Source organism: Azospirillum sp. A23 (assembly GCF_042938965.1).
Lineage (GTDB): Bacteria > Pseudomonadota > Alphaproteobacteria > Azospirillales > Azospirillaceae > Azospirillum > Azospirillum melinis.
Window position 1 is genome coordinate 451247 of record NZ_CP170663.1, and the last position, 57455, is coordinate 508701.

At 67.6% G+C, this 57455-nt stretch carries 47 protein-coding genes and 1 pseudogene (1 of these 48 cut by a window edge); 25 read left to right on the forward strand and 23 right to left on the reverse strand.

What is annotated here, in order from left to right:
- Positions 1–38: 38 nt before the first annotated feature.
- Both dctA and ABNQ40_RS01850 read right to left on the reverse strand, forming a co-directional pair.
- Positions 39–1418: a C4-dicarboxylate transporter DctA gene (gene dctA / locus ABNQ40_RS01845; protein ID WP_109048803.1), complete on the reverse strand. Its 1380-nt coding sequence runs from the start codon at positions 1416–1418 to the stop codon at positions 39–41.
- Between the two features lie 29 nt (positions 1419–1447).
- Entirely contained in the window at positions 1448–2572 is a 1125-nt protein-coding gene (locus ABNQ40_RS01850; protein ID WP_391345710.1) for a 4-oxalomesaconate tautomerase, read from the reverse strand.
- Positions 2573–2747: 175 nt separating this feature from the next.
- On the opposite strand from ABNQ40_RS01850, the gene ABNQ40_RS01855 reads away from it, so the two are divergent.
- Positions 2748–3638 (forward strand): LysR family transcriptional regulator, encoded by an 891-nt coding sequence (locus ABNQ40_RS01855; RefSeq protein ID WP_109490818.1) that lies wholly within the window; start codon positions 2748–2750, stop codon positions 3636–3638.
- A gap of 14 nt (positions 3639–3652) precedes the next feature.
- Here ABNQ40_RS01855 and ABNQ40_RS01860 read toward each other — a convergent pair whose 3' ends face one another.
- The 7 genes and pseudogenes from ABNQ40_RS01860 to ABNQ40_RS01890 all read right to left on the reverse strand — a co-directional run bounded on the left by ABNQ40_RS01860 (position 3653) and on the right by ABNQ40_RS01890 (position 12557).
- A complete protein-coding gene (locus tag ABNQ40_RS01860; RefSeq protein ID WP_109048801.1) occupies positions 3653–4033 on the reverse strand; it encodes a ribbon-helix-helix domain-containing protein in 381 nt (126 codons plus the stop codon).
- A 64-nt stretch (positions 4034–4097) separates the two neighbouring features.
- Positions 4098–6173, reverse strand: a complete 2076-nt coding sequence (locus tag ABNQ40_RS01865) for a sigma-54-dependent Fis family transcriptional regulator (RefSeq protein WP_109048800.1) — start codon at positions 6171–6173, stop codon at positions 4098–4100.
- A gap of 227 nt (positions 6174–6400) precedes the next feature.
- Positions 6401–8040, reverse strand: a pseudogene (locus ABNQ40_RS01870) (molecular chaperone GroEL).
- A gap of 116 nt (positions 8041–8156) precedes the next feature.
- A complete protein-coding gene (locus ABNQ40_RS01875) occupies positions 8157–8513 on the reverse strand; it encodes an MmoB/DmpM family protein (protein WP_085086548.1) in 357 nt (118 codons plus the stop codon).
- Between the two features lie 45 nt (positions 8514–8558).
- On the reverse strand, positions 8559–9698 hold the full coding sequence (locus ABNQ40_RS01880) for an aromatic/alkene monooxygenase hydroxylase subunit beta (protein WP_109048798.1): 1140 nt from the start codon (positions 9696–9698) through the stop codon (positions 8559–8561).
- A gap of 45 nt (positions 9699–9743) precedes the next feature.
- A complete protein-coding gene (locus ABNQ40_RS01885) occupies positions 9744–10802 on the reverse strand; it encodes an NADH:ubiquinone reductase (Na(+)-transporting) subunit F (RefSeq protein WP_109048797.1) in 1059 nt (352 codons plus the stop codon).
- A gap of 90 nt (positions 10803–10892) precedes the next feature.
- On the reverse strand, positions 10893–12557 hold the full coding sequence (locus ABNQ40_RS01890; RefSeq protein WP_109048796.1) for an aromatic/alkene/methane monooxygenase hydroxylase/oxygenase subunit alpha: 1665 nt from the start codon (positions 12555–12557) through the stop codon (positions 10893–10895).
- 525 nt (positions 12558–13082) lie between these two features.
- Here ABNQ40_RS01890 and ABNQ40_RS01895 point away from each other — a divergent pair.
- The 4 genes from ABNQ40_RS01895 (at position 13083) to ABNQ40_RS01910 (ending at position 16159) form a co-directional block, all read left to right on the forward strand.
- Positions 13083–13475, forward strand: a complete 393-nt coding sequence (locus ABNQ40_RS01895) for a cytochrome c family protein (protein ID WP_109490817.1) — start codon at positions 13083–13085, stop codon at positions 13473–13475.
- A 33-nt stretch (positions 13476–13508) separates the two neighbouring features.
- Entirely contained in the window at positions 13509–13904 is a 396-nt protein-coding gene (locus ABNQ40_RS01900) for a VOC family protein (RefSeq protein ID WP_109048795.1), read from the forward strand.
- Positions 13905–13955: 51 nt separating this feature from the next.
- On the forward strand, positions 13956–14510 hold the full coding sequence (locus tag ABNQ40_RS01905; RefSeq protein ID WP_109048794.1) for a twin-arginine translocation signal domain-containing protein: 555 nt from the start codon (positions 13956–13958) through the stop codon (positions 14508–14510).
- A gap of 77 nt (positions 14511–14587) precedes the next feature.
- Positions 14588–16159 carry a GMC family oxidoreductase gene (locus ABNQ40_RS01910; protein WP_109048793.1) on the forward strand — a complete coding sequence of 524 codons (1572 nt, stop codon included), beginning with the start codon at positions 14588–14590 and terminating at the stop codon, positions 16157–16159.
- 62 nt (positions 16160–16221) lie between these two features.
- Here the strand turns inward: ABNQ40_RS01910 and ABNQ40_RS01915 are convergent, their stop codons facing one another.
- Positions 16222–16848 (reverse strand): SH3 domain-containing protein, encoded by a 627-nt coding sequence (locus tag ABNQ40_RS01915; protein WP_109048792.1) that lies wholly within the window; start codon positions 16846–16848, stop codon positions 16222–16224.
- Between the two features lie 242 nt (positions 16849–17090).
- On the opposite strand from ABNQ40_RS01915, the gene ABNQ40_RS01920 reads away from it, so the two are divergent.
- Positions 17091–18011, forward strand: coding sequence for a PDR/VanB family oxidoreductase (locus ABNQ40_RS01920; RefSeq protein ID WP_247879668.1), 921 nt, complete (start codon positions 17091–17093; stop codon positions 18009–18011).
- 34 nt (positions 18012–18045) lie between these two features.
- Positions 18046–18471, forward strand: coding sequence for a PAS domain S-box protein (locus ABNQ40_RS01925; RefSeq protein ID WP_109048790.1), 426 nt, complete (start codon positions 18046–18048; stop codon positions 18469–18471).
- A gap of 22 nt (positions 18472–18493) precedes the next feature.
- On the opposite strand, the gene ABNQ40_RS01930 is transcribed toward ABNQ40_RS01925, so the two are convergent.
- Together ABNQ40_RS01930 and ABNQ40_RS01935 are read right to left on the reverse strand one after the other, a co-directional pair.
- On the reverse strand, positions 18494–20011 hold the full coding sequence (locus tag ABNQ40_RS01930) for an AMP-binding protein (RefSeq protein ID WP_391345415.1): 1518 nt from the start codon (positions 20009–20011) through the stop codon (positions 18494–18496).
- A 25-nt stretch (positions 20012–20036) separates the two neighbouring features.
- Entirely contained in the window at positions 20037–20894 is an 858-nt protein-coding gene (locus tag ABNQ40_RS01935) for a helix-turn-helix transcriptional regulator (RefSeq protein WP_109048788.1), read from the reverse strand.
- 103 nt (positions 20895–20997) lie between these two features.
- Between ABNQ40_RS01935 and ABNQ40_RS01940 the strand changes: the two genes are divergently transcribed.
- A complete protein-coding gene (locus ABNQ40_RS01940) occupies positions 20998–21885 on the forward strand; it encodes an SDR family oxidoreductase (RefSeq protein ID WP_109048787.1) in 888 nt (295 codons plus the stop codon).
- A 12-nt stretch (positions 21886–21897) separates the two neighbouring features.
- On the opposite strand, the gene ABNQ40_RS01945 is transcribed toward ABNQ40_RS01940, so the two are convergent.
- Positions 21898–22674: a helix-turn-helix domain-containing protein gene (locus ABNQ40_RS01945; RefSeq protein ID WP_109048786.1), complete on the reverse strand. Its 777-nt coding sequence runs from the start codon at positions 22672–22674 to the stop codon at positions 21898–21900.
- Between the two features lie 168 nt (positions 22675–22842).
- On the opposite strand from ABNQ40_RS01945, the gene ABNQ40_RS01950 reads away from it, so the two are divergent.
- A complete protein-coding gene (locus ABNQ40_RS01950; protein ID WP_109490816.1) occupies positions 22843–24024 on the forward strand; it encodes an MFS transporter in 1182 nt (393 codons plus the stop codon).
- 76 nt (positions 24025–24100) lie between these two features.
- On the opposite strand, the gene ABNQ40_RS01955 is transcribed toward ABNQ40_RS01950, so the two are convergent.
- Positions 24101–24991 carry an aldo/keto reductase family oxidoreductase gene (locus ABNQ40_RS01955; protein ID WP_109048785.1) on the reverse strand — a complete coding sequence of 297 codons (891 nt, stop codon included), beginning with the start codon at positions 24989–24991 and terminating at the stop codon, positions 24101–24103.
- Between the two features lie 92 nt (positions 24992–25083).
- Here ABNQ40_RS01955 and ABNQ40_RS01960 point away from each other — a divergent pair, with 92 nt between their 5' ends.
- A complete protein-coding gene (locus tag ABNQ40_RS01960; RefSeq protein WP_109048784.1) occupies positions 25084–25989 on the forward strand; it encodes a LysR family transcriptional regulator in 906 nt (301 codons plus the stop codon).
- A 7-nt stretch (positions 25990–25996) separates the two neighbouring features.
- Here the strand turns inward: ABNQ40_RS01960 and ABNQ40_RS01965 are convergent, their stop codons facing one another.
- The 6 genes from ABNQ40_RS01965 to ABNQ40_RS01990 form a co-directional block, all read right to left on the reverse strand.
- Entirely contained in the window at positions 25997–27628 is a 1632-nt protein-coding gene (locus ABNQ40_RS01965; protein WP_158285548.1) for a response regulator, read from the reverse strand.
- 9 nt (positions 27629–27637) lie between these two features.
- Entirely contained in the window at positions 27638–29131 is a 1494-nt protein-coding gene (locus ABNQ40_RS01970) for an ATPase domain-containing protein (RefSeq protein WP_109490815.1), read from the reverse strand.
- 90 nt (positions 29132–29221) lie between these two features.
- Entirely contained in the window at positions 29222–31852 is a 2631-nt protein-coding gene (locus tag ABNQ40_RS01975; protein ID WP_109048782.1) for an ATP-binding protein, read from the reverse strand.
- A 138-nt stretch (positions 31853–31990) separates the two neighbouring features.
- Positions 31991–32365, reverse strand: a complete 375-nt coding sequence (locus ABNQ40_RS01980; RefSeq protein WP_247879667.1) for a response regulator transcription factor — start codon at positions 32363–32365, stop codon at positions 31991–31993.
- 157 nt (positions 32366–32522) lie between these two features.
- Positions 32523–33182, reverse strand: a complete 660-nt coding sequence (locus ABNQ40_RS01985) for a response regulator transcription factor (protein WP_109048781.1) — start codon at positions 33180–33182, stop codon at positions 32523–32525.
- 5 nt (positions 33183–33187) lie between these two features.
- Positions 33188–34858 carry an ATP-binding protein gene (locus tag ABNQ40_RS01990; RefSeq protein ID WP_109048780.1) on the reverse strand — a complete coding sequence of 557 codons (1671 nt, stop codon included), beginning with the start codon at positions 34856–34858 and terminating at the stop codon, positions 33188–33190.
- A 214-nt stretch (positions 34859–35072) separates the two neighbouring features.
- Between ABNQ40_RS01990 and ABNQ40_RS01995 the strand changes: the two genes are divergently transcribed.
- From ABNQ40_RS01995 to ABNQ40_RS02030, 8 genes are all read left to right on the forward strand, one after another.
- Positions 35073–36443, forward strand: a complete 1371-nt coding sequence (locus tag ABNQ40_RS01995; protein WP_109048779.1) for an FAD-containing oxidoreductase — start codon at positions 35073–35075, stop codon at positions 36441–36443.
- A gap of 131 nt (positions 36444–36574) precedes the next feature.
- Positions 36575–37864: a cytochrome c gene (locus ABNQ40_RS02000; protein ID WP_109048778.1), complete on the forward strand. Its 1290-nt coding sequence runs from the start codon at positions 36575–36577 to the stop codon at positions 37862–37864.
- Positions 37861–38364 (forward strand): (2Fe-2S)-binding protein, encoded by a 504-nt coding sequence (locus tag ABNQ40_RS02005; protein ID WP_109048777.1) that lies wholly within the window; start codon positions 37861–37863, stop codon positions 38362–38364. The genes ABNQ40_RS02000 and ABNQ40_RS02005 overlap by 4 nt, the downstream gene beginning before the upstream one ends.
- The gene (locus tag ABNQ40_RS02010) at positions 38361–40631 is read left to right on the forward strand and encodes a molybdopterin cofactor-binding domain-containing protein (protein ID WP_199235268.1); all 2271 of its coding nucleotides are present in this window, start codon (positions 38361–38363) and stop codon (positions 40629–40631) included. The genes ABNQ40_RS02005 and ABNQ40_RS02010 overlap by 4 nt, the downstream gene beginning before the upstream one ends.
- A gap of 40 nt (positions 40632–40671) precedes the next feature.
- The gene (locus ABNQ40_RS02015) at positions 40672–41787 is read left to right on the forward strand and encodes an FAD-dependent monooxygenase (RefSeq protein WP_109048776.1); all 1116 of its coding nucleotides are present in this window, start codon (positions 40672–40674) and stop codon (positions 41785–41787) included.
- 126 nt (positions 41788–41913) lie between these two features.
- A complete protein-coding gene (locus ABNQ40_RS02020) occupies positions 41914–42441 on the forward strand; it encodes a helix-turn-helix domain-containing protein (protein WP_109048775.1) in 528 nt (175 codons plus the stop codon).
- Between the two features lie 64 nt (positions 42442–42505).
- A complete protein-coding gene (locus tag ABNQ40_RS02025) occupies positions 42506–43108 on the forward strand; it encodes a TetR/AcrR family transcriptional regulator (RefSeq protein ID WP_109048774.1) in 603 nt (200 codons plus the stop codon).
- Positions 43109–43193: 85 nt separating this feature from the next.
- Positions 43194–44447 (forward strand): YbfB/YjiJ family MFS transporter, encoded by a 1254-nt coding sequence (locus tag ABNQ40_RS02030; RefSeq protein ID WP_109048773.1) that lies wholly within the window; start codon positions 43194–43196, stop codon positions 44445–44447.
- Here the strand turns inward: ABNQ40_RS02030 and ABNQ40_RS02035 are convergent.
- On the reverse strand, positions 44396–45346 hold the full coding sequence (locus ABNQ40_RS02035) for a LysR family transcriptional regulator (RefSeq protein WP_109048772.1): 951 nt from the start codon (positions 45344–45346) through the stop codon (positions 44396–44398). The two genes, ABNQ40_RS02030 and ABNQ40_RS02035, sit on opposite strands and share 52 nt — an antisense overlap.
- A 90-nt stretch (positions 45347–45436) precedes the next feature.
- Between ABNQ40_RS02035 and ABNQ40_RS02040 the strand changes: the two genes are divergently transcribed.
- Entirely contained in the window at positions 45437–46456 is a 1020-nt protein-coding gene (locus ABNQ40_RS02040) for an NADP-dependent oxidoreductase (protein ID WP_109048771.1), read from the forward strand.
- 223 nt (positions 46457–46679) lie between these two features.
- Positions 46680–47072, forward strand: a complete 393-nt coding sequence (locus tag ABNQ40_RS02045; RefSeq protein WP_391345421.1) for a GNAT family N-acetyltransferase — start codon at positions 46680–46682, stop codon at positions 47070–47072.
- 13 nt (positions 47073–47085) lie between these two features.
- Here ABNQ40_RS02045 and otnI read toward each other — a convergent pair whose 3' ends face one another.
- Both otnI and ABNQ40_RS02055 read right to left on the reverse strand, forming a co-directional pair.
- Positions 47086–47868, reverse strand: coding sequence for a 2-oxo-tetronate isomerase (gene otnI / locus ABNQ40_RS02050; protein ID WP_109490812.1), 783 nt, complete (start codon positions 47866–47868; stop codon positions 47086–47088).
- A 95-nt stretch (positions 47869–47963) separates the two neighbouring features.
- A complete protein-coding gene (locus tag ABNQ40_RS02055; protein ID WP_391345423.1) occupies positions 47964–50171 on the reverse strand; it encodes a methyl-accepting chemotaxis protein in 2208 nt (735 codons plus the stop codon).
- A gap of 418 nt (positions 50172–50589) precedes the next feature.
- Between ABNQ40_RS02055 and ABNQ40_RS02060 the strand changes: the two genes are divergently transcribed.
- The 5 genes from ABNQ40_RS02060 to ABNQ40_RS02080 form a co-directional block, all read left to right on the forward strand.
- Complete coding sequence (locus ABNQ40_RS02060; protein WP_109048768.1) at positions 50590–51279, forward strand: MOSC domain-containing protein; 690 nt, start codon at positions 50590–50592, stop codon at positions 51277–51279.
- Positions 51280–51502: 223 nt separating this feature from the next.
- Entirely contained in the window at positions 51503–52918 is a 1416-nt protein-coding gene (gene aspA, locus ABNQ40_RS02065) for an aspartate ammonia-lyase (protein ID WP_109048767.1), read from the forward strand.
- A 131-nt stretch (positions 52919–53049) separates the two neighbouring features.
- The gene (locus tag ABNQ40_RS02070) at positions 53050–54330 is read left to right on the forward strand and encodes a dicarboxylate/amino acid:cation symporter (protein ID WP_109048766.1); all 1281 of its coding nucleotides are present in this window, start codon (positions 53050–53052) and stop codon (positions 54328–54330) included.
- Positions 54331–54429: 99 nt separating this feature from the next.
- Entirely contained in the window at positions 54430–56280 is a 1851-nt protein-coding gene (locus tag ABNQ40_RS02075; protein WP_109490811.1) for an ATP-binding protein, read from the forward strand.
- Positions 56253–57455 carry the 5' portion of a sigma-54 dependent transcriptional regulator gene (locus ABNQ40_RS02080; RefSeq protein ID WP_109048765.1) on the forward strand. The gene runs 153 nt beyond the window's last position, so the window shows 1203 of its 1356 coding nt (coding positions 1–1203); it begins with the start codon at positions 56253–56255; the stop codon falls past the right edge of the window. Before ABNQ40_RS02075 ends, ABNQ40_RS02080 begins: the two co-directional genes overlap by 28 nt.

A 57455-nucleotide genomic window follows, 5' to 3' on the forward strand; every position in this document is an offset into this window, starting at 1 on the left:
CGATCCTCCGCACCCATCGTCGGGCCGCTGTCGAGCGTTCAGTGCGACGGATGGGCGGGGGCGCGGGCGGCCAGCGGCATGACCGGGATGTCGCCCATCCCCTCCAGGACGCGTTCGGTGCCGGCGCTGCTCTGGTTCAGCTCGCGATGCAGAACCTCTCGGTCGCAGGCGTCCTCCCAGATCGAGACCACGATGCTGACGACGCAGTTGCTGATGATGCTGGTCAGGGCGCGGGCTTCGGACATGAAGCGGTCGATGCCGACCAGCAGCGCGACGCCGGCAACCGGCAGGTCCGGCATCACCGTCAGCGTGGCGACCAGGGCGACGAAGCCGCTGCCGGTGACGCCGGCGGCACCCTTGGAGGTCAGCAGCATGACGCCGAGCATGGCGACGATCTGACCGGCCGACAAGTGGATGTCGCAGGCCTGGGCGATGAACAGCGAGGCGAGGGTCAGGTAGATCGCGGTGCCGTCGAGGTTGAAGGAATAGCCCATCGGCAGAACCAGGCCGGAGACGCCCTTCTTGCAGCCCAGCGCCTCCAGCTTCTGCAAGACGCGCGGCAGGACCGGTTCGGAGGACGAGGTGCCGAGCACGATCAGCAGTTCCTCGCGGAAATAGCGCAGGACCTTCCACAGGCTGAAACCATGCAGCCGGGCCAGCGTGCCGATGATCGCCACCAGGAAGACGCCGCAGGCGACATAGAAGGTGAGGATCAGCAGGCCGAGCGAGCCGATGCTGTCGATGCCGTATTTGCCGACGGTGAAGGCCATCGCGCCGAAGGCACCGATGGGGGCCAGCTTCATGATGAAGCCGAAGGCGGCGAACAGCACGTGGGAGAAGGACTCGATGCCCTGCACCACCGGTTCGCCGGCCTTGCCGACCCGCGTCAGGCCGAAGCCGACCAGCACGGAGATGAGCAGCACCGGCAGCACCTCGCCCTCGGCGAAGGCGCCGAAGAAGGAATGCGGGATGATGTGCAGCAGGAAGTCGGTGAAGCCGACCGGGGCGGCCTGCTTGGCGTAGCGCGCGGCCACCGCCGGGTCGAGCGACGACGGCGACACATGCATGCCGACGCCGGGCTCGATGATCATGACCGCGGCCAGCCCGATGAGCAGCGCCGCCGCCGTCAGCGCGTAGAACAGCGCCATCGACTTGACCAGCGTCTTGCCGATCTCGCGGGTGTCGTTCAGGCTGGTGATGCCGCTGACGATGGTGCAGAAGACCACCGGCGCGATCATCATCTTGACCAGCTTGACGAACCCGTCGCCCAACGGCTTCAGGCCTGCGCCGAAATCAGGCCAGAAATGACCGGCCAGGATGCCCAGGGTCAGGCCGACGACGACCTGGAAATAGAGCGCCTTGTAGATGGCCTTGGGTTTGCTCGGCGTCAGGGTATCGGTCCCCGTTTGTGGACGCATGGTGTTTCCTCCTCTCTGATGCTGTGGCGTCAGGCCGCCATGGCAGTCCGCGACGGGGTCGACGGGCGGGCGAACACGGTTCCCTCGAACAGGCGCCGCGCGGTGCGCAGGATGCTGGCGGTCGGCGCGGATTGGCCGCCACCGGTCTCGAGGCGGCCCGCCTCGAGGCGGCCCACCTCAAGACGGACAGTCAGCCGGCCGGCCGGATGTTCGAAGGTGATGTCGCCGGGCATGGTGAACCGCCCTACCAGGGCGGCGGCCACGGTTTCCGGAATGGTACAGGCGGTGGCGGTGGCGACGGCGCCGGTGATGGCCATCGCCCGATGGCAATCGTGCGGCATGAAATACCGGACGGTCAGCGTGCCGCCGCGGGTCGGCGGGGCCAGCAGGACCGGCTTGGGGATCACCATGCCCGCCGCGTTGGGAAAGCCCATGCGGCGGCCGGCCTCGACACGCAGCGCCTCCAGCCGGGTCATGAATTCACGATCGGACCGGAAGCTGTCCACCGGTTCGTACCCCGTCTTGCCGAGGTCGGCGGCGCGGACCAGCATCACCGGGATGGCGGCATCGACGCAGGACACCGGGATGCCGTCGATCAGGTCGACCGGCGATCCGGTGGGCAGCAGCCGGCCGGTGTTGGCGCCGGCGGCGTCGAGAAAGGCAAGATGGATGGGGGCGGCGGTGCCGGGCACGCCGTCGATGACGGCCTCGCCCTCATAGGCAACCTGGCCGCCGGGGGTCTGGATGCGGGCCTCGATCAGCTTGCCGGTGTTGACGTTGTGGATGCGCACCACCGTGACGCCGTTCGCCGCCGGGACAAGTCCGGACTCGATGGCGAAGGGGCCGACCGCGGCCAGCATGTTGCCGCAGTTGGGCGAGGTGTCGACCACCCCTTCCTGTACCCGCACCTGGGCGAACAGGTAATCCACATCCGCTCCCGCCCTGGTGGCGGGACCGACGATGGCGACCTTGCTGGTCAGCGGGTTGCCGCCGCCGATGCCGTCGATCCCCAGATCGTTCCCCGCCCCCATCACCGAGAGCAGGAGGGCGTCGCGCTCCGCCGGAAGGGCAGGAAGGTCGGACGCCAGAAAGAAGGGGCCGCGAGAGGTCCCGCCGCGCATCATCACGCAGGGAATGCCGATCTGGCGGTTCATCGAATTTGTCATGGCGCTTGGTTTCTCTTGGGTTCGCCGGTGGGCGAAGAAAGCCGATGCGCCGATATTCCGACTGCAAACGATATTTGTGAAATGCATTGATTCGCACTATTATTCCATTTCACGCATCAATATGCCGCCGGCGAAGCTGGGCACAAATCCTGTGGAGTCGCGCATGAATTTCGAACTGGTCGATCTGAAGGCATTCGTGGCGGTGGCGGAACTGGGCAGCTTCAACCGCGCCGCCGAGCTGCTGAACCTGTCGCAGCCAGCGCTCAGCCGCCGCATCCAGAAGCTGGAGGACACGCTGGGCGTTGCGCTGTTCGAACGCTCCACCCGCCACGTCGCGTTGACGATGGTGGGGCGCGATTTCATGCCCAAGGTCCGCCGCTTCCTGGATGAGTTCGAAACGTCGCTGCTGGGGATCAGCGATCTCGGCGCACGGAGCGGCGGTCAGATCACCATCGCCTCCGTCCCGACGGCGGTGTTCTATTTCCTCCCCAACGCGATCAGCCGCTTCAGCATCGCGTTTCCGCGGATCCGCATCCGCATCCTCGATCTCGGCGCCAACGAGGGGTTGGAGGCGGTGGCGCGCGGCGAGGCCGATTTCGGCATCAACTTCATCGGCACCTCGCACCCGGACATCGAATTCACGCCACTGGCCGAGGATCCCTTCGTCGTCGCCTGCCGGCACGATCATCCGCTGGCGGCCCACAGTGTGGTGAACTGGGACGAGCTGGCCGCCCACCGGGTCATCACCGTGGGCCGGACCAGCGGCAACCGGGCGCTGATCGACAACGCGCTGGCGCAACACGGCCTGAAGCTCAACTGGTCCTACGAGATCACGCATCTCGCAAGTTCGCTCGGTCTGGTCGAGGCTGGGCTCGGCGTCGCCGTTCTCCCCAAACTTGCCACGCCGTCCTCCGGCCATCCAATCATCCTGACCCTCCCCCTGGGCCATCCGAAGATCTCCCGGACGATCGGCGTCGTCCGGCGGCATGGCGCCATCCTCTCACCGATGGCGGCACGCTTTCTCGAAGTCCTGCTCGGCTCCTGGCGGCTGTGACCGGCAGTCCGCCGTCACGCCCTGTCCTGCTGCCGCCCGTCCCGCCGCAGCGAAACGACCGACGCGCCGTCAGCGGCGGGCGACGTGTCCGCAACTTCCGGAAGGCCGCCGGACTGTCCGGGCAGAAGCATCTGCGGCTTCATGGTCAGGTAACGCACGCAGCTGACCCGCAGGAAGGAGGCGAGATTCTGCACGGCCCCATGGGCCTCCAGGACTTCGTCGTACAGCGACAGGATCAGTCTGTTCGTCGTCGTCCCCTGCTCCGCGGCGATGTCGGCAAGGACGTTCCAGAACAGGTTCTCCAACCGGATGCTGGTGACCATGCCGTGAATGCGCACCGACCGTGACCGTGACTCGTACAGGATCGGATCGGCGTTGACGAAGATCTGGCACATGCGCGCATCCTTCCTTGAACGCGGTTTCAAACCCGGCTGCCGTTGGTTCGGACGGAGCGGCTTTTTACGCCTTTCCGGCGGATATGCGCTGAATGCCGTGCTGGCTCATTTTCCGATACAGCGTGCTGCGCGAGATGCCGAGGACGGCCGCCGCGTCCGACAGATTTCCGCCGGTTGCCGCAATCACATCCTTGATGGTCCTCTGTTCGGTCTCCGTCAGCGCCATTGCCGTTGGAGGCGACACGACGGCGGCGGGCGCCACGATGGGCGGGGTCGGGGATCCCAGCAACGGCCACCCATCGGCCACCACGCAACCACAGGCATCGCGCAGCTCGTCCGGCAGGTCGTCGATGTCGATGCTGCCGCCGGTGGACAGCAGGACCGCCCGTTCGACAGCGTTGCGCAGCTCCCGGACATTGCCCGGCCAGTCGTAGCGTTGCAGGAGATCCAGCGCCGCCGCGGTGAAGCGGATGGGCGCCCGGCCGTGCCGCTGCGCCAGCAGGCCGTTGAAGTGGGAGATCAGGCGGGGAACATCGCCATGGCGGTCGCGCAGGGGCGGCACGCGCAGGGCGGTCACGGCGAGGCGGTGGTACAGGTCGCGGCGGAAGCGGCCGGCGGCGACCTCCTGCCGGAGGTTCCGGTTGGTCATGGCGAGCAGCCGCACCGACACCCGGCGCGGCACGTTGTCGCCGATGCGATACAGCACGCCTTCCTCCAGAACCCGCAGCAGATAGGGCTGAAGGTCGAGCGGCAACTCGCCGATCTCATCGAGGCACAGCGTGCCGCCGTCCGCCAGTTCGAAGCGGCCGACGCGCCCCTCCGCCGCCGCGCCGGTGAAGGCGCCGCGCACATAGCCGAACAGCTCGCTGCCCAGCATCTCGCGCGAGACGGCACCGCAGTTGAACGGCACGAAGGGGCCGCCTGCCACAGCGCTGTGGCCGTGGACGGCGCGGGCGAACAGCTCCTTGCCGACGCCGGTCTCGCCCTCGATCAGGATGGGGACCGGCAGCGGCGCCAGACGCTCCCCCTGCCCGATCACCATGCGCAGGCTGTCGCTGTCGCCGACGATGTCGGCGAAGCGCGAACGGCTGTGGTCGGACTCGTCCGGAACCGCGCGACGGCCGGCGGATGGGCGGCCCGATGCCGCAGCGGGGATGACCAGCAGCGTTCCCCGCCGCTCTCCATCCAGAATCAGCGGCCGGACCCAGTCGGCCGGAACCGGCAACCGGTCCCCTGCCCCACCTCCGAGTCCGCCCCCGATCCCTGCTATCGGCAGCCTCGTCCCCCGGTTCAGCTGCGGCAGATCCGATCCGAAACTGGCCTTCAGCAGATGCGCCGCCTTGCGGCTGGCATAAAGCAGGCGCCCGCGGGCATCGAGTGCGATTAGCCCCTCGCCGGCATATTTCTGGCTGTCCTCCAGGCAGGCCTCCAGCAGCCGGACATGTTCGGCCTCGGTCTGGCGGGCGAGGTTCCATTCCACCTGCCGGGCGGCGACCACCGCCAGGGCAAGCGCCTGCCCGGTGAAACTCTGCTTCAGGCCGGAGATGTCGAGCAGGCCGACGACCGATCCGTCGACGGGGTCGTGGATCGGCGCCCCGGCACAGCTCCATCCCTTGATGCCGGCGCAATAATGCTCCGCCGCCTGGACAAGCACCGGCTGCTTGGACGCCAATGCCGTGCCGATGCCGTTGGTCCCGGCAAAGGTCTCGCCCCACTGGCCACCGCAGGCCAGACTGATGTCGCGCGCCACGCTCAATGTGGCACGGTCGCCGGCAGCCTCCAGCACCACACCATTGGCATCGGTGATCAGCATCACCGTGCGGGTGCCGGACAGCAGGTCCGCCGCCTCGGCCAGGGTCGAGGCCGCCGCCTGGAGCAGGTCGCGGTTGTCGCGGCGCAGGGCCTCGATATGATCGCGGCCAATCACCGGGGCGGCGTCCGCCTGCGCATCGACCAGGAAGCTTTGACATCGCGCCCAGGATCGGATGACCACGTCGCGCACCGGCAGATTGTCCCGGCGCGAGCCGGAAACGAAATCCTCCCATGCCTTCATCGTCGCCGTTTCGCCATCCACCAGAGCGTGGAGCGCCGGCGACGCGACGGCCAGACGGCCGACGCCGGCCTGTTCGTTGGCCAACATAGTCCCCTCCCTGCTTCCCGGCGTCCTTCGTGGATTGTTTCCGATGCGCCGATTGTCTTTGAATAAGGGATGCGGAGGCTCGCCCAGGCAAGCTCCGCATCAAAGATTGTTTGTATAGGAAACCATAAGCCGAACCGAAGCGGGAGCGGTAGTAGCGGATTACTCTATGGCTTTTTTCCTGCCTTTCTCTCCGAAGGGGGAGGGGAGGGGTTACGGCCGAAAAAAGATCAGGTCCGCCCGTACCGCTCCATTCCGCCACCGCGGGCCGGGCCGGCGGTGGGATCGACGTCGTCGGGGATGTCGGCGATCAGGGTGTGGGTGGTCAGCACCAGCTTGGCGACCGACACCGCGTTCAGCAATGCCAGCGTGGTGACCTTGACCGGGTCGATGATGCCCGCGGCGAACAGGTCGCCGAACAGGCCGCTGCGGGCGTCGAAGCCGGACCCGTCGGGAAGTTCGGCGGTCCGGGCGGCGACGCCGGCCCCGTCCAGCCCGCCATTCTCCGCGATGCAGATCAAAGGTTGCACCATCGCCCGCCGCACCAGCCGCACCCCGGCCCTCTCGCCCTCCCCCACATCCTCGGCCAGCCGGTCGAGCAGCGGGGCGACGCGGGCCAGCGCGGTGCCGCCGCCTGGCACTACCCCTTCGGCCAGCGCGGCGCGGGCAGCGGCGAGCGAATCCTCCAGAAGCTGGGCGGTGCGCTTCTGCTCCACCGGTGTGGCGCCGCCGACCTCGATCAGGGCGGTGCCGTGCGTCAGCTTCGCCAGCCGCTGGGAGAGCTTGTCCCGCTCGATGTTGGGCGGCGCCTCCTCCCACTGGCGCTGCACCAGTGCGCGGCGGGCCGCCAGTGTGTCCGGATTGCCATGGCCGCGCAGGATGGTGGTCCGGCCGGCGGACACCTCGATACGGTCGGCGCCCCCGAATCCTCCGCCGCAACGCTGTCGAGGCGTCCGCCCAGGTCGCGGGCGATCACCCGCCCACCGGTCAGGATCGCGATGTCCTCCATCGTCGCCTGACGCCAGTGGCCGAATTCCGGGGGATTGATCGCCACCACCGCGGCGCGCCCGTCACGGCGCAACGCCATCAGCGCCGCCACCACCTCCGGCGCCACGCTGTCGGCCATGATCAGCAGCGGACGGTGCCCGGCGGCGATGCGATCGACCAGACGCAGGACCGGTTCCGGATCGATGATCTTGTGGTCGGTCATCAGGATGTAGGGTCGTTCCAGCACCGCGCTCTGGCCGGTCGGTTCGGTCGCCATATGGTGGGACAGGAAGCCGCGGTCAAGCACCATGCCCTCCAGCACATGCAGAGCCGTCGGAGCGCCCGGCTGGCCGTATTCGATGTCAATCACCCCCTCCACCCCGACCCGGCGCAGCGCGTCCGCCACCAGCCGGCCGAGCACCGGATCGGTCGCCGCGACGGTCGCCACCTGCTCCAGTTGGGCATGACTTTCCAGTGGCCGGGCGATGTGGCGGAGCCGGTCGATGACGAAGCCGCAGGCGCGCTCCATCCCCTCCACCAGTTCGACCGAGCCGTGACCGTCGGCCAGCACGGCGACACCGTCCTGGATCAGCGCATCGGCCAGCACGGTGGCTGTGGTGGTGCCGTCGCCGGCCACGTCGTTCGTCTGTTTCGATACCTCGCGCACCACCTGGGCGCCCATATTCTCGAAACGGCAGGGCAGTTCGATCTCGGCGGCGATGCTGACGCCGTCGCGGGAAATCATCGGCGTGCCGATCGGGCGGTCGATGATCGCGTTCGTCCCCTTCGGCCCCAGCGTGCCGCGCACCGCCAGCGCCAGCTTGCCCACCCCACGGGCAAGCGCGGCCCGCGCCTCGGCACGGTGCAGCATCATCTTCGGCATGGCGACTTTCCCTCCCATTTTTGATTTTGCGGATTTGAAAAAAGAGGCGGAGTCCGCCGGACCTGAAGCAGGCCCCGCCTTCCCGAGATCATTGGCCCGAGATCACTCGTCTCAGGTCATTCGTAGGCCAGCGCATCGTCCATGTTGCCGAAGAGGACGACCGTGTCCTCGTCGATCATAACCATGCGGCCATAGTGGGTGGAGGTGGAGATCTCGAAGATGTGCGGGGTCATCTCGCGACCCAGCGCTTCACCGATCTCGCTCATTTTGAACTCGATCTTGCCTTCGCCGTCGATGCGGATCATCGCCGGCAGATAGGTGACGGTGATGCCGGGCTTGCTCTCCATCACCTCGGCGATGCAGCGCGCCTCGACGCTGTCGTTCATCGTCACGCCGCACTGGTGGGAGATGGTGCCGTCCTGGGTGATGTCCTTCAGCGGCTTGAAAAGCTGCTGCACGGTGGTGACGCTCATGGTCTTGTCCTCTTGTGGCGGAAGCCGGCGGAGATGCGGGAAAGTTCACTCGGCCGCAGCGTCGGTGACTGCGGCCGCAGCGGCAGCCGGAGTTGCGGCCTGCCCGACCTCGACCGGCGGCAGGGCCGGCAGGTCGGCGTCGATGCCGATCTCGCGCCCGATGGCGGCGACGCGCCCACGCGCCCGCTCGAACGCTTCGACGAAGCTCGCCGCCTTGACCCGCGGCAGCGACCAGAGCGGCTGAAGCTGCAAGGCCGCCTTCACCGCCAGCCCGCCATGATGGGTGAACCAGCTTTGCAGCATGGTCCGGTTGTCCTCGCCATGGGCCGGATCGCGCAGCAGCAGGGCGAACAGCTCCACCGCGTTGGCGAGGTTCCGCTCATAGTCGGCTTCGGCCGCCGAGATGACCGACGGGGTGGAGAAATCGTTCTGCGCCGCGGCCACCTGCATGACGAAGCCGCTGCGGAACAGCTCGCCCACCAACGGCTCGAAGACGAGGTTGACGGCGAAATACTGCTCCAGGAAATCGGTGGCGGCGCGGATATGCTCCACCGCCTCGCGGCAGGGCTGCCAGATCGGGTCGTCCAGCCAGTGCGCCTTCCCGGCGTCCAGATCGAAGCCGCCGATATCGCTGCCGACTTCCGCCAGATAGAGCGTCAGGTCCTGGGCGAACCGCAGCTTGTAGGAGGCGTTGGTCAGGATGGCGTTGTTGACCATCTGGGTATAGCCGTAGCGCTGCGCCCGCATCAGCGCGGTGCCCAGCCCATATTCGGCATGTTTGAAGGCACCGACATGGTTCTGGAGCACGGCAACCCAGGCCTTGTCGAAGCGCTGGGGCGCCCCGGCGCGGCGCGCATTCTCCACCACATTCTGGATCATGCCGACGATGGTGGACTGGCGCTGGTAATGGGTGCGTTCCCATTCCTGGTCGGGCGCGCGGAAGCCGTGCCAGTCCGTGCATTTCAGCGCGGTCCAGTCCTTGGAATAGGTGGGCGTGCCGTCGCCGAAGGAGATGATCCAGTTCTGGAGCAGATAGCGCTCCGGATCGGGCTGGACGTCGACCGTCACGTCCTCGTAATGGGTCGCTTTGCGGCCCTTCGGCTCGAAGTAATTGTAGCGGCGACTGTCGGAGCCCGGAAATACCTTGGCCCCGGCGGCTGCGGATGTGGCTTCCTGCATGGTCATCGTCGTTCCTCCCGTGTTTGCATAAGCCCACCTCAGCGGCCCGCCTCAGCGGGTCGCGGGGGTGAATTTGTCGAAATAGACGCGCGCGGAATCGACGCCGGCCATTTGCAGGACCGGCAGCACCGCGTCGATCATCGGCGGCGGCCCGCAGGAGAAGACGTCGGCCTCCTCCACCTCATCCATCCCGGACAGGTGCCGGCGCAGCACCTCATGGATGAAGCCGGTCTCGCCGGTCCAGCCGTCGCCCTCCTCGGCATGCGACAGGGCGGGGATGAAGGCGAAGTCCGGCAGGCTGCGGGCGAACTCCTCGAACTGGTCGAGGTGGAACAGGTCCTTGCGGCTGCGGGCGCCATAGAAGAAACGCACCGGCCGTGTCTCGCCGCTGGCGGCCTGATCGCGCAGGATCGACAGCAGCGGCGCCATGCCCGACCCGCCGCCGACCAGGATCATCGGCCCCTCCCGCCCCTCGCGACGGAAGCAGCTGCCGTAGGGACCGCGGACGCTCACCCGGTCGCCGACCGACAGCCCGCCGTCGAGCTGGCGGGAGAAGGCGCCGTCCGGATATTTCTTGATGATGAACTCCAGCCGGCTGCCGTCCGCCGGCGGGTTGCCCATCGAGAAGGACCGCGTCAGGCCGATGCCGGGCAGCGTGATGTCGGCATATTGCCCGGCCCAGAACTTCATCGGCTGGTCGAGGTCCAGCGCGATGGCGACGATGTCGTGGGTCAGCGGTTCCACCGCCGCCAGCCGGGCGTTGAAGTCCTTCACCGGGATGGAGCGGGACAGCAGATCCTCGTCATAGTTCAGCAGTTCCACCGCCACGTCGCTGTAGGCCAGCGAGCGGCAGAGCAGGATGTGGTTGCTGTCGCGCTCTGGATCGGAAAGCGCGAAGGTGGAGTATTTCAGCATCTCCACGTCGCCGTCGATCAGCAGGCATTTGCAGGCGGAGCATTGCCCCTCCTTGCAGCCATGCATCAGCGAGACGCCCTGGCGGAAGGCCGCGTCGAGGATGGTTTCCCCCTCCGCGACCTCCATTTCGATGCCGACCGGCTCCAGCCGGACGGTGTGCACGGCCGGGCTGTTCTGCAGCGCTTGTGCGGTCATGGTCTGTCGATCTCCGCGGTGATGTCCGCATGGGATCCCCATCCCCCTTTCCAATGGGAAAGGGGGTGGGCCCAAGGGTGAGGCTGGGGATCAGACCCGGCGGATTTTGAAGCCCTTGCGGTACTCGTCCACATGGGCCTTGCGCTGGTCCGGACTCATTTCGCGGAGCGCCAGCAGCGGGCTGCGGATGGTGTGGCCGCGCACATGGTCGAGCGTCCACATGTCCTTCTCTTCGAAGGACAAATGCGGCTGGGCGACCAGCGTCTTCCCGTCGGGACGGACGAAGCCCATGTCCTGGATGGCGTCGGCGAGATCCCAGCCGTCATAGACCTCCTCCCACTGGCGCCGGCCGGAGAAGCGGCCCATCGCCGGGGTCGGACGGCCCTGGTATTCGGCGGCGAACGCCTCCTTGTGGGTCCAGCGGTCGACCTCGGAGGCGTAGGTGAACAGCTCGCCATCGACCTCGTCGGTCGTGAAGTCCTCGCGGATCACGCAGGGCACCAGGCTCGACCAGCAGCGGTGCGGATAGACGTAGCCGGTGTCGGCGAAGGTGATCGGCACGCTGCCGGGCTTGCTGAGCTTGGCGTAATTCTCCCACCAGACGCCGAACTCGTCGTACCAGCCCGGATATTTGCTTTCGAACCATTCGAAGTCGCGCTCGGTCATCGCCTCGATGCGCCAGAAATTGGCCCACCAGCCGGCGGAGAAGAACTGGGCGATCTTGTGGACGTAATTCTTCTTGACGATGCTGTCGAAAGCCTCGTGGACGTCGTCGTGGTGGATCTTGATGCCGTACTTCTCCAGCGGCAGCAGATAGGTGCGGTAGTAATCCTCGAAGATCCAACGGTGCCACAGCTCGGCGTAGGATTCCTTGTTCTTGTCGCGGTGCTTGGTGCCGTATTCGATGATCGTGCCGATGGCGGCATCGACGATCATGTGGTTCTGCCAGAAGGAATAGCGGATGTCGCGTTCCAGCAGCAGATGATTGTCAGGCTCCTTCAGCACCGACATCAGCATGGAATGGCCGTTGCCGATGTGGCGGGATTCGTCGCTCTGCACCGACAGGAAGACGGTCGGCAGGGCATAGTCGCCATTACGCGCCGCCTCCGACGGCATGGCGACGAACAGGGTGTTGGTGAAGGCGGTCTCGGCCACGACCTGGAGGTAGATGTTCGACGCGGTGATGGCGTCGCCGGTCAGGAAGGCTTCACCGAACTGCCGGCCGATGGTGGTGGCGTAGCATTTGCCGAACGCCTTCTCGGTGATGTCGAACCCGGCCGGGTCGATGTAGTTCTCCATGTACCATTTCTTGAGGTTCATCTGGATCGTCGAGTGCCGGAACTCGTCGATCATCTGCATGGTGAAGCCGGTGCGCAGGTCGTCGCCCGGCGCCAGCTGGCCCAGCGTCGCCATCGACCGCGCCGCCGAGATTTCCGGGAAGGGGATGATCGCCAGGAACAGCTTCATCCATTCGATCCAGCGCGGCTCGACATTGCGGAACATGTCGCCGCGCAGCGCTGCGTCCAGCGCACCGTAGACGCGGTTGTCCTTCTCCTCCTGCATCGGGAAGTAGGAACGCAGGACCTGCTTCATCGGGTCGCGCGGCGCCTTGGAGATCTTGTAGTCGGTCGGGAAGCTCATCGCCTCCTTGACGTAGGACGGCGTCCAGCCGAGGTCGGCGACGCGGCGGGCCGCCTCGGTGATGCCGATGCCCTTCTGGCTGGTGATCTTGTTCAGCGTCAATCCATCCGGCATGTCGTCTCTCCCCATGATTTTGATGATGTTGATCCGGGCCTGAAGGATCGCGTCGGCCGCTTATGCCGGATGACGGGACACCGGCAGTCTTATGGGCGGGATCATCGGCCGGACCGGGGCCGCACAGCAGCGCGGCGAAGATGGTCCGCAGCTTCAGGCTTTTTGCGACCGCCGAAGCGGGGCGGCTGCAACGCCCACCCCACAAAGCAATCGGCGTGCCAGAACGCCGGAGGCAGCCGGACAAGTGATTTTAAAGAATGTTCGTCTAGCGCACTGTCTCATCATGGGACGATCTGTCGCGCCATGGGTGTCCCATAATGAAACAGTTGGGACAGCCATTCCCCGCGACACCGCACGAAACCCGCCCTTCCCCTTATCGAACGCGGCTTTGCGTAGCGTGGCACGCCCCTTGCTCCAGTCTCATCGACGGTGCCGCGCCGGCTGGGCCGACGTGCCGGCGCCCAAAGGCTTCGGCCAAGATTTCGGCCAAGATTTCGGGAGGATTTTCAAACGATGAGGCATGCGATGCACGCGAGGATGTCGCCGCACCGCTGGGTGATGTTGCTGCTCCTTCTGTCCATACCGTTCTCGCCCTTTACGAAAAAATCCGCGGCGGCGGACGGCGAGACGCTGTTCCGCCAGCAATGCGGGACCTGTCATTCGGTGAAGAAGGACGACGGGCCGCGCGCCGGGCCGCCGCTGTACGGCGTCCTCGGCCGCAAGGCCGGCACGGCCGACGGCTTCGAGTATTCGGACGCCCTGCGCGGTGCCGGCTTCGCCTGGGATGCCGGTCATCTGGAAAACTGGCTGGCCAACTCCAACCAGTTCGTTCCCGGCAGCTACATGAATTACCGGCAGGACGACGACAGCGTCCGCAAGAGCATCGTCCAGTTCCTGGAAACCAGCGCCAAACGATAACGCCCTCCCTCAAACGACCTCCTGGGAAGCATCATGGCCAAGATCATCCACATGATGGTGCGCGTCCTCGACGAACAGCGGTCGCTGGACTTCTACGCCAAGGCCTTCGGGCTGGAGCCGGCCGAGCGGCTGGGCTTCGACGGCTTCACGCTGATCTACCTGCGCAACGCCGAAAACGACATGGAACTGGAGCTGACCGTCAACCATGACCGGACGGCACCCTACACCCATGGCGACGGCTATGGCCACATGGCGGTGGCAGTGGACGATCTGGACGGCGAGCACGCCCGGCTGTCGGCCCTGGGCTTCCCGGTGACGCCGGTGAAGGAGTTCGCCCCCGGGGGCACGCTGCTGGCCCGCTTCTTCTTCGTCACCGATCCGGATGACTACAAGACCGAGGTCCTGCAACGCCACGGCCGCTACCGGTAAGTCCAAACCTCAACCCAACAATAACCGAACCATGGGAAGGAGACGTCGATCATGCGCGTTCTCGACAAACGGACACGGTTCAACCGGCGGAATTTTCTGAAGACCTCCGCCGCGTCGGTTGCGGCGGCCGGTGCGGTTTCCGGCGGAATGGTATCGATCACGGCGATGCCGGCCTGGGCCGAAGGGCTGACCGCCATCAAGCCCGACGCGGCCAAGACCCTGCTGGTGATGGTGCGCGATCTCTATCCGCACGACCGGCTGGGCGACGCCTATTACGAGAAGGCGCTGGCCTCGATGGACCAGGAAGCAGCGAAGGACGCGACCCTGGCGGGCCAGCTCAACGAAGGGGCGGTGGCGCTGGATGCCGCCGCGCGCAAGCTGCGCAACGCTCCTTACGCCGCGATCAAGGCGGAGGCGGACCGCGTCGCGGTGCTCAAATCCATCGAGACCACGCCCTTCTTCCGCAAGGTCCGCGGCGACATGGTGGTCGCCCTCTACAACCAGCCGGAGGTATGGGCGAAGCTCGGCTACGAAGGGGCGTCGGCCGAATATGGCGGGTACATCCACCGCGGCTTCGACGATCTGGACTGGATCAAGGACGCCTAACGGCCCCACCGGCTCGCATCAATGCTTGCCGCACCGAACGCGCACCGAATGCCCGAAAAAATGGGGAGGACCGAGACATGGTTGCGAAATTCGCGATGGATGACGACAACGTCGTGGTGGTGATCGGATCGGGGGCCGGCGGCGGCACCCTGGCGAACGAGCTGGCCCAGAAGGGCGTCAAGGTCGTCTGCCTGGAGGCCGGCGGGCGTCACGAGATCCAGGATTTCGTGAACGACGAGTGGAAGAGCTTCTCGCAGATCTCCTGGCTGGACAAGCGCACCACCTCGGGAAGCTGGCGGGTGGCGAAGGACTTCCCCAACCTGCCGGCCTGGATCGTCAAGGCGGTCGGCGGCTCCACCGTCCATTGGGCCGGCGCCTCGCTCCGCTTCCAGGAGCACGAATTCAAGACGCGCACGACCTACGGCGCGGTGGAGGGCGCCAACCTGCTCGACTGGCCGGTGACGCTGGCGGAGATGGAACCCTATTACGACAAGGCCGAGTTCAAGATGGGGACGACCGGCACCAACGGCATCCCGCGCCTGCCCGGCAACAACAATTACAAGGTGCTGGCGGCCGGTGCCAAGAAGCTGGGCTATGCTGAGTTCCACACCGGCAACATGTCGATCAACAGCAAGCCGCGCGACGGCCGCGGTGCCTGCCAGCAGATCGGCTTCTGTTTCCAGGGCTGCAAGTCGGGGGCGAAATGGTCGACCCTCTACACCGAGATCCCCAAGGGCGAGGCCACCGGCAATCTGGAGGTCCGGCCGAACTCCCAGGTGCTGAAGATCGAGCATGACGCAAAGGGCAAGGTCAACGCCGTGCTCTATGCCGACGCCACCGGCGCCATGCACCGCCAGAAGGCCCGCATCGTCGCGGTCGCCGGCAACTCGATCGAAAGCCCGCGCCTGCTGTTGAACTCGGCATCGACGATGTTCCCGGACGGGCTGGCGAACTCGTCGGGTCAGGTCGGGCGCAACTACATGCGGCACATGACCGGCTCGGTCTATGGGTTGTTCGACCGGCCGGTGCACATGTACCGCGGCACCACCATGGCCGGCATCATCCGTGACGAATCCCGTTTCGACCCGCGGCGCGGCTTCGTCGGCGGCTACGAGATGGAAACGCTGTCGCTCGGCGTGCCCTTCATGGCGGCCTTCCTCGATCCGGGAGCCTGGGGCCGCGACTTCAGCTCGGCGCTGGACGCCTACGACCACATTGCCGGCATGTGGCTGGTCGGCGAGGACATGCCGCGCGAGACCAACCGCGTCACCCTGCACGCGACGGAGAAGGACAAGTTCGGCCTGCCCATCCCCAACGTCAATTTCGACGACCATCCCAACGACATCGCCATGCGCACCCACGCCTATGGCCGCGGCTCGGCCGTCTATGACGCGGTGGGCGCGGTCAGGACCATCCACACCCCGCCCTACCCGTCCACCCACAATCTCGGTACCAACCGGATGAGCGCCAACGCCCGCGACGGCGTCGTCAACAAGTGGGGCCAGGCGCATGACGTGAAGAACCTGTTCGTGTCGGACGGCAGCCAGTTCACCAGCGGGGCGTCGGAAAACCCGACCCTGACCATCGTCGCGCTGGCGATCCGGCAAGCGGATTACATCGCCGACCAGATGAGCAAGCGGGAAATCTGACGATCCGCAAGGACCGCAAGCCCCCGGTGTGAACGCGCCGGGGACTTGTAGCCCTTCTCCTATCAGCGCGCCGGGTTGAAGGCCGGTCCGGTAAGCTCCGGCCCCTTCGCAGCGTCGGCGATGGTGATGGCGGCCGGTCCCTGTGCGCCCAGCGTGACCGTCACCGGCTTGCCGTTGTTGTAGTTCTTCCACATCTGGTACAGGGCCAGCGCCGCGAACATCTTGGCGTCGCGGCTGGTGTTGTACAGCCATTCCTGGGTCGGCACGACCCGCAGCGTGCCATTGGCACCCTGCTCCACCTTGTCGGCGAAGCGGTAGCCGAGTTGCTCGCCGATGCCGGCGACCAGCCCGTCGAAGCCCGGCGAAAGCTTGCCGAACCCGGCCGGCGCCGGAGCGCTTTCGCCGCTGCCCAGCGTGCTGGCGCTCTGGCGCTTGACGAGGTCGGAGAACAGCCAGCCCTCCTCCCCGGTGCGCAGGACGCGGACACCCATCCAGCTGCCCTCCCGCCGCAGTTCGACCACGTCCTCGCCGCGCATGATCGTGGAGCGGACCGCCGCATCGTCGGACGGACCGGCACGCAGATTGACCTTCTCGCCCGTCACTGCATGGATGTCGCCCGACGCCGCCAGCGCCGGCGTTCCCGCCAATCCAAGCGCTGCAACCAGGACCATGATCGTCGACCGTGACATGACAGTTCCTCCCGTTGGGGGTGCCCCGCGCACCGTTTCGCGAACAACGCATGGCGCCCGCCGGATGATCCGCCGAACCGGGATTCCACATTTTCCCTTGACCTGAAGTTAACTTGAGGTTTTAGGCTGCCTGCATTGGATCTGGCATACCAGACCCGCCGACGACACTCGCAGGCAGGACGATGAGCAGTACGCAGCCTGAAACGCCGCAGCCCTCAGCCAAGGCACCATGGACGTTGCGCGTGCACCGTCTGGACCGGATCACACCGCAGGTCCGGCTGGTCGAACTGCGCGATCCGGACGGGCGGGGGCTGCCGCCGGCCGAGCCCGGCGCCCATATCGACCTTCATCTGCCGGACGGGGCGGTGCGCTCCTATTCGCTGTGCGGCGATCCGGCGGACCGCCATGCCTACCGCATCGCCGTCCTGAATGTGCCGGGCGGGCGGGGATCGGGCTTCGTGCATGGCGAACTGGCGCTTGGCGCCGACCTGACCATCTCCCCGCCCCGCAACAATTTCCGCTTCGACGACGTAGCGCGCTATCTGTTCGTCGCCGGCGGCATCGGCATCACGCCGCTGTTGCCGATGATCCGCAGGGCGGCCGAGCAGGGCGCGGATTGGGTCCTGCACTATTGCGTCCGTAGCGCAGCAGCGGCCCCCTTCCTCGACGACCTCCGCGCCCTGCCCCACGGCCGCGTCGACCTGCATGCCGCCGACGAAGGCCGACGGCTGGCGGTCGACGAGTTGCTGGCCTCCACCCCCGTCGATGTTCCGATCTATTGCTGCGGTCCGCAGCGGCTGATGGAGGCAGTGGCAGCCGTCGCCCGACCGGGCCAGGATGTCCGCTTCGAATGGTTTACCCCACGTCCGGAGCCGGTCCGTCGAGACGCGGCTGACGACAGTTTCGATGTGGTCTGCGCGCGGTCGGGCGTCACCGTCACGGTGCCGGCGGGAACCAGCATTCTGGACGCGCTCTACTCCGCGGGCGTCGAAGTCGACTCGTCCTGCGAACAGGGCATCTGCGGCACCTGCGAAACGACGCTGCTGGAAGGCGAGCCCGACCACCGCGACAGCGTCCTGTCCGACGCGGAGCGCGCTGCCGGCAAGACGATGATGCTGTGCGTCTCGCGGGCGCGGAGCGCAAGATTGGTCTTGGATGTCTGACACTTCATCACGAAACGACCATTGGGAGGATTCGATGACCGAGGAAGACCTGCGCCAACTCGGGGTGGCGCTCTTGAACAGCCCGGCGGAGGCCATCGTCTATTCCGACCGGGAGGGTCTCATCCGGTTCTGGAACGCGGGGGCGGAACGCGTGTTCGGCTTCACCGCCGAGGAAGCGTTGGGCCAATCGCTGGACATCATCATCCCCGAACGCCAGCGCCAGCGCCATTGGGAAGGCTATGACGAGGTGATGAAGACGGGGGTGAGCCGCTATGGCAGCGGCGACATGCTGTCGGTTCCGGCATTGCGCAAGGACGGCAGCCGCATCTCGGTGGAGTTCACCATCGTGCCCCTGAAGGACGCGGACGGCGCCATGCTCGGAATGGCCTCCGTCATGCGCGACGTGTCCGCCCGCTTCGAGGAGTTGAAGACCCTGCGCCGTCAGGCAGCCGGACGCTAATGCCTCCCTTCCCCGCCTGCGTCTACCCGCCGGCCAGACGGGCGCGCAGTTCGCGCTTCACCACCTTGCCATAGTTGTTCTTCGGCAGATCCTCGACGAACAGGTAACGCTTGGGCCGCTTGAATTGGGCGATGCTGGCGTTGCAATGCTCGTCGAGACCGCCGCGGGAGATTTCGCGCCCCGGTTCGGCGACGATGAAGGCGACGACGATCTCGCCCCATTCCGGATCGGGCTGCCCGGTGACACAGACCTCGGCAACGTCGGGGTGGCGCAGCAGCACCTCCTCCACCTCGCGCGGATAGATGTTGCTGCCGCCGCTGATGATGACGTCCTTCGAGCGGTCGCGCAGCGTCAGGTAGCCTTGCCCGTCGAAGGACCCCATGTCGCCGGTGAACAGCCAGCCGCCGCGCAGGGCTTCGGCCGTCGCCTTGGCATTGTTCCAGTATCCTGCCATCACCACGTCGCCGCGGCAGACGATCTCTCCCACCTCGCCGATGGGCAGCGGCCGGCCGTCGGCATCCACCACCGCCACCTCGACGCCGCTGCGGGCGAAACCGACCGAGCCCAGCACCGCATCGTCGTCGCTTGCATGGTCGCGGCGCCGCAGCGACGCGATGGTCATCGGCGCCTCGCCCTGGCCGTAGATCTGGGCGAAGACCGGCCCGAAAACCGCCAGCGAGCGGCGCAGTTCCTCCACATACATCGGGCCGCCGCCATAGACGATGGACCGCAGATTGGCCGGCCGCCGGCCGCCGCGTTCCGCCTCCAGCCGCAGCCTTTGCACCATCGTCGGGGCCAGGAAGGCGCCGCAGCCGGGGTGACGGTCGCAGAGATCGAGGAACTCCGACGGCTCAAAGGCGGAGGAGGCCGGGACCACCTGCCGGGCGCCGCGGGCGACATAGGCCGCCATGTAGAGGCCGGAGCCGTGCGACATCGGCGCCGCGTGCAACAGGCTGCAATCCTCGTCCACCGCCTCGACATCGGCCAGATGGGCGACGGTCATGGCCAGCAGATTGCGGTGGGACAGCATCGCCCCCTTCGACCGCCCGGTGGTGCCGCTGGTGTAGAACAGCCAGCCCAGCGCCTGCGGATCGGGATCGATCGGTCCGTCCCATTCGTCCCCAGCCGTCAGCGCCGCATAACCGGCCCCGCCGATGACGATACGGCGGCAGGATACCGCGGGGGACCCGTCCAGCGCCTGCTCCAGCCCGCCGGCCAGCTTGGGCGAGACGAAGACGATGGACGCTCCGGAATCCTCCAGGATCTGCACCAGCTCGCGCGGGTGCAGCTTGGCGTTCACCGGCGTCGCAGCCATCCCGGCAGCCCAGATGGCGAAGAACAGCTCGACATATTCGGGCACATTTTCCGTCGCGATGGCGATGCGGTCGCCCGGCCGTCCCGACGCGCGCAGGCCGGCGGCGATCCGCAGCGCGCGGGACCGAAGTTCGGCAAAGCTGTGAAGCTGCTCGGTGCCGCGGAACACCGCTCCGCGGCCGGGGAAACGGGCCGCCGCCTGATCGAGAAGGGAGAAGAGATTCACCGGCGCTGTTCCTTCCTGCCACCGCTCATCCGCCAGACGCCACCGCGGTCCTTAGACCGGCCAGGGCGCGGATACGTTCTTTAACCTGTTCGTCCAACGGATTGTAGACCAGAAGACCGAGATCGGGGCGTCCATCGACGGCGAAGGCCGAATATTCCATCTCGACGCTGCCGAGGGCCGGGTGCTGGAGCCGCTTGAACCCCTCGCTTGGCGCGTACACGTCATTCTCGTTCCAGAATCGGGCGAAATCGGCGCTCGTCCGACACAGTTCGTCGACGAAATCGGCGATCTCCTTCACCGCTCCGGCCCGCGCCGCATCGACACGGAAGGCGCCGACCAGATGCCGCGCCATGCCCTCCCAGTCCTTCTGCTTGGCGCGGATCGCCGGATTGCCGAACACCAGCCGCAGGATGTTCCGCTGGTCGGGCGGAAGCGTGCCGTAATCGGTCAGCACTACTGCGGCAGCGCGATTCCAGGCCAGCACGTCCCAGGTCGCGGTTTTGATGAAGGCCGGACAGGCGTCGAAGGACTCCAGCAGCCGTTGCAGACGCGGGCTGACCCCTTGCGCCGGCCTGTAGCGCATCTCCGGCGGCCGGCCGAGCGCCAGGATGAACAGATGCTCCCGCTCCAGATCCGTCAGCATCAGGCCGCCGGCGATCCGGTCCAGCACGTCGGCCGACGGCGCCCCGCCCCGCCCCTGCTCCAGCCACGTGTACCAGGTCGGGCTGATGTTGGCGCGCTGCGCCACCTCCTCCCGGCGCAGGCCCGGCGTGCGGCGGCGTCCCGAGAATCCGAAGGCCGCCGGGTCCAGCCGCGTCCGGCGGTCGCGCAGGAAGGCGGCGAGCGTGCCGGCCGGACTGGTCTGTCTGGTGTCGGTCTGCATTGGCTGATCCTGGTAGCCGCTATACTAGGAAAATATCACTACTTTAACAGGATACCACGGCGGGACAGAGTGGGGGCGACGGAATTGGAAAGGTGATTGTCCCATGCGTATTTTCCTCACCGGCGCCACCGGCTTCATCGGTCGGGCCGTGCTGTCCGAACTGCTCCAGGCCGGCCACCATGTCATCGGCATGACCCGGTCCGGGGACGGCGCCCGCGCGCTGGAGTCCGCCGGCGCCGAGCCGCATCTCGGCACGCTGGAGGATCTGGCGAGCATCCGCAGCGGTGCCGAAAAGGCCGACGCCGTGATCCACACCGCCTTCGACCATGACTTCTCGCGCTTCGTCGAGAATTGCGCAAAGGACAGCCGGGTGATCGGTGCCTTGGGCGCGGCGTTGAAGGGCTCGAACCGTCCGCTGTTGATCACGTCCGGGGTCGGCATGGGGGGTGCCGGCCATGGCCGGCTTGCCCGCGAAGATGTCTTCGACGACGGTCACCCCAACCCGCGCATCGCATCGGAACGGGCCGGCAACGAGCTGTTGGACGCCGGCGTCAACGTCGCGGTGATGCGACTGCCGCAGGTCCACAACACGGAGAAGCAGGGGCTGATCACCCCGCTGATCGAAATCTTCCGCGCGAAGGGTGTCGCCGCCTACATCGGCGAGGGGCGAAACCGCTGGTCCGCCGGCCATCTGGGGGATGTCGCCCGCCTCTATCGTCTGGCCATCGAGAAGGCGGAGGCCGGCGCCCGTTACCATGCGGTCGGTGAGGAAGGCGTCGGGACCCGCGAGATCGTCGAAACGCTGGCCCGCGGCCTGAATATTCCAGCGGTCTCCATCCCGCAGGACAAGGCTGCCGAGCATTTCGGCTGGATGGCGATGTTCGCGGGCATCGACATGGCAGCGTCCAGCGCCCTGACCCAGCAGACACTCGGCTGGCATCCCGAAGGTCCCGGCCTCATCGCCGATCTGGAGGCGATGCGCTACTCCTGACCGGACAGAGGGTCATTCGGCGCCCTTCAGATACGCGCGCGGCGAGGAGCCGAGCACGCGCTTGAACATCGCGGTGAAGGCGGCGGGGTTGTCATAGCCGAGGTCGATGGCGACCGCGGTGACGGCTTCGCCCGCCACCAGCCGCGGCAGGGCGGCGGCAAGACAGGCCTGCTGGCGCCATTCCAGAAAGCTCAGCCCGGTCTCGCGCCGGAACAGGCGGGTGAAGGCGCGCCGGCTGACGCCCAGCTCGTCGCACCAGTGCTCGATGGTCTCATGCACCGCCGGCTGCCGCAGAAAGCGCCGGCAGCGCTCGGCCAACGCCGGACTGGTCGGGAACGGGACGGTCAGCGGCTGGGCCGGCAGATGCAGCATCTCGTAGCGGATCAGCGCCATCACCGCGCCGTCGTGGCTGTCCGGATCGTAGTCCGCCGGCACATCCACGGCGCGGGCGATCAGGCTGCGGATGAAGGGGGACAGCCCGACGACCTGACAACGGTCCGGCATTCCGCCGGTCAGATCCGGGTCCAGATACAGGCTTTGGGTGGTCACCGCCCCGATCATGCGCACCTCGTGCATGATGCCGGGCGGGATCCACAGGCCGAAATCGGGCGGCACCACCCACCTGCCCTGCGGCGTCGACATGATCAGCACCCCGGTGATACCGGAGATCAGCTGCCCCCGCCGGTGCCAATGGAGCGGCAAGGAACCGCCGTCCGGATAATCATGGGTGGTGGCGAGCAATGGCCGCTGGACGAAATCGATCTCGTCGACACGGACATTCCTGACCATGGCCCACACTCGTAGAAAACTGGCCTGACCGCGGTGGCGGGCCCTCTCTGCCGACCGTAGGCTTACGGTGCAGTCAACGCAACAGTGCCGGGCCAACCGGGCCGCCGACACGCGGTCTGGACGCCTGAGGCGGAGAGAAGAGGGCATGCCCCCGTGACCGACACCACCATGAGCCGGCCCAACGCCGGTTCGACGGCCTTTTCCATCCTGGCCGCGATCAGCGCCTGCCACCTGCTCAACGACATGATCCAGTCGCTGCTGCCGGCGGTCTATCCGATCCTGAAGGACGAGTTCGGCCTCAGCTTCGCCCAGCTCGGCCTGCTGACCTTCGTCTATCAGCTGACCGCATCGCTTCTTCAGCCGCTGGTCGGGCTCTTCACCGACCGCAAGCCGATGCCCTACTCGCTGGTCTTCGGCATGGGCTCCACCCTGCTCGGCCTTCTCACCCTGGCCTGGGCGCCCGGCTTCCCGGCCCTGCTGGCCGGCGGGATGCTGCTGGGCTTCGGCTCGTCCATCTTCCATCCGGAAGCGTCGCGCATCGCCCGTCAGGCGTCCGGCGGCGCCCATGGGCTGGCCCAGTCGCTGTTCCAGGTCGGCGGCAATCTCGGCTCCGCGCTCGGCCCGTTGCTGGCGGCCTTCATCATCCTGCCCCGCGGGCAGGGCAGCCTCAGCTGGTTCGCCTTCGCCGCGCTGGCCGGCATGGTGGTGATGGTGCGGCTGGGAAGCTGGCAGCGCCGGAACGCCAAGCCACGCAAGGCCGGCGGCCCGGCGGCTGCGCGCCATGCCGATCTGCCGGCGGGTCAGGTCGGCCGGGCCGTCGCCATCCTGATCGCGCTGATCGTCTCGAAATACGTCTATCTCGCCAGCATCACCAGCTACTACATCTTCTACCTGATCGACCGCTTCGGCCTGTCCACCGGCGACGCGCAGCTCTGCCTGTTCGTCTTCCTGGCTGCCGTCGCAGCCGGTACGGTGATCGGCGGCCCGGTGGGCGACCGCATCGGCCGCAAGACGGTGATCTGGGTCTCGATCCTCGGCATCCTGCCCTTCACCCTGGCCCTGCCCTATGTCGGTCTGACGACGACGGTGGTTCTCAGCGCGGTGATCGGGCTGGCCCTGGCTTCGGCCTTCCCGGCCATCGTGGTCTATGCGCAGGAACTGCTGCCCGGCCGGGTCGGCATGGTCTCGGGCCTGTTCTTCGGGCTGGCCTTCGGCGTCGCCGGCATCGGCGCGGCCGGGCTGGGCGTCGTGGCCGACTGGAAGGGCATCGGCTTCGTCTACACCGCCTGCTCCTTCCTGCCGCTCCTCGGCTTGCTGACAATCTTCCTGCCGAATGTGGAACGCCGGTAAACGGTACCGCGACGCGGCATAGGGACGAGGGGAGCGCAAGCTCCCCATTGTCCATCCCCTTTCTCCATCTCGGCGCTCAGGCGTCTTTCCCCAGCTTGTCCAACGCCTCCAGCGCATCGGCGGGTAGAACCAGATCCGCTGCCGCCAGATTCTCCTGCAGATGCTTGACCGACGAGGTTCCCGGGATCGGCAGGATGTTGGGCGACCGGTTCAACAGCCAGGCGAGCGCCACCTGCATCGGCGTCGCCCCAAGCCGGCTGGCGACATCGGACAGCAGGCCGGACTGGATCGGCGAGAAGCCGCCGAGCGGGAAGAAAGGCACATAGGCGATCCCCTTGGCGGCAAGATCGTCGATCAGCGCATCGTCCGCCCGATGCACCAGATTGTAGTGGTTCTGCACGCAGACGATCTCGCAGATGCGGCGACCGTCCTCGACCTGCCGCGCCGTGGCGTTGCTGAGCCCGATATGGCGGATCAGCCCCTGCTGCCGGAGTTCGGCAAGGACGCTCAGTTCCCGCTCGACCGGCCCTTCCGCCGGGGCATGACCATGGTCGCCCCACAGCCGCATGTTGACGACGTCGAGCACATCAAGGCCGAGATTGCGCAGATTGTCGTGCACCGCCTGCCGCAACTCTTCCGGCGAGGATGCCTGGAGCCAGGACGCATCCGCACCGCGCCGGGCGCCGACCTTGGTCACGATCAGCAGATCGTCCGGATAGGGCGCCAGCGCCTCGCGGATCAACTGGTTGGTGACATGCGGGCCATAGAAGTCGCTGGTGTCGATGTGATTGACGCCGGCCTCGATGGCATGGCGCAGCACGGCGATGGCGGCGTCGCGGTCCTTCGGTGGGCCGAAGACACCGGGACCGGCCAACTGCATGGCGCCATAGCCGAGCCGGCGGACGGCTTTGCCGCCCAGGGTGAAGCTGCCGGATTTGTCGATTTTGGTCTGGGCGGGGTTTGACACGATGATCTCCTTGATGGCTTGACCAATCTAGCCATCACCCCCCTGTCCGATTAGTCTGCACAATCAGGACAACCCGTGCGGAATTCCGAACAATGCAGCATGAGCTTGGGGACCTGAACGCCTTCGTCGCGGTCGCCCGCGCCCGTGGTTTCCGCGAAGCGGCGAAGGCCGGCAACGTCAGCGCCTCATCCCTCAGCGAAGCCGTGCGGCGGCTGGAAGGACAGCTCGGCGTCAGGCTGTTCAACCGGACCACCCGCAGCGTGGTCCCGACGGAGGCGGGCGAGCGTCTGCTGGCCCGGTTGGAGCCCGCCCTGCGCGAGGTCGATGCAGCCCTCGATGTGGTGAACGGCTTCCGCGACCGGGTGGCGGGCACCCTCAGGCTCAATGTACCGGTCAGCGCGGCACGGCTGGTCCTGCCCTCGATCCTGCCGGCCTTCCACGCCGCCTATCCCGAGATCCGGGTGGAGGTGATGGGCGAGGACAGCTTCGTCGATGTCCTCGCTGCCGGATGCGACGCCGGCATCCGCTACGACGACCGGCTGGAACAGGACATGATCGCTGTTCCCATCGGTCCCCGCCGCCAGCGTTTCGCGACTGCGGCCTCCCCCGCCTACCTCGATGCACGCGGCCGGCCGGAGCATCCCCGCGACCTGATGGCCCACAGCTGCGTGCGTGGACGTTTCGCCAGCGGTGCGATGCCGCTCTGGGAATTCGAACGCGACGGCGAAGCGATCCGCCTCGACCCGACAGGACCGCTGGTGGTCGGACCGGGCGGCATCATGGACCTCGCCATCGATGCGGCCGTCGCGGGCGTCGGGGTCGTTCAACTGTTCGAGCAGTGGCTGCGCCCGCATCTGGATAGCGGCGCGCTTGAACCCGTTCTCGAATCCTGGTGGCCGTCCTTCTCCGGCCCGTTCCTCTATTACCCCGGCCGGCGTCTGGTGCCGGCCCCGCTTCGGGCCTTCCTGGATTTCATCAGGACCGCCCCCATCGCCTGACAAGCCGTCACTCTGCGAGCATGGCCGCCAGCTGCTCGGCGATCTGGTTTGGCGAGAAGGGCTTGCGCAGCAGGCGCACGGCCTCGCCCAGATCAGGCGTATCGGCATAGCCGGTGACGATCAGCGCGGGCAATCCGGGACGCAGGGTTCGCACAGCGCGCACCACCTCGGCCCCGTTCATGCCGGGCATGGCAAAGTCGGTGACCAGGGCATCGATCTCCGCACCGTCTTGCAGCAGGGCCAGGGCAGTTTCCCCGCTCTCCGCCTCGATGACATGATGGCCCTGGCTTTCCAGCAGCGCCATCGTCCCCATCCGCACGATGGCGTCGTCTTCCACCAGCAGGACGGTGCGGCCTTCTCCACGTTCGACGTCGGCAGCCGTCCCTGCCGGCCGGCCGGCGACGGCCGCCACGCTCGGCAAATAGAGGGTGATCGCGGTTCCGCCGCCGAGGGTGCTGTCGATGTGGACGCCGCCACCGGACTGGGTCGCCATGCCCTGGACCATCGACAGCCCCAGCCCCGACCCCTTGTCGAGCGGCTTGGTGGTAAAAAAGGGTTCGAAGACATGCGGCAACACCGACGGGTCGATGCCGGTGCCGGTATCCGCCACCCGGATCGCCACATAGGTCCCGGGCCGCAACTCCGCCGGCACGGCCGCGGAGCTGCCCGTTTCTCCGTCGCCGATTTCGGCAACGGAGGCGGTCAGGGACAGCCGCCCGCCGCACGGCATGGCATCACGGGCATTGATCGCAAGATTCAGGATGGCGGATTCGAGCTGCGCCCGGTCGATCAGCGCCGCCGGAAGTCCGGGCGGCACCTGGATCGTGACGCTGATCTGGCCGCCAAGGGAGCGTTCCAGAAGGGAACTCATCCCGGTGAGCAGGTCGCCGAGGTCGGTCGGCTCCGGCATCAGCGTCTGGCGCCGTGCGAAGGACAGCAGCGACTGGGTCAGGCGCGCGCCGCGCTCGATGGAGCGGTTGGCCGCCTCGAACAGCTCGCGCGGGGTGCCGTCGGGCACGGTGGGGGCCAGGACGGCAAGGCAGCTGACGATGCCCTGGAGCAGGTTGTTGAAGTCATGCGCCACGCCGCCGGTCAGCTGCCCCAGCGCCTCCATCTTCTGCGCCTGATGCAGTTGCTCCTCAGCCCGTCGGCGGTCGGCCATTTCGGCTTGCAGTGCCTGCGTCCGCTCAGCGACACGCTCCTCCAACCGGCTCGACGCCTGTGTGATCTCCTGAAGATGGCTGCGGGTCCGGTACTGGCGTTCCCTGCTGCGCAGCGCCGCCTGGGCCGCACTTTGCAGCGCCTCGCGGTGCAGCGGCCGGTCCAGCAACGTGACATTGCCGAGCGACTGGAAGAACGCCTGCCTGCCCCGCCCGGCCTGCCGGCTTCGCCGCGACGTCAGGATCACGATGGGCAGGTCCGACCATCGCGGCTGCGCCTCCAACCACGCGGTCAGCGGCTCTATGTCGGTCAGCACTCCTTCGGAGAGCATCAACGCCCCGACATCGTCGCCAAGGCTGCGGCAAAGCTCCGGCAAATCGGCACAGGGCTGCGTCGCCAGACCGATTTCCGCCAGGACCGAACCGATCACTTCGGCATCCCGCCCTTCAGGGGCCAGGACAAGGATGGACCCGTGCATCGGCATCGATCACCCGGCTTCGCCCCGACCGTTGAGGAGAGTCTCCACCGAGCCGTCATATTCCGGCACGCCCGTCAGCACGCCGCGGAAGTCCATCAGCTGCGGCCCGACCTGCATCCCGTGCGGGAACAGCCGGAACTCGCGGATCGACAGCTCATGGACGCCGGTGCGCTTCTTCACCACCGAAATCGCCTTGCGCACCTCTCCCTCGGCCTCGAAGAAGCGGAGAAGAACCACGGTGTCGCTCATGAAGGACAGATCGACCGGGTTCTGCACATCGCCGATGATGCCCTGCTGCGCCAGGATCAGGATGGTCACCACGCCCTTGTTGCTCAGATAGGTCAACAGTTCGTGCATCTGGAGCGTCAGGGCCTTCTCCTCCGGCATGGTGCTGAGGTAGGAGTTCAGGCTGTCGATCACCACGATGCGGGCGTTGCGGTCTTCGACCTCGCGACGGACCTGCCAGACGAACTGGCCGGGCGACAGGCGGGACGGGTTGGCGCGCCTCCAGCCGACGCGCTCCTGCCGCACGGCTTCCTCGATGTCGATGCCGAGGGCGATGCTACGCAGCCCAAGGGTCTTGAAATTTTCATCGAAAGAGAAATAGGCGGCATGCTCGCCACGCTTGACCGCGGCGGTGACGTATTGCAGCGCAATGGACGATTTGCCGACCCCCGATGGTCCCACCAGCATCGTGGTGGTGCCGAGCGTCAGGCCGCCCCCCATCAGCTCGTCCAAGGCCGGCAGGCCGCTCTCCATGGTTGTCTGCTCGAAATCGCTGCTGTGCTCTTCGGCGATCAGGCTGGGGAAGACCAGGACATTGGTCCTCGTAATGGCGAAGTCATGCCAGCCGCTCTGATAGTCCGCCCCCCGCATCTTGGCGATGCGCAGCCGCCGCCGCGCCGCGCCATAGGTGCGTTCGCTCTGCTCCAGCACGATCACGCTGTGAGCCAGGCTGTGCAGGTCGCTCGCTTCGTCCTGATGGGTCAGGTCGTCGAGGATCAGGGTGGTGCAACGGCGTCCTTGCAGAAACTGCTTCAAGGCCAGGACCTGCCGGCGGTAGCCGAGTTGGTCCTGGGCGAGCAGCCGCAGCTCCGACACCGTGTCGATCACCAGCACTTCCGGGTTTTCCCGCTCGATCCGTTCGATGATCAGCCGCACGGTCTCGCCGAGTTCCACCTCCGACGGGTAGAGCACGCTCTGCTGGCGATCCAGCTGCGCTTCGATGGGCACGATGTCGAAGACCGCAAAGCCATCGAGCGACCAGCCATGGCTGGCGGCGGTCGCTTCCAGTTCCTTGGCACTTTCCGACAGGGTGATGTACAAGCCCTTCTTGCCGTCGGCGCGCGTCTGGATCAGAAGCTGCAGGGCAATGGTGGTCTTGCCTGTGCCGGGTGCGCCCTCCAGAAGATGTATTCGACCGCGCGGCAGCCCGCCGCGCAAAACCAAATCGAATTCGGGAATTCCGGTCTGCACTTTCTCGATCGGGATGGGCTTGGGCACCAACGGCTCCTTCTTCCATGTCCCCAGACAAACACGGTGCAGCGGAAATGTTCCGCCGGAGCTTGGGCGTGGCCTGAAAATTGGTGTGGATCACAGGATGGCTGAAGGCGGCTCGGCAGTATCTGTGACTGGGATGCGGGCTTCCCCGTCCGTCGCCAGATGTCGTCCGAGCGCCGCGGCCAGGCTGCGGGGGGTTACCGGCTTGTGCAGGAGGTCGAAACCATGGGTGAGCGCGTCGTTCTGCGGCTCCGTGCCGATCTCCCCGGTGACGATCAGACCGGGGATGTCCGCATCGTGCATGTCCCAGATGCGGAGGATCGCCTCCGTTCCGATGCGCTTGTCCCGCAGGCGGTAGTCGACGACGAGGATGTCCGGCCGGCGGCCGTCCAGCGTCAGACGCTCCATCGCAAGGTCGCTCGAATCCGCGGTGATCACGTCGAATTTCCAGGCATGCAGCAGGCTTTCCATCCCGGCCAGCACGATGGGGTCGTCATCCACCACCACCGCCAGCCGCCGATCCTCCCGCTCCGGCGGTGCCGGCGCCATTTCCACAGGGGCCGCCTCCCCGGATGGCGCAGCGGAGGCGCAAGCTTCCGCCGCCAGCGGCACCGCGATGCTGAACAGCGAGCCCTGGCCAGGATGCGAATGTACCGTGACGGGATGGTCCAGCAGGTCGGACAGGCGGCGGACGATGGCGAGCCCAAGGCCGAGGCCCTGGTTGCGGTCGCGCTCGGGGTTGTCGACCTGATAGAGTTCCTCGAACACCCGGTCGATCTGGTCGGCCGGGATGCCGCGGCCGGTGTCGTGGACACCGATCAGCAGACGGTCGGCCGCTACGCTGCAGTCCACCGAAATCCCGCCGCTGTCGGTGTAGCGGATGGCGTTCTCCACCAGATTGCGCAGCATGCGGCCGAGCAGGACCCGGTCGCTGCGGATGGCGGCATGGCAGGGGTGAACCTGCCAGTCCAGGCCCTTTTCATGCGCGACCGGGGCATAGGCGTCGTCCAGGCTCCTCAGCAGGTCCGAGACGCGGAACTCCTCGAACTGCGGCGCCACGATGCCGGCGTCGAGGCGGGAGATGTCGAGCAGACCGTCCAGCAGACCTTTGAGAATCTCAAGCCCATGCTGGAGCCGTCCGAGTGCATCGAGACCGGGGCCCTCGCCCAGATGCGGGCGGAGCACCTCGGCGAACAGCAGGATCGACTGCATCGGCTGGCGCAGATCGTGGCTGGCGGCGGCCAGGAAGCGGCTTTTGGACCGTCCGGCTTCTTCCGCCGTTTCGCGGGCGCGATGGATATCGTGGATGTCGACGGCGCCGCCGAACCACGCGACGATCCGTCCGTCATGGTGGATCGGGTGGGTCCGGCTGAGGTGCCATCTGTAGGCTCCGTCGGCCCGGCGCAGGCGCAGTTCATACGCATGCGCCGCACCGGCGGGGATGGCCGCTCTCCGGACCGCCTGGATGCGCTCGACGTCCTCCGGATGCAGATCTCCCATCCGGTTCTCTTCGTTCGTCATGCGGCCGGTGTAGGCCCGGAACGCCGCATTGACGTATTCCAGCGTGCCGTCGGGCCGGTTCACCCACATCATGTGCGGGGCGTTCTCCACCAGCGCGCGCGACCGCTCCTCGCTGGCCCGCAACGCGGCGGATGCTTCCTCATTGGCCCGCATCTGCCGGTCGAGATCTTCGACCAGCCCATCGAAGGCCAGCCCCAGCCGGCTCATCTCCGGGCCATCCACCGCACCCACATGGGCGGAGCGGTCGCCGGCACGCCAGCGCTCCGTCGCCGAGATCAGTGCCGCGACCGGCCGATAGATGTGCCGCTTGGCGATCAGGAACGCCGTCAGCAGGCCGAGCAGCAGCGTGGCGGCGATCCACACCAGCGACCGCGTCAGCGCGTCGTCGATACCGCTCATCGCGGCGCCATGGTCGATGCCGACCGCGACGAAAATATGCCTGACTCCGGCCGACAGCGGAACATAGGCGAACACCCGCTCCACCCCGTCGATCCCTATCAGCTGGGCGGTCCCGACCGCATCGGCGTCGAGCAGAGGCCGGAAGCGCGGCGGGAGCGCGGTGCCGACGACCCCCGGTCTCGCAGGGGCATGGGCCAGCACGATGCCGTTGCCGTCGGCGATCATCAGCGCGGCATTGTCGGGAAGCGGGTGTTCGGAGAGGTAGCGTTCGAGCCAGCCGAGATCGATCAGCGCCGTGACCACACCGATGGTCCGCCCATCGCCGCCGGTGCGGCGGATCGGCAGGCCGAACGGCATCGCAGGCTTGCCGTCGTACCGCTGCCGGATGAATTCGCCAACGGTGAAGCCGCCGCTTTCCAGGGCGGAGCGCACATGCATCCGGTCGGCGATGGACCGCCCGCGCAGAAGCGGGTTGGTGGAACAGAGAATGACCCCGTCCCCGCCGGTGAGGTTGACCGTCAGGTAATCCGGGATCCGCGTGGCGGTGCGCGTCAGCAGCGCCTGACATCCGGTCGCATCGAGGGTCTGCGCCGACGTGGTTTCCGCCAGCAGTTCCAGCATCTGCCGCACGCCTTCGACCAGCCGCTGCTGCTCGCCGCCCAGCAAGCTGAGAAGCTGCTGCGCATGCTCATGGATCTCATCGGAGCGCTGGCGGCGCAGGTCGATCTGGTTCCAGACCTCCAGCGCGCAGATCGGCACCAGGGCCAGCGTCACGAGCAGCAACAGCCGGGTCAGGAAGCTCATGGCGCCCTCTTCCCGAATCCGGCCCACGTCCTGAGCCCGACCATAATTCTGTGGGATGCGACCGCCATGCCCCGTCTCCCGACCGGCCCTGCTGCATACATAACCGTTCGGGAGGCCGAATGCTGCCGCTCTCTGGCGTTACCCTGCGGCGATGGCGCGGTTCAGAGAGGCGATCAGGACATGGGCGTCGACCGGCTTGCCCAGCACGTCGCGGGCACCGCCGCCCAGCGCGCGCAGCCGGGTGGTCTCGTCGGCGTAGGAGGTCATGAACAGGATCGGCGGATGCCCGCCGCCCTCATTGTTCAGCCGCTCCTGCAACTCCAGTCCGGACAGGCCGGGCATGCGCACGTCCAGGATGATGCAGGCGATCCCTGTCCGGTCGGCCAGCGCCAGGAAATCCTCGGCGGAGACGAAGGGCCGGCAGCGGAAGCCGACCGACCGCAACAGGTCGTCCAGCGCCTCGCGGATCGCCTCGTCGTCATCGACCACCGCTATCAGGGGTGCGTTGGACACGTCGTGATGCCTTGACCGGATCGGGAACTGAATGAAAGCGCCGGTTATCGGCGCCACACGCATCCTATCCGGATGGGGCAGGTGGCAGATACCACACCTAGGTCTAGAGGCGGACGGCCGGGCCGGACGCAGGACCGGCGCCCCATAACCGTAGCCGTCACTCCTCGTGGTCGAGCACCTCCACCTTGCGGACGAGATCGGCGACGGAGCGCACCTGCATCTTCCGCATCACCTTGCCGCGGTGGAGCTTGACCGTCACCTCGCTGATGCCGAGATCGCCGGCGATCTGCTTGTTCAGCCGGCCCTTGACCACCTCCGCCATCACCTCGCGCTCGCGCGGGGTCAGCGTCGCCGCCAGCGATTCAACCGTCATCGTGGCGACCCGCTGGCTCCGCCGCGACCGGTCGCGGGCAATCGCGGCATCGACCGCGTCCAGCATGTCCTGGTCGCGGAAGGGCTTGATGAGGAAATCGGTCGCCCCGGCCTTCATCGCCCGGACCGACATCGGCACGTCGGCGAAGCCGGTCATGAAGACGATGGGCAGCGCGATGCCCAGGCTGTCCAGCCTCGTCTGGAACTCCAGCCCGCCCAGGCCGGGAAGCCGCACGTCGAGGATCAGGCAGCCCGGCCGGTCGGGAACCGCCGCCGCCAGCAGCTCCGCCGTGCTGCCGAAGGCACGGCCTTCGATGCCGACCGATTGCAGAAGGTCGACCACCGCCTCCCGCATACCGGCATCGTCATCGACGATCAGAACCAGCGGATCGTCCTTGGCAGGGGCGGGGGCAGGCTCGGGCGACGGGGCGGCTTTCTGGGCCATGGCGGTCAGTCCTCTCGTGCCGCGGCCAGCGGGACGGCTGGCGGTTCGGCTATTAATTCTTCGGCCGGTGATTTGGATGATGGCGGGAGAGCCACCGGTATGGTGAACTCGAACACCGCCCCGCCGTCCGCATGGTTGTGGGCGGTCAGCGTGCCGCCGCAGGACTCGATGGTGGACCGGCAGATGGCAAGGCCCATCCCCATCCCGTCGGGCCGGGTGGTGAAGAAGGGGTCGAACAGGCGGGCATGGCTGGCCTCGTCGATGCCCCTACCGCGGTCGCGCACGGCAACCCTGACCTGTGCCCCGCCTTCCAGGCTGCCGATGGCGACGGTCAGTTCGCGCCGGGGGCTGTCCGCCTCCGCCATGGCGTGCAGACCGTTTGTCACGAGGTTGACCAGCACCTGCTGCAGGCCGACCCGGCTGCCCCGCACCGGCGGGACGGGAGCGAAATCGTTGACCAGAACGGCCCCGGCACCCGAAAGCTCGCGCTCCAGCAGCAGCGCCACCTCATCCACCAGCTGTGCCAAGTCGATGGTCTCGTCGCAGTGGGTGTCCTTGACCAGCATGCCGCGTGTCCGCTGCACGATGTCGGCGGCGCGACGCCCGTCGCGGACAATGCGGTCGGCCGCCTTCGCGGCGGTTTCGATGTCGGGCTGGTCGCGGCGCAGCCAGCGCAGGCAGGCCTGCGCATTCAGCACGATGGCGCCCAGCGGCTGGTTCAGCTCGTGGGCGATGGAGGCGGACAGCGCGCCCAGCGTGGCGGCGCGCGCCGCGCGCGCAAGTTCAGCCTGGGCCGCCAGCAGCGCCTCCTGCGTGCGTTCGCGCTGGGTGATGTCGACGACGCCGACCACCACCTGATCGAAGCCGACGCAATCGTCGGGAAAGCTGATGCCCAGCAGCACCGTCAGGGTGCGCCCGTCCGCCGCGATCAGCTGCGCCCGCCCTTCGAAGCGGTCGCGCTTCTCCCAAAGCGCCAGCAGGACCTGAAGCATCGCCGGATCCTCGGCCGGCAGATAGCGGTCGAGCGGCCCCAGCACCGCCGGCCGGCCAGCCGCACCCAGCAGTTCCACGGTGGCGTCGTTGACGTTGGTGGTGCGGATCAGCGCGCCCATCCCGCGCGCCCAGCCGGGATCGGCCTGCGCATGGGCGGCAAGGTCCGTCACCCCGCGCGCCCGCAGGGAGTCGAGCGCCGCCGTCACCGCGGTGAAGTCCTGCTCCCACAGGGAAATCCGCGCCTGCTCGAACATGCCGCGGTGGCGTTTTTCGCTGCGCGCCAGCGCACCGTTGGCCCGCACCAGCAGTGTGCGCGAATCATGGTCCCGCACCAGCAGCGCGCCGGTGATCAGGATGGCCGCCAGCGACACGCCGCAGCGCAGGACCGAAGACAGGTCCATGTCCTGCCAGTGCGAGAGGAAAAAGGACAGCACCGCCAGCAGCGCACAGCCCGCGGCCACCCGCAGGATGCCCCGCCGTGACAGGGCGGTGGCAGCCAGAAGCTGCACCAGCACATAGAGGACGGCGATGGCGCTTTCGATGTCGGTGAAGGTGTCGACGAAGAACACCGCCAGGGCCAGCGGAATCGACAGAAGACCGAGACGGCGCTCCATCGGCCGTCCGTTGGCCGGCGAACCGCCCCATGCCGCGTCGCCCTTCGCACCGCCTTCCGCGCCGTCCATACGCCAGTCTCCAACCCCTCGCCATGCCGTTCCGGCTCCCGGAGATTGCCTGCGGGCGCCGTCCGGTTCTTGAACGATCTGACGATCACGTGAACGATCGGCACGGCTTGCCGCCAGTCATACCTTGGTTTGCTTGGAAGACGCCCGGCACCGGCGTTACCATCCTGCCCCACGCCATTTCCCCGAAGAACGCAACCGGCCGCAGGAGCCTGCCATGGTCGACGCCATCATCATCGGAGCCGGCCAAGCCGGGCCGCCGCTCGCCGAACGTCTGACCGCCGCCGGCATGAGCGTGGTGGTGGTCGAGCGCAAGCTGTTCGGCGGCACCTGCGTCAACACCGGCTGCACCCCGACCAAGACGCTGATCGCCAGCGCCCGCGTCGCCCGGATGGCCAGGCGCGCCGCCGAATACGGCGTGGTGCTCGACGGGCCGGTGCGCATCGACATGGCCCGGGTCAAGGCGCGCAAGGACGAGGTTTCCGGCCGTTCGCGCCAGAATGTCGAACGCTGGCTGCGCGGCATGCCCAACTGCCGGGTGTTGCAGGGCCATGCCCGTTTCGAATCGCCGGGCAGCGTGCGCGTCGGCGACGAGTTGCTGACGGCCGAGCGCATTTTCCTCAATGTCGGCGCCCGCGCCGCGATCCCGGATATGCCGGGGGTGCGCGACGTCGACCTGCTGACCAGCGGCACGATCCTGGACCTCGACCATGTCCCCCGTCATCTGGTGGTGGTCGGCGGCAGCTACATCGGCCTCGAATTCGCCCAGATGTACCGCCGCTTCGGTGCCGAGGTGACGGTGGTGGAGAAAGGGGAGCGGCTGATCGGCCGCGAGGACCCCGACGTGTCCGACGCGATCAGGGAGTTGCTGGAGAAGGAGGGGGTGACCGTCCGGCTGTCGGCCAACTGTATCCGCTTCGCCCGCCATGCCGACGGGGTGGAGGTGGGGGTGAACTGCACGTCCGGCACCCCGTCGGTGGTGGGAAGCCATGTGCTGCTGGCCGTCGGCCGCACGCCCAACACCGACGATCTCTGCCTCGACCGTGCCGGCGTGGTGACGGATTCCCGCGGCTTCATCACGGTGGACGATAAGCTGCGCACGAACGTATCGGGCATCTGGGCGATGGGCGACTGCAACGGGCGGGGCGCCTTCACCCACACCGCCTACAATGATTTCGAGATCGTCGCGGCCAACCTGCTGGACGGCGACCCGCGCAGCGTGGACGACCGCATCCAGGCCTATGCGCTCTACACCGATCCGCCGCTGGCGCGCGTCGGCATGACCGACGAGGCGGTCCGCCGCTCCGGCCGGCGGGCGCTGGTCGGCCAGCGGGCGATGACCCGCGTCGGCCGTGCGGTGGAAAAGGGCGAGGCCCAGGGCTTCATGCGGATCGTCGTCGATGCGGACAGCCAGGAGATTCTGGGCGCCGCCATCATCGGCCCCGGCGGCGACGAGGCGATCCACGGCGTGCTCGACATGATGTACGCAAAGGCGCCCTACCCCACCCTGCAACGCGCCGTCCACATCCACCCCACCGTCGCCGAACTGCTGCCGACCCTGCTGGGCGAACTGAAGCCGCTGGAATAGGAAGAGCCGAAAGCGGGTTTTGTTCAAAAAATCCTGCTTTCAATCTTCAATAGCGAGGCCGGAATTTCCGGCACCCTCCCTGGACTATCCGCCCGCCCGCAGTTCCCGCGGCGGACCACAGGAGGTGCAGGATGAAACAAATCCGATGGACCGGGTGGCTGACCGGAGGCGCCCTGGTCTGCCTTGTCGGTGTCGGTGCGTTCCTGGGCATCGCCCACCGCAGCGGCCTGCCCGCCATTCCCCCGCCAAAGGTCGCCGATTTCCCGGCGGAGATGCTGACCCGCGGCGCGGCGCTGGCCGCCATCGGCGACTGCATCGTCTGCCACACCGCCGACGGGGGCGTGGCCTATGCCGGCGGCCGGGCATTGGCGACGCCGTTCGGCACGCTCTATTCGACCAACATCACCCCCGATCCGGAAACCGGGATCGGCAACTGGTCGAAGGAGGCGTTCAAGCGCGCCATGCGCGACGGCGTATCGCGGGACGGCCGCCATCTCTACCCGGCGTTGCCCTACGACCACTACCGTCAGGTGCATGACGGGGATCTGAACGCGATCTACGCCTTCCTGATGACCCGGCCGGCGGCCTCCGCGCCGGCCAAGGCCAACGAGCTGATCTTCCCGCTGGGCTTCCGCCCGCTGCTGGCCGGCTGGAAGCTGCTGTTCCTGCATCAGGAGGAGTTCACGCCACGGCCGGACCGCGATGCGGAGTGGAACCGCGGCGCCTATCTGGCCGAGGGGCTCGGCCATTGCAGCGGCTGCCACAGTCCGCGCAATCTGGCCGGGGCCGAAGAAACCGGCACCACCGCCTATTCCGGCGGCGTGGCGGAGGGCTGGGTGGCGCCGGCATTGAACGGATCCAGCCCGTCGGCGGTGCCCTGGACGGCCGACAGCCTGTTCACCTACCTGCGCACCGGCGTCGATGGCCGCCACGGCGCCGGCGCCGGGCCGATGGGGCCGGTGGTGCATGGCCTGTCCCGCGCGCCGGAAGCCGATGTCCGCGCCATCGCCACCTACATCGCCTCGTTGTCGGCGGATCGGGAGCCGAAAGTACCGGCCGTTGCCGACCGAGTGGCGGAGGCCGCAATGACCAACCCGGCCGGCGCCTCGCTGTTCGCCGGAGCCTGCGCCGGCTGCCACGAAGGCGGCGCACCGATGATGACGCAGGGGCGTCCCGGCCTGTCCACCGTCACTGCCCTGCAACTCGACCGGCCCGACAACGCGATCCGCGCCATCCTGCAAGGCATCCATGCCCCCACCGGACCGGCAGGACCGGCGATGCCGCCCTTCGCCGCCAGCCTGACCGACGCGCAGGTCGCCGACCTCGCCGCCTATCTGCGGTCCCGTTTCAGCGACCGGCCGGCCTGGACCGCGCTGGAAACCGCTGCCGCCACCGTCCGCAAGGAGGAGTCCCAGCCATGACCGTCACCATCACCGTCAACGGCGCCGACCATGCGCTTGACGTCGACCCGGCCACGCCACTGCTCTATGTGCTGCGCGACGATCTGGAGCTGAACGGGGCGAAGTACGGCTGCGGGCTCGGCCAGTGCGGCGCCTGCACCGTTCACATCGACGGCAAGCCGGCCTTCTCCTGCCTGACGCCGGTCGGTGCGGTCGCCGGACGGCGCATCCGCACGGTGGAAGGGCTGGGCAGCGCCGAGGCTCCCGGCCTGCTGCAACAGGCCTTCGAGACGGAACAGGCCGCCCAGTGCGGCTACTGCATCGCCGGAATGCTGATGCGGGCGCAGGCCCTGCTCGACCGCAATCCCGATCCGGACGAGGCGCAGATCCGCACCCACATGCAGACCAATCTCTGCCGCTGCGGCACGCACATGCGCATCCTGCGCGCCATCCGCCGTGCCGTCGCCATGCGCAAGGGTGTCCGGGCGGGCGTCCAGGCGGCTCAGGAGGTGCGGCCATGACCCCCGCCATGTCACCCTTCTCCCGCCGCGGCTTCCTGACCGGCGGCGCCCTGGTGGTCTCCTTCGCCCTGGCGCCCAGGGCCTTCGCCCAGCTCGCCGGCGGCGGCGAGGGCGGTGCCGGCCCGGCCGTGGTGGCGCCCGATTTGAAGGGAAGCCTGAAATCGGCGCCCTGGCTCGACGCCTGGATCCGCATCGACGCCGATGGCCGGGCCACCGTCTTCACCGGCAAGGTGGAGTTGGGACAGGGCATCCGCACCGCACTGATCCAGGTCGCGGCGGAGGAGCTGGACATGCCGCCCGCCACCGTCAGCCTGGTCACCGCCGACACCGAACGCACACCGGACGAGGGGCTGACCGCCGGGAGCCACTCCATGCAGGACAGCGGCACGGCGATCCAGAACGCCGCCGCCAACGTGCGCATGCTGCTGGCCGCCGAAGCGGCGAAGATCTGGGATCTGCCGGCTGGGCAGGTCAGCACCGGCGGCGACGGCAGGCTGCACGCACCGGATGGGCGGACACTGTCCTATGGCGAGGTGGCGGCGCGGCTGTCGCTGCATGTGCAGGCGGTGCCGGACGCGCCTTTGCGCAAGCCGGCGGACTACCGCACGTTGGGCCGCGCGCTGCCGCGGGTGGACATCCCGGCAAAGCTGACCGGCGGTGCCGCCTATCTGCACGACATGCGCCTGCCCGGCATGCTGCACGCCCGCGTCGTCCGCGGCCCCAGCGTCGGCACCGGTTTGCAATCGCCCGATCTGGACACCGTCGCCCGCATGCCGGGCGTGGTGAAGATCGTCCGGCAGGGCGGTTTCCTGGCCGTGGTGGCGGAGCGGCAATGGACGGCGATCCAGGCCCTGCACCATCTGCAACGGGCGGCCTATGCCCGTGCCGCGCAGCCGCCCCTTCCCGCCGACGGCAGCGGAGACGCCGTGGCGGCGACGCTGAAGGCGCTGCCGGCCCGCGACATCGCGATCATGGACACCAGCGATCCGGCAGGACCGGCGGTCCGCAGCGTCAAGGCGCGCTACACCCGGCCCTGGATCAGCCATGGCTCCATCGGCCCGTCCTGCGCCATCGCTCAATATGTGGACGGCACGATGACGGTGTGGACCCACAGCCAGGGCACCTTCGACGTCCGCCGCGTCGTCGCCGAACTGGTCGGACTGCCGCCGGAGAAGGTCCATGCCATCCATGCCGAGGGTGCCGGCTGCTACGGCCAGAACGGCGCCGACGACGTGGCGGCCGACGCAGCGGTGATCGCCAAGGCCCTGCCCGGCCGGCCGATCCGCCTGCAATGGATGCGCGAGCAGGAATTCGGCTGGGAGCCGCTCGGCCCCGGCATGATGACGGAGCTGGAGGCGGAACTGGGTGCCGACAACCGGATCGTGTCCTGGCGCCATGCGGTCTGGAGCAACCCGCACAACAACCGCCCCGTCGGGGCGGGCGGCGTTCTCGCCGGCAACGAGGCCGATCCGCCCTTCCCCGCCCCCGAAGGCAAGCCGATCCCGATGCCGGAGGGCGACGGCAGCCGAAATTCCAATCCGCTCTACAGCTTCGCCAACACCCATGTCGTCTATCATTTCCTGAAGGACATGCCGGCGCGCGTCTCCGCCCTGCGGTCGCTGGGCGCTCATCTGAACGTGTTTTCCATCGAAAGCATGCTGGACGAGCTGGCCGCAGCAGCAGGCATCGACCCGCTGGCGATCCGGCTCGACCATATGCGGGACGAGCGGGCGCGCGAGGTCTTGCAGGCGGCGGCCGACCGCTTCGGCTGGCCGAAGCGCGCCAAGGGCAACGGCCGGCGCGGCTGCGGCATGGCCTTCGCCCGCTACAAGAATCTCGGCGCCTACTGCGCGGTGGCGATGGAGGTGGAGATCGACCGCGAGACGGGCCGGACGATGGTCCGCCGGGCGGTCGCCGCGGTGGATTGCGGCCAGCCCGCCAACCTCGACGGCGTGCGCAACCAGATCGAAGGCGGGCTGGTGCAGTCGCTCAGCTGGACCGGCCGGGAAGCGGTGCGCTTCGGTCCCGACCGCCGTGCCAGCTTCGATTGGAGCAGCTACCCGATCCTGCGCTTCGACGATGTGCCGGAATCCGTCGAGGTGGTGGTGATGGACCGCCCCGGCGCCCCCTTCCTCGGCACCGCCGAGGCGGCGCAGGGACCGTCCGCCGCGGCACTGGCGAACGCCATCGCCGATGCCACCGGCGTGCGCCTGCGCGACATGCCGCTCAGCCCGGACCGGCTCAAGGCCGCACTCGGTCCTGTTTGAGTTGGCCCTTTTTGACTTGGCCCTGCTTGAAGGAAAAGCCATGAAGACCCTGCGTGTGAGGATCGTCGGCGGATCGGTCGGCGGCCTGTTTGCCGCCGCCCTGCTGCGGCAGGAGGGGCACGATGTCCGCCTGTATGAGCGCTCCAGCGGCGGGCTGGCCGGCCGCGGCGCCGGGCTGGTCGGTCAGCGCGACCTGTTCGCACTGCTGCGGGCGGTGGGCTGCGAGCATGTGGCGCAGGTCGGCGTCGTCGCCCATGAGCGCATCTTCCTCGACCGCGCCGGAGAAATCCGGCAACGGCAGGCGACGCCGCAGATGCAGATCTCCTGGGACCATCTGTACGCCACGATGCGCAGCAAGGTGCCCGACGACAGCTATGTCCTGGGCCGGGCCGTCCTGGCTGTGGAGCAGGATGGCGCCACGGCGACCCTGCAATTCGACGATGGCAGCCGGGAGGAGGCCGATCTGGTGATCGGTGCCGACGGGCTGGGGTCCATCGTCCGCTGTGCGGTGGTGGGCAGGCACGCCGCCAACGAGTATGCCGGTTATGTCGCCTGGCGCGGGCTGGTTCCGGAACGCGAACTGCCGGCGGAGTCCGCCATCCTGCTGGACCGGTTCGCCTTCTTCGACATGCCGCAGTCGCACACGCTCGGCTATCTGGTCACCGGGCCGGCGGCGGAGACGGCGGTCGGGCAGCGGCGCTACAACTGGGTCTGGTACAGACGCGTGGCGGCGGCCGAGCTGCCGGTGCTGCTGACCGACGCCAGGGGACGCCACCACCCCCACTCGCTGGCGCCGGGGCAGGTGCCGGAGCCGGTGGCGGCACGGCTGCGGCAGGACGCGGCGGACCGGCTGCCCCCGCCCTTCGCCGCGGCCATCGCGGCGGAGCCCCGCCCCTTCCTCCAGGCCATCTTCGATTACGAGGTGCCGGCGATGACGCGCGGCCGGGTCGCTCTGCTGGGCGATGCCGCCTTCGTGGTCCGTCCGCACACGGCGATGGGCGTCGCCAAGGCGGCGGGGGACGCGATGGCGCTCGCCCGGCAGTTGTCGAACCATCGGGACATCGAAACTGCCCTCCAGGCCTACAACGAGGAACGCCACCCAGCCGGGGCCGCCATCGCCGCCTACGGACGCCGGCTGGGCGCGATGCTGGAGTGAGCATCATACCAAGGGATAGCAGCCGTAAAGCCATGGGTCGATGTGGGCGACCCCAGCGTGCGATTCCGCCATGTGCCCCAGACGAGCGAAGCTTCCTGCACGCCATGCCATGCAGGGAGCCCTCCGATGCTTCAGCCCGCAACCGCCGACGACAGGATGGTCGCCACGCTGGTGACCCGCGCCCTTGCGGTGCTGGACCATGACCCCGACGGCGCGCGGCGCTGCCTCGACCGGCTCGCCGCCCTGTTCGCCGGCCGGCGGGACGAGCCGGCGGCCGTCGCCGCACCGTCGCCATCCAGGGGTGGCCTGACCTCCTTGCAACTCCACCGGGTCACCGGGCATATCGAGGCCAACATCGCTCAACCGATCAGGGTGGAGGCGCTGGCTGCCCTCGTCGGGCTCAGCAGCGGGCATTTCACCGCCGCCTTCAAGGCCAGCACCGGCGAAACGCCCCATTCCTACGTCATCGGGCGCCGCGTGCATCTGGCCCAGCGCCTGATGCTGGAAACCGCCGAGCCGCTCTGCCAGATCGCCTGCGCCTGCGGCTTTGCCGATCAGGCCCACCTGACGCGCCTGTTCGGGTCCAGGGTCGGGCAGACGCCACTGCGCTGGCGCAAGGCAGGGCAGCGTTTGCGCAACACCAAAACTCCTTGACCCCGGACCGTCCCACCCTGATTTTAGATCAGACGATCTAAAATGAATTCGGGAGGCGGAAGCGATGGCTCGGCCGCGGAAGTTCGACGAGACGGCGGTGCTGGACGCGGCGGTGGACCGCTTCTGGACCCAGGGCTTCGAGGCGACCTCCACCCGGGAACTGGCGGAGAGCATGCAGATGACTCTCGCCAGCATGCACAACGCCTTCGGTGACAAGCGGGCGCTGTTCCGCCGCTCGCTGGAGCATTACCTGGACGGTTCCCTGCGCGCCCGCATCGCCCGGCACGAGGCGGCACCCTCCCCGGCCGCGGCCATCGCCGGCTTCCTGCGGGAAAGCATCGAGCGCTCGCTCGGTGACGGCTGCCGGCGCGGCTGCCTGCTGGTCAACTCGGCGCTGGAGGTCACGCCGGCCGATCCGGAGATGCGCGATTACCTGAACGCCGAACTGGCGACCATCGAGGATTTCTTCCGCCGCTGCATCGTCAAGGGACGGCAGGGCGGTGAGATCCCCGCCGGCATCGATGCCGACGACGCGGCGCGCCTGCTCTTCTCCTGCCTGCTGGGCATCCGGGTGCTGGCCCGCGTCCGCCCCGAACGCAGCCTGCTGGAGGGGGCGGCCCGCGCCGCCCTCGCCACCCTCGGCCTGCCGCCGATGCCGGACATCTGATCCCACCCTCCGATCTACATTCCCGAGATTTCCCGATCAACCGGGCGGGCCGCAGCCGCGGCGCCGTCAACAGGGACGCACGCCCATGAGCACGACCTCCGTTGGTGCGAAGGATCACCTCGACAGTTCCGCCTGGATGGCGACATTCGCCGGCATGGCCGGCAGTCTCGTCGCCATCGGCCTGGCACGCTTCGCATACTCCCCGCTGGTCCCGTCGCTGATCGAGGCGCACTGGTTCTCCGCCGGTGACGCCGTGACGCTGGGGGCGGCGAATTTCGCCGGCTATCTGGCGGGCGCCCTGCTCGGCCGGCCGCTGGCCGGGCTGCTGCCGAACCGGGCGCTGCTGCGGTTGCTGATGCTGGCGACATCCCTCGCCTTCATCGCCTGCGCCTATCCGCTGTCGCTGGCCTGGTTCTTCGGCTGGCGCTTCGTTTCCGGCCTCGCCGGGGGCGCCATCATGGTGCTGGTCGCGACCAGCATCCTGCCCCATATCCCTGCCTCGCGACGCGGCTTCGTCAGCGGCATGATCTTCCTCGGCATCGGGCTTGGCATTGCCGCGTCGGGTACCGCCGTGCCGGCGCTGATGCGGCTCGGCCTGCACGAGACGTGGCTCGGGCTTGGCGGTCTGTCGCTGCTGCTGACCGCCCTGTCCTGGTTCGGCTGGCCGGCCTCGGCGCCGCCCCAGGGAATCGCCGCCCCGGCAGTCGAGCATGCCCCGAAGCATGAAGGGGGTGTCCTGCGCACCCTCTACGGCGAATATGCGTTGAACGCCCTCGGGCTGGTGCCGGTGATGCTGCTGCTGGTCGATTACGTCGCCCGCGGGCTGGGCCATGGCGCGGACACCGGCGCTTTCTATTGGGTCCTCTATGGCGTCGCTTCGGTGGCCGGGCCGGTCGCCGCCGGATCGCTGGCCGACCGGGTCGGCTATGCCGCAGCCTACCGCATCGCCCTGCTGCTCCAGGCGGTATCCGTCGCCATCCTGGCGGCCAGCGGCAATCCGGTGGCAGTCGGGGCCGCGACACTGGTCATCGGCGCCCTGACGCCGGGCGTGGTTCCCCTGGTGCTGGGCCGCATCCACGAACTGCTGCCGCACAGCCAGACCGAACAGCGCGCGGCCTGGAGCCGGGCCACCACCGCCTTCGCCTTGTTCCAGGCGCTGGGCGGCTATGGATACTCCTATCTCTTCACCCACAGCGGGCAGAGCTATGCCGCCGTCTTCCTGTGCGGCGCCGTCGCCCTGACGGTTGCGCTGGGCGCCGACATCCTCGTCAACGCCCGCCGCCGCCGTCACTCCGGAAAGCGGGCCGAGAAGCCGACCGCCGCCGTCATCCGCTCCTGAAACGCCTCCTGCAACAGGGTCAGGAAGGCGCGCACCGCCGGGTTGGTGCGGCGGCTTTCCGGCCAGAGCGCGGTGATGTTGTGCCGCTCGACGGCGAAGTCGGACAGCACCGGGACCAGTTCGCCGCGCGCCACATAGGGGGCGGCGATGAAGGTGGCGGCGATGCCGATGCCGCCGCCGGCCGCCAGTGCGGCGACCAGCGCGTCGCTGACATCGACGACGATGCCGGACGGCGGCACGACCTCGACCAGACGCTCGCCGATCCGGAAGGGCCAGCGCAGCGTCTGCCCCGTGCTCTGGAAGCGCAGGCTGACGGTGTCGTGCCCGTCCAGCCCGTCCGGGTGCACCGGCGTGCCGCGGGCCACCAGATAGGCCGGCGAAGCGAAGCAGCAGAGCCGGTGCGGCGCCAGCCGGCGCGACAGCAGCCGTGAATCCGCAAGCTCGCCGATCCGCACAGCGACGTCGATCCCCTCCTCGATGAGGTCGACCATCCGGTCGTTCAGGCGCAGATCGACCGACACCTTGGGGTGGAGCCGCCGGAACGCCGGCAGCGCCGGTGCGATGACATGGACGCCGATCGGCAGCGATGCCGCGACCCGCAGCGTGCCCGAAGGCTCCGAGCGCGCGGCCATCGCCGCCTGCTCGATCTCCTCCGCGTCGCGCAGCAGCCTCAACGCCCGCTCATGCAGGTCCCTCCCCTCCGCCGTCAGCGTCAGTGAACGCGTCGTCCGGGAGAACAGCGACACCCCGAGCCGCTGCTCCAGCCGCTGCACGCTCTTGCTGACGGCCGAGGGCGACACAGACAGCGAGCGGGCGGCGGCGGTGAAGCTGCCCAGCGTCCCGGCACGGGCGAAAGCAATCAGGCCGGTCAGCCGCTCAAGGACGATTTGTTCCTTCATGGCATGAGTGAAGCGATATCAAGGCCGATTATCAATCCAAAAACCGTCTGCCATATGGTCATCCGGTCCTGAAACCCTGGAAAGGAGACCATGATGAGCGAGACGATGAAAGCGGTCCGGCTGCATGCCTTCGGCGGTCCGGAGGTTCTGGTTTACGAAGACGCGCCGAAGCCCGAACCGAAGCCGGGCGAGATCCTGATCCGCGTCCACGCAGTTGGCATCAACCCTCCCGACTGGTATCTGCGCGACGGCTATCGGATGCTTCCGCCCGAATGGCAGCCGCAGGTCTCCTTCCCCGTCATCGTCGGGACGGACGTTTCCGGCATTGTCGAGGCCGTCGCCGACGATGTGCGCACGCTGGCGCCCGGCGACGAGGTCTATGCGATGATCCGTTTTCCCGCCGGTCTCGCCGGGGACAGCCGGGCCTATGCGGAGTATGTCATCGCACCGGCAACGGATGTCGGCCGCAAGCCGGCCGGCATCGACCATGTGCAGGCTGCCGCCGCCCCGATGTCGCTGTTGACCGCATGGCAGTTCCTGATCGATCTGGGCCACGACGAACCGAACCCGCTCCAGCCGCACCAGCACCGGCCGGTCCCGCTCGACGGCCGGACCGTGCTGGTGAACGGGGCCGCCGGCGGTGTCGGGCATCTGGCGCTTCAGCTTGCGAAATGGCGGGGCGCACGCGTCATCGCCGTCGCCTCCACCCGGCATGAAGCGCTCCTGCGCGACCTCGGCGCCGACGAGGTCATCGATTACACCAAGGTCAAGGCCGAGGAGATGGTGCGCGGGGTCGACCTCGTCGTCGATGCGGTCGGCGGTCCGTCCTCCGCCCGGTTCCTGAAGACGCTGACGCGCGGCGGCACCCTGTTCCCGATTTTCCCGCTGGGCCTCGACGCCGCGGCCGAGGCGGCGGAGCGGGGCGTCACGGTTTCGGCAACACAGGTCCGCTCCAACGGCGCGCAACTGACGGAGATCGCCGGGCTCCTCGACAACGGCTCCCTCCGCGTCGTCATCGACAGCGTCTTCCCCCTCGCGGACGCCCGTCTGGCCCACGAGCGTGCCGCGAAGGGCCATGTTCAGGGCAAGATCGTGCTCACCGCCGCCTGAGCGGGCGTTCCCGCCACGCATTGTCCGCCGGATTCGCTTGATGGTTGTGAGCGGATGCCAAAACGACCAAACTGATTCGAACCCAAGCTCAAGCCCAGGCTTGCAACCTGCTTCACACACGCACCATTCTGTGACCGCAGCAGGTATGAGAATGCGGATACCGAGAGGACGCGACGTGCAGTCAGAGATTGTTGAGATTTCCGAAGGACAGACTGAAGCGGCCGTGCCGGCCCTGCAGGTTCTGTGGCCGAAATACGATGCGGCGCAGATGACCCGCATCATCGACACGGAGTTGCGGCCGAACGGCTACCGCCTCGTCGGCATTATTCCCGAAGCGGGCGGCCCGGCGGCCTGTGTCCTGGGCTTCCGCCTGCAACATTCGCTGTGGCTGGGGAAGTCCCTCTACATCGTCGACATGGCGACGCTACCGGACTATCGCGGCCGCGGCTATGCCGCCCTCATCCTCGACTGGGTGAAGGCGGAGGCCGAACGGCTGGACTGCAAGGCGTTGCATCTCGACTCCGCCGTCGGTCCGGAGCGCAGCAGCGCCCATCGCGTCTATATGGGCAAGCGCTACCAGATCGCCTGCCACCACTTCGTGCACAAGCTGGGCTAGCCCCGCGGGACCGTCACCGGGCCGCTGCGCGATACGGGGCGAACCAGCCGAGCCCGTCGAGCGTGGCGGCGCGCGGCCGGTATTCGCAGCCGACAAAGCCGCCATAGCCGAGCCGGTCCAACTCGGCAAACAGGAAGGGCCAGTTCAGCTCCTCGCCGTCCGGTTCGTTGCGCGACGGGACGGAGGCGATCTGCACGTGCCCGACCAGCGGCATCAGCCGGCGCAGCGCCATGGTCACGTCGCCATGCAGGATCTGCCGGTGGTAGAGGTCGAACTGGAGCCGGATGTTGGGCAGCCCGGCCTCGGCGATCAGCCGTTCGGCAAGGCCGAAATCGTTCAGGAAATAGCCGGGCATGTCGCGCCCGTTGATCGGCTCCAGCAGCAGCTCGATCCCGCGTTCCGCCAGCACCTCTCCGGCGTGGCGGACGGCCCGCCGGTAGGCGTCGAGCGCCGCCGGATCGGCGGAGTCGGCCAGCCCGGCCATCATGTGGAGACGCCGGCAGCCGGTTGCCCCGGCATACTCCAGCGCCGTGGCGACCGCCGCACGGAACTTGTCGAACCGGTCCGGCAGGGCGGCAAGCCCGCGCTCCCCGGCTGCCCAGTCACCGGGCGGCATGTTGAACAGCGCCTGGGTCAGGCCGTTGCGCTCCAGCCGCTGCGCCACCGCGTCCGGTGCATGCTCGTAGGGAAAGAGATATTCGACCGCCCGGAACCCGGCATCGGCGGCGGCGGCGAAGCGGTCCAGGAACGGCCACTCCGTGAACATCATCGTCAGGTTCGCGGCAAAGGCGGGCATGGCGGCGGTGAACTCCCACAGGCTGCTGGCGGTGTCCGGAGCCTGCATCATAGGGCAATCTCCGGGCAACCGCCGGCTTTCTGCGGAAGGCCCGATCAAGCCGCCCGGATGCTGGTCAGGAAGCTCTCAAGGTTCGTCCGCAACGTTTCCGACTGGTACGCCAGTTCGCTCGCCGCGCCCAGAACCTGGGCGGCGGCGGCACCGGTATGCCCCGTCGCTTCCATCACCTGCTGGATGTTGCGGGCAACCTCCTCCGTCCCTGCCGCGGCCTCGGTGACGCTGCGGGTGATCTCCCCGGTCGCAGCGTTCTGCTCCTCCACCGCGGAGGCGATGGCCGCGGTGATCTCGTTCATCTGGCGGATCATGCCGGAATTCACGCGGATCGCCTCGACGACCCCGCCGGTAGCGGCCTGAATGGCAGAGATTTGCCCGGTGATCTCGTCGGTGGCGCGGGCGGTCTGTCCAGCGAGGCTCTTCACCTCGGCGGCGACGACCGCAAAACCCTTGCCGTGCTCGCCGGCGCGGGCAGCTTCGATGGTGGCGTTCAATGCCAGCAGGTTGGTCTGCCCGGCAATGGTGGAGATCAGGGCGACCACGTCGCTGATCTTTCTGGCGGCGTCAGCCAGCCCCTGCACGGTGGCGTCGGTATGCTCGGCCTGCGCAACCGCGTCGACGGCGATGGACGAGGACCGGGTGACCTGCCGCGCAATCTCCTGCAGCGACGCCACCATCTCCTCGGCGGCGGTGGCGACCGTCTGCACGTTGGCGGAGGTTTGCTCCGCCGCACCGGCCGATGCGGTCGACTGACGGTTGGTCTGCTCGGCCGTCTCGTTCATCTGGTGCGCGGTGCTGTCCAGTTCGGTGGAGGCGGAGGACACCGTGCGCAGGATGCCGGCGACGGTTCCCTCGAACTCGGCGACCAGCCGGTCGACCGTGGCCGAACGGGCCTCCTTGCGCTGCTGCTCTGCCTTCTGTTCCGCCTCCAGCCGCCGGGCCGTGACCGCATTCTCCCTGAACACCGTCACCGCGGCGGCCATGGCGCCGATCTCGTCCTTCTGGCCGGCAGCCGGGACGACGACGTCGAGATTGCCGGAGGCCAGTTCCCGCATCGTGCCGGTCATGGCGGTCACCGGCCGCGTGATCGCACGGCTGATCAGGCCGGCGCAGAGCAGGCCGGCCAGAAGTCCACTGGCCGATAGCAGAACGATCAGCATCTCCGTGCTGACGATGTCGGCCAGGGTGGACTGGCGGATTCGATCCGTCTCCGCCAGGGCGCTCCGGCTGATGGCCTCGGCCTCTTCGGTAACGGCTGTGCCGGCCTGCGTCATCTCACCGTTGATCAGCGCATTGACGGTATGGCTCAGTTCCTTCGCCCGCATGAAGGCCGCATGGTAGCGCGACACCATGGCCTGGAGGTCCTTCACCTTCACCGCATACGGGCGGTCGGCGACCGCGACGGCCAGCTCCTGGAGGACCTTGGCGAGCGCGGTGAAAGCCTCATCCGCCTTCCTGGCGGACTCGTCGTCGTGCCGGGCCAGCATCTTGTTGGCGGACAACCGGCCCACCATCAGAAATTCCATGCTTTCCCAGGCATGGGCGACCGAAGCGCCATCACCTGCCTTGGCGGCATCGTCGCGGATACGCTCCAACTCAACGCGAGCGTTCAGTCCCAGCGGATCCAGGGTATCCGTCACAAGCCCCATCAGTTCATGCTGCATCGGTGCGACCCGCTGAAAGCCGTCCACATAGAGCCGGAGCTGGGTCTTGGCGCGATTGAGCCTGGATTTCAGATCGGGATCGCTGACGAGCCCATCGGCCGTCTCGAAACTTCCGCGCAATCTTTCCATGGCTTGGCGGGCCATCGTTTCGCGGCTGGCATTGCCGCTCAACGCGAATTCACGCACGGCGCCACGCATGGCCAGCACCTCCATCTCGATGTTGGAGGCCACATCCATGATCGAGACGCAGTGGTCATAGGTTTCGAACTGATGGGAGATGTTGCTGAAAGACAGATAACTCCGTCCCGCAAGTCCCACCATGATCAGCAGCACGGCCCCGAAGCCGATCGCGATCTTCCGTCCGATCCTGATGTTCGCGAACAGTCCGCCCGCAGGGGCCGCCCCTGTAAACCCGGTCATTTCACCCCCCATGCGCATATGTATCCAGGTCTCAGGCCGGCGTGCACCAAATATGCCACTTTGGTGGCGCGAAAACGGCACGAAAGTCTTATTTTCGAAGACTAGGCGATACGCAGTCGTATGCGCGGCTGCGCGATGTGGTCCGGTGTTATTTTTGCACTGCAAGCAAATTTCTCATGGAATATGAAAAGATATTGACCTTTCACCAATAATGAAAAGATAGAAAATTTTTAACAAACGGTGTTTCAATATTTTATCGAATTCTATGATACTATAGTTAGATGAATTTCTTTAATTTTTGCCGATAAATTCTCCAGAATTTATTTCATTGGTTAATTCTCTAATATATTAAAAATAACTGTTTAATCTCCCAATGAATGCATCTCCCTCGCATTTTCGCCACGCAAATTGCAAGAAATGGCCTTCTGCCTGCGGCTCAATTCGCAGGATAAAAAAACTACGGCGTGCCCCGCATTGCTGGCCTGCCGCGGCGACACCTTGGCGGATACCGGGCGGACAGCGATAAGGGGGGCCTTGCAAAAAGCCCCAGCCGGGCGGTAATCACGAAAGCGGAGAAGGGCCGATGACCAAGTCCACCATGCTGAACGCAGTCCTGACCGGCAAGGCGGTTCCGTTCGGCCGGCCGGACACGCTCAGTGCCATCGGCAAGCATCCGGTCGATGCCGCCATCGCCATCGGTCCGGCCGGGCTCGAGGGCGACGAACAGGCCGACCGCCGCAACCATGGCGGGCCGGACAAGGCGATCCACCATTATCCGTTCGACCATTACGCGGCATGGCGCGGCGACCTGCCAGCCCCCTGCCCGCTGCTGGAGTCCGTCGGTGCCTTCGGCGAGAACCTCTCGACGCTTGGCTTGACGGAGGAAACGGTCTGCGTCGGCGACATCTTCCGCATCGGCACGGCGACGGTGCAGGTCAGCCAGGGACGCCAGCCCTGCTGGAAGCTGAACCACCGCTTCGGGGTTAAGGATATGGCGCGGCGGGTACAATCCACCGGCCGGACCGGCTGGTATTATCGCGTCCTGGAGCCGGGCATCGTCGCCACCGGCGACGGGATCGCTCTGGTCGAGCGCCCGCTGCCGGACTGGCCGCTGGCCCGCATCCTGCGTGCCTTCTACCACGACACCGGCGACCTCCCCACGCTCGCCGGCATTGCGGAGCTGGAGCCGCTTGCCACCGGCTGGCGCACGCTGGCCCAACGCCGGGTGGAGAGCGGCAGGGTGGAGGACTGGTCCAACCGCCTCGGCGAGTAATCCGGCGCGGGAAGTCCGCCCGGCCCGTTCGGATTTCCGAACGCCCAGAGGCGGGCCACGTTCGGAAATCCGAACGTTCGCAGCTCTTACCAGCAATCCTATCCAAAAAGATCAATGGCTTAGGCCGCGACGTCCTGTCAGCCCGCGCTGGCATGGCGGTTGCTCCTGATTGGTTGCGTCCCGCGCAGACGGGACGGTCTCAATCAAGGGAGCGAAACGTACGATGCCTGCCACAACGCGCACCGAACACGACCTGCTGGGCGACCGCGAAATCCCGGCCGATGCCTATTACGGCGTCCACACCCTGCGCGCTGTCGAGAATTTCCCGATCACCGGCACGCCGATTTCCCACTACCCCGATCTGGTCCGCGCGCTCGCCGAGATCAAGATGGCAGCATCCCGCGCCAACCACGAACTCGGGCTGCTGAATGGCGAGCGGGCCGACGCCATCGCCGCCGCCTGCCGCGAAATCCGCGCGGGCAAGCTGCACGACCAGTTCGTCGTCGACGTGATCCAGGGCGGCGCCGGCACCTCGACCAACATGAACGCCAACGAGGTGATCGCCAATCTGGCGCTGGAGATCCTGGGGCATGGCCGGGGCGACTATGCCCACCTGCACCCCAACGAGCATGTCAACATGAGCCAGTCGACCAACGACGTCTATCCGACGGCGCTGAAGCTGGCGACCTACACCGGCATCTTCCGGCTGGTGGAGGCGATGGGCCATCTGCGCACCGCCTTCCAGCGCAAGGCCGACGAGTTCCGCGACATCCTGAAGATGGGCCGCACCCAGTTGCAGGATGCCGTTCCGATGACGCTGGGCCAGGAATTCTCGACCTACGCCGTCATGCTGGCCGAGGATGAGGAGCGGCTGAAGGAGGCCGCCCTGCTGATCCGCGAGATCAACCTGGGCGCCACCGCCATCGGCACCGGCATCAACGCCCATCCGCAATACGCGGCACTGGTCTGCCGCCGTCTGGCCGAGATCAGCGGCGTGCCCGTGGTCACCGCCCCCAATCTGGTGGAGGCGACGCAGGATTGCGGCAGCTTCGTCCAGCTGTCGGGCGTGCTGAAGCGGGTGGCGGTGAAGCTGTCCAAGACCTGCAACGACCTGCGCCTGCTGTCCAGCGGCCCGCGCGCCGGCTTCGGCGAGATCAACCTGCCGGCGCGTCAGGCCGGCTCGTCGATCATGCCGGGCAAGGTCAATCCGGTGATCCCGGAGGTGCTCAACCAGATCGCCTTCGAGGTGATCGGCAACGACATGACCGTCACCTTCGCCGCCGAAGCCGGTCAACTCCAGCTGAACGCCTTCGAGCCGATCATCGCGCACAGCCTGTTCAAAAGCATCACCCACCTGCGCCAGGGCTGCCTGGTGCTGGCCGACCGCTGCGTCGACGGCATCACCGCCAACCGCGACCATCTGGAAGCGGGCGTGCGCAACTCCATCGGCATCGTCACCGCGCTGAACCCCTACATCGGCTACGCCAACGCCACCGAGGTGGCCGCCGAGGCCCACCGCACCGGCAAGGGTGTCGCCGAACTGGTGGAGGCGCGCGGCCTGATGACCGCCGCCGCCCTGGCCGAGGTTCTGCGGCCGGAGGTGCTGACCCAGCCGCGGCTGCTGGCGACCGCCGGCTGACCTTTTCCGCCACCCGGCCCCGTTTCCGGTCCTCTCTCCAGACATGGACGGCGGACCAGGGGGCCGGTTCCCATCGACCGCAACCCGGCCGGCGCTGACAGGCGGGCGGGACAAGGTGAGGTAACAGGACCATGAACAAACAGACGACGCTGATCATCGCCGCCATGCTGCTGGGCATCGTCACCGGCTATGTCTGCAACAGCCTGTTCGACGCGGCCTCCGCCAAGGAGATCGCGGGCTATTTCGCGATGGTGACGGACATCTTCCTGCGCCTGATCAAGATGATCATCGCGCCCCTTATCTTCGCCACCCTGGTCGCGGGCATGGCCGGCATGGGCGACGCCCGCACCGTCGGCCGCATCGGCGGCAAGGCGGTGGGCTGGTTCCTGATGGCGTCCTTCGTGTCGCTGTTCATCGGGCTGATCTTCGCCAACCTGCTGCATCCGGGCGCCAATGTCGGCGTGCCGCTGCCCGACGTGGCGGCCAGCGCCGGCCTGAAGACCTCCGCCCTGAACCTGAAGGATTTCCTGACCCACGTCTTCCCGCGCAACTTCTTCGAGGCGATGGCGAACAACGAGATCCTGCAGATCCTGATCTTCTCGGTCTTCGTCGGTCTCGCCATCGGCCAGCTGCGCGACACCAAGGCCGGCCTGCTCGCCCGCTCAATCGAAGAGGTCGTGCCGGTGATGCTGAAGGTCACCGACTATGTGATGCGCTTCGCCCCCATCGGCGTCTTCGCCGCCGTCGCCAACGTGGTGACCACCCAGGGGCTGGGCGTGCTGCTGGTCTACGGCAAGTTCATGGGCAGCTTCTACGTGGCGCTGGCGGTGCTGTGGGCGGTGCTGGTCTTCGCCGGCTTCGTCGTTCTGAAGGGTGACGTGTTCCGCGTGGTCAAGGCCATGCGCCAGCCGATGCTGCTGGGCTTCTCCACCGCCTCCAGCGAATCCGCCTATCCCCGCGTGATGGAGGAGCTGAAGACGCTCGGCGTGCGCGAGCGGGTGATCGGCTTCGTGCTGCCGCTCGGCTATTCCTTCAACCTCGACGGCTCAATGATCTACACGGCCTTCGCGTCGCTGTTCATCGCCCAGGCCTATGGCATCCCGCTGACGCTGGAACAGCAGATCGTCATGCTGCTGGTGCTGATGGTGTCGAGCAAGGGCATCGCCGGCGTTCCGCGCTCCTCGCTGGTGGTGGTGGCCGCGGTGCTGCCGATGTTCCACCTGCCGGAAGCCGGCGTGCTGCTGATCATGGGCATCGACCACTTCCTCGACATGGGCCGCACCGCCACCAACGTGCTGGGCAACGGCATCGCCACCACGGTGGTCGCCAAGTGGGAGAACGCCATCGGCACCGGGGACGAAGCGGAGGAGGAGGCCGGCACGGCTCTGCCCTCTCCGGCCGCGGCCGAGTAACGGACGAGCGCTCTGAAAAAGCGGCTCGGAAGACGGGCGGGCAATGGGACGGGGGCTTCTGCTATGATGCGGGGGCCCCTCTCCCTGCCCGCCCTTTTCATGCCCGCCGCCAGACGCCTCCGCACCATCGGCCTTCTCCTGCCGGCGCTCGCCGGTCTGGCCCTGCTTGCCGGCGTCGTGGGCTTCCGCATCAGCGAGGGGATGGGCCTCGCCGCGTTGCAGGAGACCGGGCACCACCGGCTCGACCTCTATGCCGAGAGCCTTGAGCGCGAGATCGACAAATACGCCTATTTCCCGGCGACACTGGGGCTGGAGCGCGATGTCCTCGACCTCGTCGCCGGACGGGCGCCGCTGGCCTGGGGGCTGAACCGCTATCTGGAGCGGCTGAACGAGCGGGCCGGCACCCTGTCGATCTATGTGCTGAACCGCCAGGGCCGGGTGCTGGCCGCCAGCAACTGGAACCGCCCGGACAGCTTCATCAACGAGGATTTGTCCTACCGCCCCTATTTCATCGAGGCCGCCGCCGGCCGCCAGGGCCGTTTCTTCGGGGTCGGCACCACGCGGGGGGAAGCCGGCTATTACCTCTCCTCCCCTCTCACGGAGGATGGCGCCATCGTCGGCGTGGCGGTGGTGAAGGTCAGCCTGGAGCAGCTGGAGCAATCCTGGTCGACGGTCGAGGCGCCGGTGCTGGTCGCCGACGAGAACGGCGTGGTGATCCTCGCCTCCGTCCCCTCCTGGAAATTCACCACCCTGCGGCCGATGGACGAGGCGGCCCGCCGCCATTTCGACCAGACCCTGCAATACAACGCCCGCCCGCTTTCGCCGCTGGGGCTGATGCGGCAGGAGCGCATCGCCGCCGACGCCGAACTGGTGCGCCTCTCCCGCCCTGCCGAGGGACAGCTGGAGGAAACCGTCTTCCCGGTGTCCGGTGGGTTCCTGGCCCAGACGGCCCCCCTGCAAGGCACCGGCTGGACGATGACCGTGCTGTCGCCGGTCGATCAGGTGACCGGCATGGCCTGGACCCGCGCCGCCCTCGCCGCGATGGGCAGCGCCGTCCCCGGCATTCTGCTGCTGATGTGGGTGCAGCGCCGCCGCCACCTGCATGAGCTTGAACGCAAGGTGGAGGAACGCACCCGCAACCTGCGCGCCGCCCAGGACGAGCTGGTCCATGCCGGCAAGCTGGCGGTGATCGGCCAGCTCTCCGCCGGCTTGGCGCATGAGCTGAACCAGCCGCTGGCGGCGCTGCGCACCCTGTCGGGCAACACGGTCAAGTTCCTCCAGCGCGGCAATCTGGAGGCGGCGCAGGGCAACCTGGATCGCATCGCCCATCTGGTGGACAGCATGGGAGCGCTGACCAGCCAGCTGAAATCCTTTGCCCGCAAATCCTCCGGCGCCCCCCGCCCCATCGCGGTGCGCCGGCCCATCGACAATGCGCTGTTCCTGCTGGACCAGCGGCTGCGGCGGTCGGGTGTCGCCGTGCAGGTCGATGCGCCGGAGGATGTCGCGGCACTCTGCGATCCCAACAGGCTGGAGCAGGTGCTGGTCAATCTGGTCGCCAACGGCCTGGATGCGCTGGCCGGTCGGACGGGGAGCAGGCTGACGCTGACCGCCCGGACGGAGGGCGACCGGGTGCGTATCGAGGTCGCCGACAACGGTCCCGGCCTGCCCGCCGAGGTGCTGCCCCGCCTGTTCGAGCCCTTCTTCACCACCAAGGAGGCGGTGAAGGATGGAACCAAGGAGGGAAGCGGCGGGCTCGGCTTGGGGCTTGCCATCTCGGCCGGGATCGTGCGTGACTTCGGCGGCGCCCTGACCGGGGCGAACGGTCCGGATGGCGGAGCGGTCTTCACCATCGACCTTCCCGCCGCCACCCTGCCCACCGACCCGGCCTCAATCCTTGCCGCCATACAGGCCGGAGAGCTCATATGTCCGACCCTGCCGCCACCGCCCTGAAGGGCCCTCCCCTGAAGGTCCTCATCGTCGAGGATGACCCCAACGTCAGCCTCGGCTGCCAGCAGGCGCTGGAACTGGAGGACATCCCGACGGAGGCGGTGGACAGCGCGGAGAAGGCCCGCCGGCTGGTGGCCGAGGGCTTTCCCGGCATCGTCGTCACCGACATCCGCCTGCCGGGCATGGATGGGATGGCGCTGCTGGCCGACCTGCTCGCCACCGACCCGGATCTGCCGGTGGTGCTGATGACCGGCCATGGCGACGTGTCGATGGCGGTGCAGGCGATGAAGCTGGGCGCCCATGACTTCATCGAGAAGCCTTTCTCCCCCGACTATCTGGTCGAGGTGGTGCGCCGCGCCCTGGACAAGCGCCGTCTGACGCTGGAGGTGCGCGACCTGCGCGCCCGCCTGCAGAACCGCGACAGCATCGAGGCACGGCTGGTCGGCGGATCGCCGCAGATGGCACGGGTGCGCCGGCTGATCGGCGAGCTTGCCAGTTCGGCGGCCGACATTCTGATCCATGGCGAAACCGGCTCCGGCAAGGAGTTGGCCGCCCGCTGCCTGCACGACGCCAGCCCGCGGCGCGGCGGCAACTTCGTCGCCATCAATTGCGGCGGCCTGCCGGAAAGCCTGATCGACAGCGAGATCTTCGGCCACGAGGCCGGAGCCTTCACCGGAGCCGGCAAACGGCGCATCGGCAAGGTGGAGCATGCCAGCGGCGGCACCCTGTTCCTCGACGAGATCGAGAGCATGCCGATGCCGGTGCAGATCAAGTTCCTGCGCGTGCTTCAGGAGCGCACGCTGGAGAGGCTGGGCTCCAACACCCCCGTCCATGTCGATTGCCGGGTGATCGCCGCGACCAAGGTGGATCTGCGCGAGCTTGCCGACCGCGGGCAGTTCCGCGCCGACCTCTATTACCGCCTGAATGTCGCCAATCTGCCGCTGCCGCCCCTGCGCGACCGGCGCGAGGACATCCCGCTGCTGTTCGAGCAGTTCACGCTTCAGGCCGCCGCCCGCCACGGCCGCCCGGTTCCACCGCCGGACGCCGAGCGCATGCGCCATCTGATGGCCTATGACTGGCCGGGCAACGTGCGCGAGCTGCACAATGTCGCCGACCGTTGCGTTCTGGGCATCGAACAGGGCTTTCCCCCCTTCGCGACCGTCCATCCCGCCGCCAAC

Coding starts and splice junctions, on each gene's coding strand:
- ABNQ40_RS01865 (WP_109048800.1), bottom strand. CDS start 6,173: ATGTTGGCCAACGAACAGGCCGGCGTCGGCCGTCTGGCCGTCGCGTCG.
- ABNQ40_RS01975 (WP_109048782.1), bottom strand. CDS start 31,852: ATGAGCTTCCTGACCCGGCTGTTGCTGCTCGTGACGCTGGCCCTGGTG.
- ABNQ40_RS02075 (WP_109490811.1), top strand. CDS start 54,430: ATGCCCGCCGCCAGACGCCTCCGCACCATCGGCCTTCTCCTGCCGGCG.
- ABNQ40_RS02040 (WP_109048771.1), top strand. CDS start 45,437: ATGATGAGCGAGACGATGAAAGCGGTCCGGCTGCATGCCTTCGGCGGT.
- ABNQ40_RS02060 (WP_109048768.1), top strand. CDS start 50,590: ATGACCAAGTCCACCATGCTGAACGCAGTCCTGACCGGCAAGGCGGTT.
- ABNQ40_RS01995 (WP_109048779.1), top strand. CDS start 35,073: ATGGTCGACGCCATCATCATCGGAGCCGGCCAAGCCGGGCCGCCGCTC.
- otnI (WP_109490812.1), bottom strand. CDS start 47,868: ATGCCCGCCTTTGCCGCGAACCTGACGATGATGTTCACGGAGTGGCCG.
- ABNQ40_RS02010 (WP_199235268.1), top strand. CDS start 38,361: ATGACCCCCGCCATGTCACCCTTCTCCCGCCGCGGCTTCCTGACCGGC.
- ABNQ40_RS01940 (WP_109048787.1), top strand. CDS start 20,998: ATGCGTATTTTCCTCACCGGCGCCACCGGCTTCATCGGTCGGGCCGTG.
- ABNQ40_RS01880 (WP_109048798.1), bottom strand. CDS start 9,698: ATGACCATGCAGGAAGCCACATCCGCAGCCGCCGGGGCCAAGGTATTT.
- ABNQ40_RS01910 (WP_109048793.1), top strand. CDS start 14,588: ATGGTTGCGAAATTCGCGATGGATGACGACAACGTCGTGGTGGTGATC.
- ABNQ40_RS01945 (WP_109048786.1), bottom strand. CDS start 22,674: ATGGTCAGGAATGTCCGTGTCGACGAGATCGATTTCGTCCAGCGGCCA.
- ABNQ40_RS01850 (WP_391345710.1), bottom strand. CDS start 2,572: ATGAACCGCCAGATCGGCATTCCCTGCGTGATGATGCGCGGCGGGACC.
- ABNQ40_RS01885 (WP_109048797.1), bottom strand. CDS start 10,802: ATGACCGCACAAGCGCTGCAGAACAGCCCGGCCGTGCACACCGTCCGG.
- ABNQ40_RS01985 (WP_109048781.1), bottom strand. CDS start 33,182: ATGGCCCAGAAAGCCGCCCCGTCGCCCGAGCCTGCCCCCGCCCCTGCC.
- ABNQ40_RS01925 (WP_109048790.1), top strand. CDS start 18,046: ATGACCGAGGAAGACCTGCGCCAACTCGGGGTGGCGCTCTTGAACAGC.
- ABNQ40_RS01990 (WP_109048780.1), bottom strand. CDS start 34,858: ATGGACGGCGCGGAAGGCGGTGCGAAGGGCGACGCGGCATGGGGCGGT.
- ABNQ40_RS01900 (WP_109048795.1), top strand. CDS start 13,509: ATGGCCAAGATCATCCACATGATGGTGCGCGTCCTCGACGAACAGCGG.
- ABNQ40_RS02005 (WP_109048777.1), top strand. CDS start 37,861: ATGACCGTCACCATCACCGTCAACGGCGCCGACCATGCGCTTGACGTC.
- ABNQ40_RS01860 (WP_109048801.1), bottom strand. CDS start 4,033: ATGTGCCAGATCTTCGTCAACGCCGATCCGATCCTGTACGAGTCACGG.
- ABNQ40_RS02030 (WP_109048773.1), top strand. CDS start 43,194: ATGAGCACGACCTCCGTTGGTGCGAAGGATCACCTCGACAGTTCCGCC.
- ABNQ40_RS01890 (WP_109048796.1), bottom strand. CDS start 12,557: ATGCCGGATGGATTGACGCTGAACAAGATCACCAGCCAGAAGGGCATC.
- ABNQ40_RS01965 (WP_158285548.1), bottom strand. CDS start 27,628: ATGCACGGGTCCATCCTTGTCCTGGCCCCTGAAGGGCGGGATGCCGAA.
- ABNQ40_RS02035 (WP_109048772.1), bottom strand. CDS start 45,346: ATGAAGGAACAAATCGTCCTTGAGCGGCTGACCGGCCTGATTGCTTTC.
- dctA (WP_109048803.1), bottom strand. CDS start 1,418: ATGCGTCCACAAACGGGGACCGATACCCTGACGCCGAGCAAACCCAAG.
- ABNQ40_RS02020 (WP_109048775.1), top strand. CDS start 41,914: ATGCTTCAGCCCGCAACCGCCGACGACAGGATGGTCGCCACGCTGGTG.
- aspA (WP_109048767.1), top strand. CDS start 51,503: ATGCCTGCCACAACGCGCACCGAACACGACCTGCTGGGCGACCGCGAA.
- ABNQ40_RS02025 (WP_109048774.1), top strand. CDS start 42,506: ATGGCTCGGCCGCGGAAGTTCGACGAGACGGCGGTGCTGGACGCGGCG.
- ABNQ40_RS01855 (WP_109490818.1), top strand. CDS start 2,748: ATGAATTTCGAACTGGTCGATCTGAAGGCATTCGTGGCGGTGGCGGAA.
- ABNQ40_RS01935 (WP_109048788.1), bottom strand. CDS start 20,894: ATGCAGACCGACACCAGACAGACCAGTCCGGCCGGCACGCTCGCCGCC.
- ABNQ40_RS02070 (WP_109048766.1), top strand. CDS start 53,050: ATGAACAAACAGACGACGCTGATCATCGCCGCCATGCTGCTGGGCATC.
- ABNQ40_RS01960 (WP_109048784.1), top strand. CDS start 25,084: ATGCAGCATGAGCTTGGGGACCTGAACGCCTTCGTCGCGGTCGCCCGC.
- ABNQ40_RS02000 (WP_109048778.1), top strand. CDS start 36,575: ATGAAACAAATCCGATGGACCGGGTGGCTGACCGGAGGCGCCCTGGTC.
- ABNQ40_RS02015 (WP_109048776.1), top strand. CDS start 40,672: ATGAAGACCCTGCGTGTGAGGATCGTCGGCGGATCGGTCGGCGGCCTG.
- ABNQ40_RS01950 (WP_109490816.1), top strand. CDS start 22,843: ATGAGCCGGCCCAACGCCGGTTCGACGGCCTTTTCCATCCTGGCCGCG.
- ABNQ40_RS01915 (WP_109048792.1), bottom strand. CDS start 16,848: ATGTCACGGTCGACGATCATGGTCCTGGTTGCAGCGCTTGGATTGGCG.
- ABNQ40_RS01875 (WP_085086548.1), bottom strand. CDS start 8,513: ATGAGCGTCACCACCGTGCAGCAGCTTTTCAAGCCGCTGAAGGACATC.
- ABNQ40_RS01895 (WP_109490817.1), top strand. CDS start 13,083: ATGCACGCGAGGATGTCGCCGCACCGCTGGGTGATGTTGCTGCTCCTT.
- ABNQ40_RS01905 (WP_109048794.1), top strand. CDS start 13,956: ATGCGCGTTCTCGACAAACGGACACGGTTCAACCGGCGGAATTTTCTG.